The organism is Bacillus sp. CR71 (genome assembly GCF_003429245.1).
GTDB lineage: Bacteria > Bacillota > Bacilli > Bacillales > Bacillaceae_G > Bacillus_A > Bacillus_A thuringiensis_S.
The window spans coordinates 3,414,740-3,472,410 of sequence record NZ_CP031748.1 but is presented as its reverse complement, the minus strand read 5'-3'; the positions used below and the strand labels follow the sequence as shown (position 1 = coordinate 3,472,410).

Sequence of the window (57,671 nt, the reverse complement as noted above, 5' to 3'; positions counted from 1 at the left end):
AAGTGGCAACCCAACATTCAAATAGGACATTTAGATCAATATGCTGAAATTAATGGAAACGATACGATTTGGGAATATCTTAAGACTGCGTTTGCAGATTTATTTGAGATAGAGACTAAAATGAAAAAACTATATCAAGATATTTCTATTACTGATGATATGGATCAATTAATACAAGCTGCAACTTATCAAGAACAATTGGAAGCTAACGATTTTTATTCAGTAGAGAGTACCATTAATAAAATTGCCACTGGATTAGGTATAGATGCAATTGGAATGAATCGTAAAATCCAAGAGTTAAGTGGCGGACAACGTGCTAAAGTTATTTTAGCAAAGCTATTACTGGAGAAACCGAATGTATTGTTGCTGGATGAACCAACAAACTTCCTGGATAAAGAACATGTGGAATGGCTTGCCAATTATTTAGAAATATTTGAAGGGGCTTTTATCGTTGTTTCCCATGACTTTACTTTTTTAGAAAAAGTATCTTCTTGTATATGTGATATAGAGTTTGGCACTATAAAAAAATATTTTGGTAAATACTCAGACTTTCTTCGTCAAAAACAGCACTTACGACAAGACTATATCCGTCGATATAATGCACAGCAAAAAAAAATTGAAAAGACCGAAGAATATATCCGAAGAAATATTGCAGGAAATAACTCTAAAATAGCAAAAGGACGTAGAAAACAACTGGAAAGAATAGAAAGAATTGCTCCACCTACGTTTACTCATAAGCCATCTATTGAGTTTAATGAAGTGCCAATTTCATCCCATACAGTACTCACAACCAAAAATCTTGAAATTGGATATACTTCAGTGCTTTTACCTAAATTAAATTTTTCAGTTATAGGTGGGCAAAAAATGATTGTTACAGGGTTTAACGGGATTGGAAAATCAACATTATTAAAAACTTTAGTTGGACGTATACCAGCTATTGCAGGTTATTTTAGATTTTCGGAACAGATACAAATAGGATACTATGAACAAGATTTAAACTGGGATAATGGAGCAATGACACCACTTCAAATTATCTCAGAGCAGTTCCCAAAACTAAATGAAAAAGAAATACGGAAACATTTAGCACAGTGTGGTGTAAAAGATAAGAATGTTTCACAAGCAATTAGCACATTAAGTGGTGGAGAACAATCAAAAGTGAAATTATGCATTTTGAAACTTTCTCCATGTAATTTTCTCATTTTGGATGAACCTACGAACCATTTGGACGCGGAAGCGAAAGAAGCCTTACGGAACGCTTTAATCAAGTTTAAAGGAAGTATATTGCTTGTTTCTCATGAAGAGAATTTTTACCGTGATTGGGCAGATAATATTTTTAATATAGAAAGTGGAATCATGTAAATTCTGTAAAACAAACTTGTAATAGAACTAAAAGTATACAGAGCGTGATTATAATGAAAGTTGATTCATATGTGCGGAAATCATTCCCCGCACATATGAATACAAATTTTCTCCTTTTAATAAAGGGAGGATATCTAAATAAATTTTTAGCATGAAACAATGCTATGGAAGGAAAGAAGTGAAATATATGATTTTGGAAAGAAAAAAAATTATTCTTATTGTAACGGCATTAATGCTTAGTATATTAGTTGCTTCAATGGACAATACAATTGTTGTAACAGCAATGGGTACCATTGTTGCAGAACTTGGAAATTTAGAAGATTTTGTATGGGTAATATCCGCTTATATGATTACTGAAATGGCTGGTATGCCTATTTTCGGTAAATTATCTGATATGTATGGACGAAAACGTTTTTTTATTTTCGGTCTAACTATTTTTATGATTGGTTCAGCATTGTGTGGCACTGCAGATAGCCTAATGCAATTAGGAATTTATCGTATTATTCAGGGAATTGGAGGAGGAGCAATTGTACCAATCGCTTTTACAATCGCTTTTGATATTTTCCCTCCTGAAAAACGTGGAATGATTTTAGGACTTCTGGGGTCAGTATTTGGAATATCTAGTATAATAGGTCCATTATTAGGAGCTTATATTACAGATTTCATTAGCTGGCATTGGGTATTTTATGTAAACATACCAATAGGTTTTCTCGCAATACTTTTCATTGCTATTTGTTATAAAGAATCTTCCGTACATGAAAAACAAAAAATTGATTGGTTTGGATCTGTTACACTAATTGGTGCCGTTTCCTGTCTAGTTTTTGCTTTGGAATTTGGAGGGGAAAAATATGCTTGGGATTCTTCCACCATTATAAGTTTATTAATTGGCTTTATTATATTCAGTATTGCATTCTTATTTATTGAAACGAGAGTAGAAGAACCAATTATTTCTCTTAAAATGTTTCAAAACCGTTTATTTGCAACAACAGCCATAATCGCATTGCTTTACGGAGCGACATTGATTGTGCCGACAGTATATATCCCACTCTTCATACAAGGTGTATATGGAGGAAGTGCTACAAAAGCAGGTTTACTGTTAATACCGATGATGTTAGCAACAGCTGTAACTTCGCAATTAGGTGGCTACTGCATGTTGAAATGGAATTACCGAAATATCATGATTGGTTCATCATTACTTACAATAGCAGGTATTCTCCTTTTAAGCACCATAGCACCTTCAACAAATCATTTATTATTAATAAGTTATATGATTATTGTAGGGGCTGGCATTGGTTTTTCATTCCCAGTGTTAGGGTCTTCTGCGATTCATTCAATTGATGTTAGTCAAAGGGGAGCTGCAACTTCTACAACTACCTTTATTCGCTTGCTTGGTACAACCGTTAGTGTTACTGTATTTGGAATCATTCAAAGAACAAACTTCCAAAGAGGATTAGACACGACATCTATAAGTGAGAATAATAATTTTCATGATACAAATGCCATTTTGTCAGAAGATGCTCGTTCTTTAATACCACACAACATTTTAGAGCAAGTAACAAATATATTATCAAATTCAATTAGTCATACATTTTTGTGGGCTTTAATTCCGGCTAGCTTAGCGCTAATGTTCATTTTTTTAATGGGAAATGCGAAATTGAATCAATCTAAATAGATACAGATATAATAATTTTAACTATAATACCAGCTAAAAAGAACATACCGATTAGTATTGTTTTTTATGTCAATAAATTCATTATCTAAGCTAGATTAGGTTGTACTGTAAACAAATTAAAGTGCTACTTTAATTAAATTTAAACAGAAAAATGCTGAAGATACCTTCTATTAAAAAAAGACGATTCTTAATACCAAAGAATCGTCTTTTTCGTTTTCAATTTTGCTTAGCGTACGAAATTCGCGTTTTGTTGGTGTTACCCCTTATATGGCGTTAGGGTGGACTGGTTACATGCCTTCAAGCCTGAAGCATGGGGAGTTACATATACCAGACAAAGTAGCTCCTTGGCTTTGGGGATGGCCAAATCGTTTTCTTAATCGAATGGATAAAGCTGATACTCGAGTTATTGTTGTAGGAGGAAATGGATTTGGATTTTCAAGTGGATTTGACTCGCTTGAAGATATAAAACGTCTTCCTGACGATTATACAGGTGGAATTTGGACAAACCGCATTGATAAAATAGCACCTGTATTTCAAAAATAAAAGATGATATAACAATCGAAGTTTTTTCATATGTTTAACCATTTATATTTTAAAAGAAGACTTATTAATAATATTGAAGTTTTATACACCGATAAACACCGCTGATGACCTCCATTATTTATAGGAAATCAGGGGTGTTTTTTGGATGAATGCAACTCACTGTAATTCAAATCGAAGTACGACAACAATCAAAAAATAACCCGCTACATGTAAAAAATGGGCTAAATCCACATTAATAACTCATTGTAGATAAATTATTAACCTTGCAATACCTTCTTAAATTTAATTGTAGGGGTACCGCCACATCGCTATCAAGCTAACAAGACAATATCCCCCCTAAAATGAAAAAGGCGTTATTCTTTCTGAGAAATCATAGGAAAGGATAACGCCTTTATATCAATATGACTGTATCCTATATGAAAAATTAACATCGTTCCGAATGTATATATTGTACACATTGTGTATAATGTGTTCATAAGCATTTAAGAGGCAAGGAGTTGAATCATGAAAATCTTACTATCTAATAAGTCTAAGTCGCCTATTTATCAACAAATCATTGATCAGATTATATTACAAATATCAAATGAAACATTGAAAGTAGATGATTCGTTACCTTCTATGCGTTCATTAGCAAGAGACTTGAAGGTAAGTGTTATTACTTCAAAAAGAGCGTACGAAGAACTTGAAAAAGCGGGTTACATCTACTCTATAGTAGGGAAAGGCTCGTTTGTTGCAAAACAAACAAAGAAACAACGTGCGGGTGAACCAAGTGATCCAATACGTGAAAAGTTCAGTACAATCGTTCGAGAGAGTAAGGCTAATCATTTATTAAGGGATGAGTTAATACAAATTATTAATCGTATTTATGAGGAGGAATAAATATGGAGAACATTGTAGAAGTGAAAAATGTTTCAAAAACATATAAGGGATTTTCTTTAAAAAATGCATCGTTCAACATCAAAAAGGGGTTTGTAACGGGATTTATTGGTGCAAATGGTGCTGGGAAAAGTACGACAATTAAACTTATTATGGATCTTATTAGCAAGGATAGTGGAGAAATCACAGTGTTTGGTAAAGATCATCAAAAGGACCAAGTTTCTATTAAAGAGCGTATAGGATTCGTATACGATGACAATATCTATTATGAAGATATGACAATTCATCAACTGAAAAAATTCATTGCTCCAGCGTATAAAAAATGGGATGAAAATCAGTTCCAATCCTACTTACAGCGCTTTGAGTTACCGACTAACATAAAAATGAAAGAGATGTCTACAGGGATGAAAATGAAGACTTCCCTTGCGTTTGCACTTTCACACCATGCCGAATTTATACTTATGGATGAACCGACATCTGGACTCGATCCTGTATTTCGAAGAGAACTTTTAGACATCCTTTATGATTTAATGGTCGATCAGGATAAAACAATCTTTTTCTCCACACATATTACCACCGATTTAGATCGTATTGCTGATTTTATTGTATTTATTCATAATGGAGAGATTGTATTTGAGAAAGATATACATAGTATTTCTGAAGAATATGCAACTGTAAAAGGGGATAAATCCTTGCTTACGCCGAAAATCAGAGAACAATTAATCGGGATTCGTGAAACAAACGTGGGATTTGAAGCACTCACAAGTAACGCCAGCCGTTCACGTACGCAATTAGGAAATGATGTATTAATTGAAGAAGCGACATTAGACGATATTATGTACTATACAAAAAAGGGGAATATTCAATATGTATAATTTAATATTAAAGGATTTTCGATTGCAAAAATTAATGATCTTATTCTATCTACTTGGTATATGCTTTTTTATAGGGACGTTTGGAAGTTTTGGGTTCATAGTCGTTTTGGTGGCTGGTTCTTATATGATAAATCTACATTATTACGACGAAAAGAATAATAGTCACAAATTTATTAATAGCCTACCTTATAGTAGAAATAAAATTATTATGTCAAAATATATCGGTACAGTGTTGTTTACAATTCTAGTAGTTCTATTTTCATTATTGATTCAAGCAGTAATTCAAGTTGCATCCCCGAATTATGGAGTTGAAATTGAAACTCCACAGACAATTATGGTTAGTGTTCTTACTGTCATGTTGTTTACGTCTATCTACTTACCATTTTTCTATCGCTTCACCAATAAATATTTGATGGCTGCTGTCACCATTATTTTCCCTGTATGTGTTGTTTTATGGAGACCACTTGAGGCATATGTGCATATTACTGAACTTGTATATAGTGTTACTACACAATTTACTATTAATCAACTAATTGCACTTGCTTCAATCGTTACCATGCTTATATTTATCGGTTCTTACTTCTTAACGGTGAGAATTTATAAACGTACTGATTTTTAAAAATTCTTTTTAACTGAAATATAGAATACTTAACAAGTAACTGTTGTACAGTTTTATTCTTAAACGCTTTGGCGCTACTCAATCGCTATCAAACTAATAAAACAAAATTTTCCCTTCAAATGAAAAAATACGCTATTCTTTCTGTAGAATTATAGGAAAGGATGGCGTTTTTTATGTCTGTTTCTGTGTCTAACGAATTACAATTATTTGCTCAAGAGATTCAAAGTGCCCGCTCGTGTAATTGTTCATCGATTAACAAAACAACAGCAACAAAAACGATTACAAGATCAAGCTGTAAGAGAAAAAAAGAAAGGAATGAAGTATTCTCCTCGTAGTAAACGACTCAGTAGTATCAATGTATATATGACAAACACCCCTACAGATATTGTCCCGATGGGACAGGTACATGACTGGTATTCTTTGCGTTGGCAAATCGAAATTTTATTTAAAACGTGGAAGTCATTCTTTCAAATTCATCATTGTAAAAAGATAAAACCAGAACGATTAGAGTGCCATTTATATGGTCAATTGATTGCAATTCTACTCTGTTCCTCTATCATGTTTCAAATGCGCCAATTGCTTCTCATAAAGAAAAAACGAGAGCTTAGTGAGTATAAAGCCATATATATGATTAAAGACTATTTTCTTCTTTTATTCCAAACTATACAAAAAAACACCCAAGAGCTATCAAAGGTGTTACTTCGCCTGTTCAATCTCCTGCAGCAAAACGGGCGGAAATCTCATCGATATGAGAAAAAAACGGTCTTTGATATATTAGGTGTCGTTTACAATTGTACCATGTCTGAAAATCAAGCCGCTTAATTCAAAAAAGTGAAACCCGTTAGGGTTTATTTCGTATGCAAATCTTTCAATCATCTACACTTGTCCTTTAGAAAAAAGAAATAATCTCGTTTAAAATTGACTTTGCGTAAGCTTAGCTTGATAGCGATGTGGCTGTACCCCTTGTATAAGAGTTTGTTTTTAAACAAACTCTGTCTAAATAGTATCCTGATATTACAAAAAAGAACTAAGATGTTTCATCCTAGCTCCTTTTTAGCAATATCAACTTATTATATACATTCATCAATCGTTATTTTACTTCATTGGCAACAAAGAAATGCTCACATACACTTGAAATACGTTTTAAATCCACATTGCCACCTGAAATAACCGCTACTACTTTTTTACCCTGTACATATTTATCAACTTTGCCTGCAAGAAGAGCGGCTGTTGCTAATGCTCCCGCACCTTCTACGACAGCCTTTCCGCGTTGCAATAAGTCTTTCATCGCTACTTCTAATTCTTCTTCCGATACAGTCACAATTTCATCTACTAGGTTTTTTACAATTTCAAAGGTTAAATTTCCAGGTATTTTAACTGCACAACCATCCGCTATTGTTGGAGCTTTATAATGTGATACAATTTCTCCAGCATCATAAGAAGCTTTCATACCGTGTACGTTTTCAGCTTGAACTCCAATAATATTAATGGAGGGATTAAATGATTTCAGCGCTACAGCAATTCCTGAAATAATTCCTCCTCCACCAATAGGTACAATAACAGTATCAACATCCCACATATCATCCAGAATATCTAACCCAATTGTCCCTTGGCCAGCCATTACTTCTACATCATCATATGGATGTAGGTATGTTTCGCCTGTTTCTTTTATAATTTCTTCACATTTCGCTTTTGCATCATCAAATGTATCACCGTATAAAATAACTTCAGAACCATATCCTCTCGTCGCATCCACTTTAGCTTGCGGTGCAGAGGTTGGCATCACAATTTTGCTTTGAATTTTAAGTAAATGAGAAGATAATGCAACACCTTGTGCATGATTTCCAGCTGAACAAGCGATTACACCACGTTCTTTTTCTTCATTTGTTAGTTGGGAAATTTTATTAAATGCACCACGAAACTTGAATGAACCCGTTAACTGCATATTTTCTAACTTCAAATAAATTTCTCCACCGGTTTTACTGGTTAAATAGAAAGATTTAACCAAAGGCGTTTTTCTAGCATTTCCATCTAAAATTTTTTTTGCTTTTTTTATATTCCCAATGTTAAGTGGTAAAATCTCATTACTCATATTAACACTTCTTTCAATGGATTATAATCTAATTCTAGTGTTGTACCTAAATTCTCATAAGTTATTGTCCCTTTGTAAATATTTACCCCCGTCGCTAAACCCGGTTTATTTTGGATTGCATTCTCCAATCCATTTTTAGCTATTTCTAGTAAATACTCAATATTTCCATTTGCTAAGGCCATAGTTGAAGTACGTGGAGTAGCACCAGGCATATTTGGTACTGCATAATGGATTACATCATGCTTAATAAATATAGGATTATCATGAGTTGTATAATGATCGACTGTCTCTACCGTACCACCTTGATCTATTGCAATATCCACAATGACACTTCCTGGCTTCATAGATTGAACCATATACTCTTTAACAATTTTAGGAGGGCGAGATCCTGGTATTAAAATTGTTGAAATAAATAAATCTGCTTCTTTAATCGTTCGCTCTAGATTTTCAGTATTAGATTCAATTATATTTACTTCTTCTGTTGCGTATTGCTTTCTTAAATATGCAATTCTTTCTTGATTAACCTCTAGGATTGTAACACTACATCCAATTCCAATTGCCATATCACAAGCATTAGTTGCAGCATTTCCTCCACCTAAAATAACTACATTTCCGGCAGGAATTCCCTCAATACCTGATAATAAAATCCCTTCTCCTTGATGTTGTTTTTCTAAATAATATGCTCCCATGAATACAGCACGACGCCCAGCAATTGCACTCATTGGCTTTAATAATGTCAAAACACCATCTTCGCTAATTGTTTCTCCTGCAATTGCAGTAGTACCAGCATTTCTCAGTGCTTCGACACACTCTTTCGACGCAGCCAGATGTAAAAAACCCCAGATTATAAGATCTTTTTTAAAGTAACGATATTCTTCAGGTAATGGTTCTTTTACTTTAACTACCATATCGACTTCCCAAGCTTCTCCTTGTGCTACTAAATTTGCACCTGCGCCTGTATATTCATCATTTGTATATCCTGATCCAATACCTGCATCTTTTTCTACTAAGATTTGATGCCCTTCTTCAACTAACTTCCGAACATTTTCAGGGGTCATTCCTACACGTGCTTCTCCCTTTTTTATCTCTTTAACTACTCCAATTCTCACTTCTAACACATCCTTTTATAAGCAATATAATACCTAGGATTAAAAAAGTAATACATGAATTTACCAAACTTATTATGTCCATTCATGTTATTTTTATCGCCTAACTAGCTTTTAAGGTAGAAAACATCCAATATCAATTATTGTTATAAGGATATGTAAACATTTTTCGAAATCCCAGGTAATATTCCTCCTACCAAAAGTATGTGGAATTGATTCGGTAACTAAAGAGACGATGCGCTGAAAGTAACTATGTTCCCGGAAGGTTAACAAACACTACTTAAGAACGCCTAATCAAACGATTGTATCAAATAAAAGATACTGATTAATATCAATTATCATATGTTATTGATGAGAGGCGAATCGTTAAGAAATAGATTCCGAAAAATACTTCTATTACTACAAAAGCTTTTTAACCATTTAGTGTTATAGAAATACCACTAAGGAATGTATATACTGAAATTGTTGCTATAACAGCATTGCTACTTGTATTAATAACAGAAACTGTATTAGAATTCACATTGGCAAAATATATATGAACTAATTCAGTCAATGATGACCTAATAAACGTAGATGTAAATTAAGAAACCTCTTTAGAAAGAAAAACCTAATTAGGGACTGTTACTGTGCTTTTACAGCAAGGCTATTCAAGAAATTACTAATTGAAGAAGCTTGAAAAATGCGTAGGCTAAAAGAGCTGATATTATAATACTTTTCAGTAATTATAAGTATTGATGGAAAGAATTTAGATTCTTTTGGCTGCCAAGATTCGTTATGCCATTCCTGACTGTGGAAGTATAATTCATACCTATTTATTTTATCTTGCATAACTTTTTTGCTGTAAACTGACTTCTGGACTTCAATGAAAAATGGAGATCTACGCCAAATTGTAAATGCATCTGGTTCCATGAATTCTTTACCGTACTTTGGCTCCACTTTAAACAGTTTAGGTTTTTCATAATAGATAAGCTGTTTATACACATCTAATATGCCTAGAAAGTGGGGAATCTTTTGGCTAGTTTTGCGAAGTGTGCTGGATTGAGGGAAGTAAATGTATGGCTGTTGCGAGATATTGGCATTCACATGACCATCTCTTCTTAATCGCTTCATCACCGTATTACAGCATGTAACCGCGTTCTTTAATCCTTGAAAATGCAAATCAATAATATCATCACGAGACATACATCTAAAACGCTTCAAATTGTTTAGTATGGCTTTGTCTCTATTCCTCATAATCTAACACCCCGAATAATTGATTTTCTTCTTGTGGTAGGTTTTGCAACTTTATATTCTCTTTCGGAACGCGATAAGGTTCAACTATCTTCTTGGCTTTACTTAATTCTAAATAAGGAGATTGTACTTTCTTTAATCCATTTAACTTTAATATCATTTGGCCAGATTGCTCCAAGCGTTCTGAACCAGGAGTACCCATAATATTACTATTAATTGTACTATCACATTTAAAGCCCATTCTAACCGTCATATTGAGCTTTAACTTACCATCCAACACTTTTGCATCAGGTCGTTGCATACTTAGCATTAAAAAAACTCCAAGTGCCCTTCCGACTGCCGATATTTTTTCAACTATAGACATACATTCCTTTTCATCTTGCAACATAACCACTTCGTCGATAGCAAGTAAGATATATGGTTTCTGATTATCAGGATTTAATTTGTTGTATTCGTCAATATGATCTACTTCATACTCTTCCATCAATTTTCTACGTTCGCGTATTTCCTTCCACACTTTCTGCAGCATAATCTTCATTTCTATTTCTTCCATGCAAACCTCTTTTACGTGTTTCACCCTTCGCAAGAAATGAAATTCGGAATTCTTCAAATCGCCCAGGTACAAATGTAATTTATCAGGAGACATATATTGAATAAGTGTAGACAGTACAACGCGTACCATACTACTTTTCCCGCTCCCCGTCTCTCCTGCAATTAGAAGATGCGGCGTGTTTGAAGCAATCATGTCATACGTAATCATATTTCCAAATTGGTCACGCCCCACAATTACAGGAAGATGATGTTGTATAAGTAATGGCTGCCACTTCTTATAACTGTAATTGTATGCTTGTAGCCCAGCATCCGAAAGAAACACATTAAGTACAAACCTTTTAATATCACCTTCAATTGCTACATTACGCCCTAATATTTGTTGAAAGCAAAACCACTTCTTTTCAATATTTTTCGGATCTAATCCGTTTGGAATGGTAAATATGTATCGAACCTTTTCTTTCGAGGAAAAAATGTCATGTATCTTCGGATAAATGGGTACTTTTCCACCTCTTGTTTGATGGTCTACATATAAACCTGCCTTTGTAAATACCTCTATAAGTCGATTCTTCAAACTTTGTTTATGAAGCCAATCCTTTAAAATCCCCATGTAATTTCCTCCTTAAAACATCTCCACAATTTGAATGAATACATACCCAATGAAACAAACTCCACCTATCCTCATTCCATGATATATTCCATCACTTACAAGTTTCGCTGCTGCAACATGATCATTTTTCACAAGATGCTTTTCTAACAACGCCCCTCCAATTGTCGTTACTCCTAAAGCTCCTAAAGAGATAAATGTAGTTAACATATAAATTTCCCCTTTATAAACAGAATTTTGAATGTTGATGATACATGGGCTTACAAACTTAGAAATTTGGTAGAGTTACCTTGATAGCTAATTTGGTAGCAACCTTGATACATCTTATTGTGAATAGCTTGTACAATATGCAAATTTTTCTTTGCAATTGCGTATAGTTTTTTGCATTTTGGACAAGGATGATTAAAAAAGATTATGGAGGAGATTAGCGTGTGGGGTAGAGGTATTGGAAGACATAGAACAAAGCTAGCTAAATTTTTAGCTAGCTACGATTACTCAATTCAGGATTTTTCTAAAGCTAGTAAAGTAAACAGAAATACATTAGGCCAACTGTGTAATGACAAGGATTATGTACCATCACCAAATACAATGCAAAAAATAATGAAGATTGTTAGAAAACATGATTCTCGAAAACAAGTAACTGACTTTTGGCATATATAAAGAGAATAAACTCTTTATATATCATTCCTTATGCAAGCTTGATATTAATTTTTATAGGGATACGGTAACGATTCCTTATAGGCATTGCCTTACTGCCCTCTCGTTCTCGCACTAAGCCTTAATTAATTTTTTAGTAGTGGAAGATTGTTTTCTTTTATTAAATCATAAATGAATTTTTCTAACACACTTTCAGCTGCTTCTCGCATTTGATCCGGTGTTGAATCATTAAACACCTTTTCTATCTCCCTAAGTAGTTGTTTTAAAGAATGGGTTTCCTTGCTATTTTCCAGGAATTCCTCACCTAACCCTTGAACAAATGTACTAATAACAATTACCTTTTCCAATTTAGTTAGTTCCATCTCTATGCCTCCTAATCAGATTATCATTCTCATCAAACACGACCTCTCCCCTAATTAATAAAGAGTTACCAAAAGTCTTGGTGTTATGACAAGATATGCATAGATATTGTCGATTCTCATGATTTAAGTATTATATTTATCCTGTGGTCTAATCTTAACGATATGCTCAGAAACTTCCCTAAATCGTGTAATTTTCATAATAGACAAGTAAAAGTCTCTAAAGGTATTACTTTAAATTCAAATCACACGTTTGTTAGGATCTATAAATCCACACTAGAGATAAAAAGTGGATTTATAGACCCGTATTTTTGGACAAATTTACCGGCTGAATTAACAGAAACTTTGTGTTACTCTGAACTTGTTGAATATCCCAATACATTCAACAATGCTCAAAATTGCATATTTACTATGCAACCATCCACCCAGATACCTTAGTTAATACTTCTCCCTAATTGTCGTTATTGCTAAGGTATCTTTTTAGATGCCCTGTGTACAGTTTTTTTCTCTCAGTGATAAAGCTATTTCCCATTTGATATAATCAATTTTTTCAGTACATTTTCTTAACAAAATTCAGATTTGGTATTTTTACTACCATTTACTTTATATACAGTTTTTAAGTTTTTCCCTTACAATTTTGAAATCTTCTGCTAAAATCTAAACATATTTTTGCGAACACTTAATTAATATATAAAAATTAAGTAAAAGACTTTTATATCATTTTAAATGGTTGCCATAAAGATAAGGCAAATATCCAAGTAGGATCTCCATTTCCTTGATAGCTTTGAACCGCTTCATAAAATTTCCCTTGATACTCTACTTTATCGCCCTTTGTATATGCCTTCTTTGGATCCCATTTTTCATAAGATACATTTTGATCTTTTGTTTTAATTGGAAGAATATCACTTTGAATCGATGTATTTCCAGTTGCATCTACAGCCCTCACTGCATATTTATATTCCTTATTAGCTGTTAAGTTTTGATCAGTAAACGTCGTTCCTTGTACCATTTGAATCAATTGTCCATCACGTAACACTTGATATTCTTTTACACCCACATTGTCTGTAGAAGGATTCCATTTTAGCTCTACACTGTCTGATGCAACATTGCTTGCATATAATCCTTGTGGCTGTGTTGGAGCTTCTGTGTCCGGTTTCGGATTAACAATTTGATTTACTTTCTTCAGGCCATCCTTTGTAACTTCATATATTACTTTTTTATCAAAGCTTTCGCATTTATTATTATCCAGATTTGTTAATGTCGCTCTCTCTCCACCTTCTAGGTGTGTAAGCTCAATAAAATTGCCTACTTTTACTGGGACTGTTTTTGATTCAGCATTTTGTTTGTTATTCCCATAAATCTCTTTGTTATATACCACTTTACCTGATGTATCCTGTACTTTAATACTTGCATACGTGCTATCAAAATAATTGTGTGGTGTACCTGCTATTAAACTAACTTGCAATTCTTCTGTTGATTTATTTAAATCAAGTTTTGCAAATTCAAAATCTCCTATACCCTTCATCGACCATGCAAACCGATCCCCTTCTAAAATGTTTGGAGATTCATTTTTGATTTTCACCTTTTTTTCCACAGTTTGATCAAATATATCTGTTAATACAATTTTTGCATAAGTATTTGTTGGTAATGATATAGATTGACTGATTCCATTTTGGTAAGATTTAATATCATTAATTACGTTAATCGGTTGGCCCGTCATATTTTCATTATTATAAATTTCAATTTTCCCCTTAAATTGAGGTGTACTACTATCTTTTAATTGCCAAGTTATATTTAATTTTTCATTTTCATAATACATAGACTTTACATCATAATCTAGTTTTCCTATTTCAGGTTGGCTAGGTTGATTTAACGTAAATGTTTTTCCTGTTCCAATAGTTGATCGAGAGTCTCCCCCAGCCTTAAACCAAAGATATTCTGAAGTAGCTCCCCCATCCCAATTATTATTCAATGGCTCTTGCCCCTCTATTGATTGAGTATTCCAAGATGTCCATTTTTTATCTGAGATATTTCTTCCATATCCATTTTTTACACGTGCCTCTCTTACATCTTGTCCATTACCAAGCCAGTCTTCTTGAAACAGCGTTTGTCCATAGTTAAATGTAACGTTAGGAACTGGAAAGTCCATAATCCCAATAAGCTTCCATTGGTTTTTTGAAACATCTTTTAACCACTGTCCAAATTTTGTGTGTCCATTCTCTTGCCAAGAACGCATTGTCATGCGATACCAATTATAATTCTTCCAATCATATGTCGTCTGAATTTTAAGACCTGTTCCTTCTCCACCAAAATTACTTGCAACTGATGTAGGGGATACATATTCTGCTTTTATTGCTTCCTTAGAAGAAATAGGATCCCAAACTGCAAAGTGCAAAGTACGCTTTCCATTTTCATCAAAACCGCTTTGTTGTTGGAATCCAGCATACCCACCAGCTTCTCCCCCCTGGTTCCAGTTATGTACAGCCCAATATGTATAAGGTGCTGTTTGAACAGGAGACCAGTCTATACTAATAATATCTGAAGAAACACTATTTTTAGGTGTAACATAAACTCCTGGAGCAGACGCCGCCTCTATGATAGAAATTGATGATCCAAACATCGAAAACACCGTGCTAGCTGCTGTAATTGCTAGGATTTTTTTGACGCCATTTCTTGTTCTTTGATTGAACATAATTTTCCCTCTCCTCTTTCGTTATTAATAACTATTTAAAATAATATCTCTCTATATACAATTGAACAAATTCCCCATGAATGTAGTACTATTTTAATAAAATGGATATATTTGATGTTATTTTCACTGTTATTCAATAAGCATTTATAGTATTTCGTTATAAATTTAAGTTATATATCGCTGAATTTATCCTATTAACAATAGAAAAATTCATAAAAATAAAAATATTTCAGAACTTTTTAAGCACTTATTAATTAAAAACCCCCATTTTTCTACAAATGAGGGCGTAATACATTGAAAATCTTATAGTTTACTTTCTACATCTTACTTGTCTAAAAAATATTGAATTCATTTTTAAGTATTTGATGATATTGTTTCTCTGTTATTTCTTTTTTAATTTTCTTTCCATGCCGGGTTTCTGTAAAACTTTGCTTAGTAAGTGCAATATGCCCGTGTTCAATTAATTTGCAAATAATATTCCCCTTATTTACTGGCGATTCTGGATGCTCTATAACCATGTTTTGTATAGCATTCACTTTCTTTTCATTAATTGCATTTAAATAAAAAGCATAACCGATAGACCAGGTATCACTAAGGTCCGAATCAAAAAAATGCGAAGTTTCTCCATTTTTTCCTTTTTTCATTTCAAACACATGGGTTCCTTTCTCCGTATTTTGTTTACGAACACGATATTCACCCGTTACAGAAGTTATACTGGCACCATTAAAAGGTACAGGATATAAAGGAAGATAGGATGCGAAACCAGCATCTATTATATAGTTTTGATTTTGGTGTTGTAAAACGATAAGTGCGTGGCCATCATCAGGGTTCCACTTTCTTGTTTTTGGATCAAAAAGAGTTCCAGCTATTCGATACACATTAAATCCACAATCACACAAAAAATAATATAATAAAGAATTAATTTCATAGCATAATCCGCCACGTTTCTTTAAAAGCAGCTTTTCTTCAATATTTTCTCTAGAAAATTCTTTCGTATTTCCTTCCATGATGTCTAAGTTTTCATAAGGTAATAAGTGCCCCATCTGCAAAAGAATTCTATGTAAATCTTCAAATTTCACATTTTCTCTTGGGGGAATTTTTAATTTTGAGAAAAACTTTTTTTGTAATTCAGTTAACATTATATATCTCCTCCATTTGCAGAAATCATATATATTTACCTATATATTAAGACTATTAATTATATATGGTGTACAGCTTGATTAATACATTTCATAAGAGTGTGTAGCACTAACCATATTAGCGACAATTAAGGAGCAAGTGCTCAAAAATTCCTTAATATTTATTCAAATGTATGTTTTTGATATTTTGATATCTTTGCTAATTCCCCAAAACTGAGTTGATAAGAATTTAAATGTAACGTCTAAAAGTGTACTTTATGAAAAATCAAAAATAGAGAATCTAAGATGCAGTTATTATTCAGATACATAACTATATAACCTTTAATCCTTCTACTTATACATATAATACTCTTTATATCGTTCAAACTTAGATTTTTTTGTTTTTGCTGGTATTATGGGTGACCTTAATGTTTTAGAGGGTGCCGCTTGCTTTGGCATTTCTAATACTCCACGTTTCTTGAGCTCTCTATACAAACTACTCACTTTGCACCCTACTATTTTCGCAATGTCTGGATATTCGGTCCCTTGATTAAATAATTGAACTGCTTGTTTGCATCTTTCATCCCATTTTTCTTCTGTCGTTCGATTTTTAACTGATTTTTTTTCTAACTTGAAATACTCTCTTTCTATATTACACTTCTCCGCATTATACTGTTCTGCGTCCGCTTGAAGATTACAAAACTCCTCCCCCTCTAAGGGTATCATTTGTGCTTTTTTCGTAATTACTTTCATGTTTCATTCACCTCATTTTATTTGATAAATTCTCGCATCCTACTACGTTATCTACAATTCTTGCTAGTTTCTCAGATAATACTTATAATAAGGCCATTAATACTTCTATCCTTATCACTTCTATTACAACTTTTAATTAATTATTTACAAGCCACATTGATTTTGCTGTTTACGTAAACTACTTATTTGACATTCAAATTGATGTACATTTCTTATACATATCCATTCCTTCTTAACACCAGCGCTTGCTAGCAAATGTAATCCCACTTCAGTTTTATTTTTCTTTTAGCAGCCTTTTCATCAAAAATCAATTCCGTTCCTATTTGACATGCTGCTTTTCCAATTTTTCAATCATCAATACAATATTTATGTACACAACTAGTATGATGATCTTGCAAATCTAAAATACAAATTCTCATTTCTCTATTATTCATAATTCCAATCTCTGCGGTATAATAGTTTCCAATATTACACCACTAATGACAACGCTTTCTAATTCTAATAGATTTGATTCATCCCATTTGAACAAGTCTATTCATTTTTGAACCCAACTCCAAACAATCCTACAATTCCATTCATAACAACGGGTATTTTAGTCTGAATTTTTAAATTATTTTTCTATACAAATTTTGATGATGTGGTAAAATTATAAATGAAAAAGAGTATGGATTTAAAAGAAGCCAATGAATATAAAAATTGGCTTTTTTCTTGATGGAAAATGAAACAAAAACTTCTTTAAATCTTTATTAGTGATAAGTTTTAAAGAAAATCCATCCTGGTTATAGTTTTACATAATTGTAAACTATAGTAAATTGATATTATTAATATTGAATATTCTTAACATTAATCCCACCTATACACATCAACAAACAAAACATTACTATTAATTTCTACTAATTTTTTGTAAACATACTAAATTATCACCTTTTAATGGATTTATTTACCTTAAAATTATCTTTAAATTTATATATTCTGTTTTTGTAGTTTTAATACCTCTTTGTATTTAATATTTCTTTTACAAATACAGGTAATCTATCAAATATAGTGAATCCGAATTAGGGATATGAAGTCTATACATCTTCTTTAATTTCTAAAATTACTAATTCAGGAAATTTATAAGTAACCTACTATTTATCAATGTGTAGCATAACAATTGCCCTCGAATCTTCAAGTAACCCACCAAAATTAATTTGTCTTTCAATAATTCCCTTTAGGTGTCCACCTACTTTTTCAAAAAGCTTCTTTATCTTGAATAAACCCTTTTTACGTTCAAATAAATATTTTTTCAAACTTGTGCGTGCCCTAAAAAAATACAAGTGATTTTATTCTAGTCACCTTGAATTTCTTGCACACCTAGTGAAAAGAATCCGTTTTTTACTAACGGGTTCTTTTCTTTATTCGTCATACTATAACTAGATTGTTACATTTTTTCACAGCTCACCTTTACTTGCATAAATATTCCGTTCTTATAAATCCGTAAATCCTCTTTCCTTTAATGCTTTTATGTTATTTGAGTCTATTCATGTAAATTCATTATTTCTCCCTTATTCAATAGCCTCTGAACCTGTAGGTATAAGGTTTATCTAGAAATATAGTCTAGGACACATAGGATTTTTGTGTACGAAAGAAAGAATCGTAATTTCAACCAAAAACCATTTATTTACCTATTTTAAGTTTCTAAATTTGTATTGATAATTCTTGGCTTTAGAAGTATCCTATACATATTCAAACATTTGAAGATGTATAGGATACTTCTGAAATGTTAAATGTAAATATATACTTGAGGTGTTTTAATGGGAACCGAAATGCAACAATTTAAAGCAGATTTCTTTAAAGCTTTATCGCATCCTTTACGAATAGGGATTTTGGAACTTCTATCAGAAGGTGAAAAAAGTGTAAATGAAATTCAAAGCATTCTTAAAAAAGAAGGTTCTGCAGTTTCTCAACAATTAAGTGTATTACGCGCGAAAAATATTGTTGTTGGCACTAAAGATGGAAAACGAGTATTATACTCCCTTCGAGATCCTATGATTATGAATTTATTAGTGGTTGCGCGGAAAATTTTTAACAATCATTTAATTGATACAATTTCTATGTTAGAAGAGCTAGATGAAGCAGAAAACGAAATGGTAAAGGAGGAATAAATTGAGCAATGAGGCTAAAAGAGAAGATATCATCCAACATGGAATTGAGATATTTCACTCTATAGGAGCTCATCACGTTTGTAATGTTTGCATAAAAAGTGGATATTCTTGTTGCTTTTCATGTCAACATTTACAAGATGGTATTGGATGTCAAAAAAGGAATACAGCTTGTACAGCATGGTTATGCGGCATTCAGAACTTTTTGTTTGATCAAATAGGATTATTAGAAGAATGGAATCGTTTTTGGACTGAAATTCCAGGACAGATGTTTCGTAGAGATATTACTCCAGATAAAGTAAAAGTCACTACGTTTATTGATACGAAGAAGCTAGATAGTCGAGCTGGAGAACTTCTAGCGGAAAGATTACAATTCCATGTACAACAAGGTGGAGATATAGGAAAATTAGAACGTCATTTAAGCAAAACTTATAGTAAGTATTAGGATGTCGTTTTCTTTGATAAAAATTAAATCCTCCTGTATAAAACGAATGCGACACATAGTTGTAATCCGAGTTTATTAAAAAGAGAAAAGAAGGGTTTGTAATGAGAGGTTTATTTACGGGAAGGTTTGAAGGATATTCATTAGGGCATTTTCAAAAAGATCTTCTTTCAGGACTGATTGTTGGAGTTGTTGCGATTCCTCTTGCTATGTCTTTTGCCATAGCTTCTGGTGTAAAACCAGAGTATGGAATTTATACAACGTGTATTGCCGGGATACTTATTTCTCTATTTGGTGGTTCAAAGTATCAAATTGGAGGGCCTACAGGGGCTTTTGTTCCCATTCTTTTAGGGATTGTCATTACTTATGGGTATGAAAATTTACTACTCGCTGGTTTGATGGCTGGAATTATCTTATGCCTTATGGGAATTTTTAAATTAGGTTCGTTAATTAAGTTCATACCACGTCCTGTAACAATTGGTTTTACTTCAGGTATTGCTGTTATTATATTCACTGGGCAAATTGCTAGTTTTTTAGGTTTAACAGGCATAAAAAAACATGAGGCTTTTATAGCAAACTTGAAAGAAATCAGTACTCATATCGGTACCACTAATTTTTATAGTGTAGTGACTGCTCTGATTTGCTTTTTCATTATACTCATAACACCCAAAATTTTGCCAAAACTACCCGGTTCATTAGTAGGTATTGTGATTTCAACTGTAATTGCAACTATATTTTTCTCAGGTCATGTGCCTACTATTGGTACAGCATATGGTACGATTCCAAATGCACTACCGCAATTCAATATACCTGAGATTACAGTAGAACGTATCCAACATTTAATTGGCCCTGCATTTGTTATTGCTATGTTGGGGGGCATTGAGTCTCTTTTATCTGCTGTTGTCGCAGATGGTATGACAAATAGTAAACATAACAGTAATAAAGAGCTTATTGGTCAAGGAATTGCTAATATTGTTACTCCGTTATTTGGAGGAATTCCGGCAACTGGAGCTATTGCGCGCACAGCAACTAATATTAAAAGTGGAGCTGTTTCACCCATGTCCGGTGTGATTCACGGATTTTTTGTGTTATTTACACTTCTACTGCTAGCTCCATACGCTTCGCACATCCCACTTGCTACCATGGCTCCTATTTTAATGGTTGTAGCTTGGAACATGAGTGAGCAAAAGCATTTTGCTCATATACTTAAAATGAAGACAGGGGATTCTCTTGTATTATTGGTAACTTTTTTCCTCACTGTATTTACCAGTTTGACAACAGCTGTGGAAATCGGTCTTATTTTGGCTATTATTTTATTTACAAAACGTATGAGTAATATGCTTGTCATGTCAAAAGTTCTTCCTGATCATACAACAAAGAATGAAAAATTATTACCGCATGTGGTAAATAAAGCTCATGATTGTCCGCAAATTAGTATTTATACAATAGAAGGTCCATTATTTTTTGGAGCTGCACAAACTTTTGAACAAAACATTTTAGCAACGATTCATTATCAACCCAAAATATTAATATTACGTATGGGGAAGGTTCCTTTTATTGATACAACAGGCGAATCCTACTTTAGAAATATTGTTCAACATTTTAAAAACCAAGGTGGCGTACTTCTTATTTCGGGGACACAATCAGAGTTGAAAACAACACTAACTAAAAATGGATTATACGATGAGATTGGAAAAGAGAATTTTTTTGATCATACAGGAGACGCAATTAACTGTGCTTTAAGACATTTGAATACAGCAAAATGTGAAGGGTGTAAGCATTATGCTTTTCATGAATGCGCTCAGCTCTCCCAGCAAGGCCAGGATATTAATACAATTAAAAATAAATCAAATGCATTAGAATTTTAAAAAATATATTTTATATACAAATTTACTTGTTTTGAATTACTCTTTTAAATATTTTATTACAAATAGAAAACGAGAATATTTAATTTGGTGAATGCGAAGAAAATTTTTATAAAGTTTGTACAAGAAGGATTTTCATACATTCAAAAAATGATCATTGCACAGCAAGAAGAGAATATATTCCTTACATTTCAATGCAAAAAAAACTGTACAAATAGTGCCCTTTCAATAGATGATAAAAAGAATTACGAAAAAAGTATATCGTTTTTTTCTCATGCTTCTGGTGGTGTAATTATATGGGGAATAGCTTCAAATAAAAATAATAATGGTGTTCACATAGCTAAAAAAATCCAACCTATCTCTAATGGAAAAGAATTTTTTAGTAATCTAAATGATTTAGTATTTAAAAATTCTAACACTACAAACCAGGATGTTAAGAATATATATATTCCTTTTCCTAAAGAAATAAACCGTGGATTTGTAATCACCCATGTCCCCAGGAAAGACTATCTGTTAAAACTTAATGACTACTATACAAAGACCAGGGATAACTTTGCAATGATGATGGGACAGATTCTATTAAATGATATGTTAGAAAATAGAAAATTATTAAGGGAATCACTATAAATCATGCATATAAAGGAACCCTCTTGCTTTTACAAGTGGGTCTCACTTTACATTATTTTATGTCGGTATAAAGATAAATAAAAAACTGTCATTTGAATAAAGAAAACAATAAATACAATGTATAAGGGATATCCTGGAATATACATATTAAAAATAGGAGAAAGCACTAAAAATCCAATTGCGATGATTAACACATACCATACTGAAACAAATGCTGTACGACAAGCTCTTTCAGTAATTAACTTTTCACGTTCGTCTTCTAGGGGAAACAATAGTGGATACATCAGATATGAAAGGGCGTTATATTTCTTCTTCTGTATTTTATAAAAAATTGTTATTACAATACCTATAACTAATAAAAATAAGACTGGTGTAATATTTAATGATACTTCAAAAGTTACTTTCTTAGCGTCAATAATATTGGCAAGTTCTATAATGCCGTAATAAAGTTCAATGAATACCCAACATGCTAATGCCATAATAAGTACATTAATCATATAAGAAATCATCAATCTATTCATCCTCTTCTTCCTCCTTATTTAATACAAACACTTCTTCCATCTTCAAATCAAACACATCACAAATTGACAATGCTAGTAATAATGAAGGGACGTAATCCCCTTTTTCAATTGCTGCGATCGTTTGCCTCGTCACTCCAACTTTTTCAGCTAATACACTTTGTGTGAAATTAAAACGAGCTCTAATTTCCTTTACTTTGTTAAAAATAGTCAAGTTCACCACCTCTTCCCTTCAATGTATACCATAATTAACAAAATGTAAAATGAACTTAACATTTATTCCGCTAAAAATCCAATTTTATAAAAAGCGTTACCACCACACATTCATTAATTTAAAAATTGTATAGTGCTCCTGAAACAAAACGCAGATTGCGTGCTCTAAGGCTGAATTATTTGATATAGCAGTAAACTTCAAATACTCCCCACCTTCCAATAGAATCAATTAATAACATGGAAAAATCAAGTGAACTCTTGCTGTTCAAGTCGTTAAGGTACCCGAAGCTCACAAGAAAAAGAAGGAACCATATTTAAGTCTTAGAAAAGAGATAAACATTAGAAAAACTGTCATTAAAAATTCAAGTAAACCCTCTAAAAAGTTTTACAATTAAAGCAGAGAGACTTTGAAACAGGAGGCGCCAATTTATGAATCGAATTGAACGTGAAGAAAAAACAATTAGCATTATGATTGATATGTATTGTAAAAACGAACATAAACAAAATACTCTATGTGAAGAATGTCAAAAATTAAAAGATTATGCTTATTTTCGTTTATCAAAATGTCCATTTCAAGAAAAGAAACCAGCATGTCAAAATTGCAATATTCATTGTTATAAACCAGAAATGAAAGGTTTAGTTAAGGAAGTTATGAAAAAGAGCGGACCAAAAATGATTTTAAAACATCCATATTTCACGCTCATGCATGCTTTTGACACAATGAAGAAGTTTCCTGACTTACCAAAAAGAAAAAAGTGTAAAAAGAAAAAATGGTTTGTCTAATAAACTAGTTTTTTTATTCCTTTTCGACTAAAGAATTATATGTGAGTTTTAAATCCTAATCGCTTAACAATATTTTCAGCTGTGCATTGCTTCTGAGTCATTTTTAAAATAAAAGTATTTCGAAAAAGTTATGCAGAAATCCCTTTCCTCAAATTTGTCTGCTTTATCTCCAAACTAATCATTTTTTTGAATATAGATTTCCATTTGAAATCTTGATACATCTTCATCATAACTCCAAAGATAGGTTTCGAACCTAAAGTGGCAAAAAACAAAGAGTGAACTATCGCTGTGATATCTTGGGTCACTAGTTCAGGAATAGATAATATATAGTTCTAAAAATGAAAAATGTTTCATTCGTAAAGCAACAAGCTCATTTAGAGATAATCCGTAGTCTATATGATAGATGTTTTTTAGGAGGGTTACCCTATAGTAGTAGATTAGCTTTTATTTGCTACTTTCTCCTCGACAACTTTATTAATAAGATCATCAATAACTTCCGTGCATCTTATAATAAAATCAGCATCCTCACGAGTAGTATCACAATTGCTAATACGTTCAATCACTTCTGTTCCATATTCCCTATCTTCATCTGTTTTTGCTAAATACCTTTTGTAAGCCCTTACAACTAGTATTGCTTCTTTTTGATCCATATCAATTTGGTGTAGCTCACCATCAAAGTTTTCCAATGAAATCACTCCTGTTTGTAAATAATACATTAATGTTTAATTATATTATAACGTTTTATAGTTGTATTGTTTTTGTGAACTTGTGTAAAAGTGTAAATGTCCACGTTTACACTTTTACACATTAAGAAGGAAATTACGTGGAGGAATATAAAGTTGGATATGAAAAACGATATTCATAAGTGACTCTTGTGAAGAAAAGATTTATAAAAGATAAATATAACAATTTATATTGTGATAACTGTTTGATAGAACAGGGGCTTTTAGATTAAACAATATTTATTAAATATCGAATCGATACTATAACTCGATGCGGCTGAAAACGGGATATAGTATTAAACTCAAAGTAGTTGGGGAATGAATACGCAATATCAATAAAAGAACTAAAATATCTAATGGATCTCAAAAATAGTATAGGAAATGTATAAAAAAGATCACTTGTCTTGGAAACAAGTGATCTTTTCATTAGATAAATTGCTACTTGCCAACAGCAGGTAGTTGTTATCCTATTCATATGTTCAATAGATATTATAACACATATTCTAGTTATGTAGTTGGAATTGTTTCAATAAACAAATAAGAATTATACTTTTTTACTAGTGTACAAGCCGCTTCTCTTAAAGGAAGCACAACATAGCATACAATACAGGACAAGACTTTCAAAAAACTTGTCCGAGTTAATTCTCAAAAAGGGGTGAACATAAATGCCTATCGTTAAGCCTTTTATAGCTGGAAGAAGATTTGTAAGTACAGCAGCAACAGGAACTGCCGCTGGAGCAGATTTAACTTTTGCTAACACAGACTTCACTGATGACACTGGTGCTGTAACTACATTCCCTGCTTCTTATGCTTATTTTACGCTTTATATTAATGGCGTTATTCAAACAAGTGATACTATTACTGGTGTGACTACTACAGCTGCTACTATTGTAGGAGGAGCCGTCCTAGATGGAGGTACTCCTATTGCAATTGAATTTACTATAACGTAACTTTAGTTGTCTTTTTAGAGGTTTCATTAAAAGAAACCTCTAATTTTAAAAACTGACATTAACTTTAGTAACAACTACATAATACATTGCATATACCAGTATAGAATGATAGGAATTTATACTCACTCTCGACAAGAGCACTTATATGTAGTGCTCTTTTTTAGCTTCCTCTTTTCTACAAAATGAAATTTTTGTTTAGTTTTCTTACCTGCATAATATTTTGATATTTGTTTATACTATAGTTGTAACTTTTTGTTACAACATATATCTGTATCGATTCAAACTTCTAAAATTGTACAACGGAGCAGTTAGCTATTTCGGCTAGCTGCTTTGTTGTTTAAAATGAAGTTTTTGTTCGATTTCACTCTAAAAGTAAAATTTTCATTTTTTCATTCAACCAAATTCATAACATATTCTTTTCCTCCGATAAAATAATGATTAGGTGTCCCATGTACATTTTATCCACTGGAAATAATACCTTTCACGTACTTACGTATTAGAAACTTTATTTCTGCTTCTTCTGCAATAACAATTTTGTTCACTTTTCCGATACATTTATGAAACATTCATATGTTATTTTCAGTACGTTCTATTCTTTTTGAAAAACCATGTGAGAATACCAAAACAAAAAGCCCTAGAGCCCTAACTCTAGGGCCTTTTGTTTTTAAATAAGGATTTTGTTTAAAATTCATTAACCTTATTGGTTCCTTTGCATACAGTATTACCACAAGGAATTCCACGGGTTACTCTGGTCAAGTTACCTTGAATTTCTTGCACACCTTAAGGGAAGAATCCGTTTATAACAAACGGGTTCTTTTATTTTTTATACAATAAGAATTTTGTTTATAAATTAATAACATTCTCTAGCATGGTGCACTCTATAACTAAAAGGAGTAATCATGAAAATTTTTAAATACATTGCTCTTACCATTGGATGGCTTGTATTACTGTCAATTTGGTATATAGAATTCTTTCATTAATCCTCGTTATAGTTCTTGGTCTAAGGGCACCACACTCTCTAATAGAGTCTTTTTTAGTTCAAATAACTATTTTGTTTAGTTTTCATCTTCCTCAGCATCACAATAACATTCTTCTTCCACCTCATTGCAATGATCACAAATCTTTTGAACTTCAAAACCCTTAAATTCATAAATAGGTACTACTTAATATTTTTCATTGCAAGAATCGCATTCTACCTCATGATTTCCTTCTTCCCATTGAGCGCGGCAATCTTCTACAACTGAATTACAATACGGACATTTTTGAGTTTTTAATAGTTCCATCTCTCGTTCCCCTTTTTTGAATAATCTTTTTTGTATTACACATACTACATTTGAACCGCTTTCTCCCTGGCTTCTCTCTTTCCAAATGTAAGTTGCTCCAGTGTGCGAGCATAGCAGGTAACTTAATTAGTTGCCTGCTACCTTTTTGTATAGGCGTAAAGATTCTTTTAAAAAATAACGCTTTTGTTTAATAAAAATTAATTAACTATAATTTGAAAAATCGGAAACATTTACTCAATGTTTTTTCTGAATACTCATGCTATTATTTATGTGCTGATGTTCACCATCCCAAGAACTCAGTAATTTCATCCATAAGCTCCACTCTCACCCTTTTGAGAGTGGAGCCTTTATTTATAGGTTTATCCTCAATATTCATTAATACAAAATTCAAATTTTGTATTACTTCGTTCCCGTAGATCCAAATCCGCCAACACCTCGTTCGCTAACCAATAGCTCGTCCACCTCAACAAAATGAGCTGTTACCACTGGTGCGATGACGCCTTGAGCGAAGCGTGTACCTTTTCGATTACATGAGATTTCATATTTAAACTTATTGGTCTTTCAGTGTTATCTACCAACACTCCAACCTCTCCACGATAGCCACTATCCATGTTCATCCACCCCACGGTAATTTTTAATTTAAATATTGAAATTCTCTAAATCTCGATGTATTATATTTTTGTATTTTCTCCGTTCCTAAGCCGAGAAAACATCATCACTTCTAAAAGGACCGAAACTCCAGCGGGTCCTTTTTATTTACTTGAACCCATTTTCAAATTATTGTATTATATTTTCAGGTCTTACTTATATAAATCATTATCAGGAGAATCTGCGGATTTGCAGGTTCTTTTTTGTTAAATGAAAAAGCAGTAGACACGCCATTTTAATTAATCAACTTAAAATCAATATTTACACTATAATGATTTATAAAAATTATAAGTATAGATAAATAGAGAAGAATGTAGGATTCTTATAGAAAAACATATATTTAAATATAGGATTAATCAACTATTAGGAAATGAATTTCATGTTATAGCTAACAATAATTCTTTGAGTATTTCCGTACATATAAATTTACTTTATGAAATTCCAAACTTAATAGGAGTCCGTTTATTTATATTAAGTTTAAATGTCCCGTAAGGATTTACATGAGTAATTAAAAGGGATTGTATACGATGAATAGCACCAATATAAAATTGAACCCTCAACTGACGAGAAAATGATAGTTCTAATCTTCAACTTGCCACTATCCAATTTTTCATTAAATAATTTGATAATAACTCCATAAACTAAACTTACTTGTATCTCATAGGAGTGTATTATTCGTGAAAAAAAATTGGATAATCCTCATTCTTTTAATCGTTTCTTTTTGTTCCACACAGATACCCATATATGCTTTTACAAATAGTCGTAAGGCGTATGAAAAAACAGGGAAGGTAATTTGGGAAGTAAATACAAAGGAAAAAATAGTTGCAATAACATTTGATGATGGGCCTCATCCTGTTTTTACCCCTCAAATACTTGATATTTTAGCTAAATACAATGCGAAAGCAACCTTTTCGTAGCAGGTAATAAAGTTAAAAGATTTCCTGCTATTTTAAAAAGGCAAGTAAAAGAAGGACACGAAATTGCTAATCATACTTATAATCATATATATGATAAAAATATTACTAGCGCTAAATTAACAGCAGAATTAGATCAGACAGATGAAATTATCAAGCAAATTTCTGGCTATAAACCAACTCTCTATCGTCCAGTCGGAGGCCTTCACAATGATTTAATTATTAATACAGCTATACAAAATGGGAAACTCGTTATTCTATGGTCATGGCATCTGGATCCTCAAGATTGGAGAAACCCAGCAGCAAGCAAAATTTCTAAATATATAACCAAAGGTGTTAAACCTGGTAATAACATTCTACTCCATGATTGGAATGGTAGTGAATTTTCTCAATCATCTCAGACAGTTAAAGCATTAGAAAGTATCATGAGGTATTTAAAAAACAATGATTATAAATGTGTAACGGTATCTGAAATGCTCTATCGTTCCATAAAAGTAATTCCCGCCCCTTTTGATCCTTTTTATCAGTGAATCTAGGCTTATTTACTATCTGTTTTTTAGTCCTCATAAGGAATGTCTTACTCCCATTTTAGGAATAGATTAAAAACCTACGTTGATACCTATGTCGCGATACTTATATTTTAAGCTAATGTTAATAAAAGAGGCATATTCTAAACATAAAAACAGGACAAGCTATATTGCTTGTCCCATAAAGAGCAATTCATGAGGATTTTTAAAATGTCCAAATGACTCATATTGGTAAAATGAATCATTAATAGTTTGTGTAAAATCAATGTAATTATACAAAAAAAGCAAGTAACTTAATTAATTCCCTGCTATTACAGAACTGTTATACTGGAGGAGAATTCTGGAATCCCATTACTGTTAACTTAAAAAGGGTATGTACAAAACTTTCATTCATTATATAAAAAGTTAATGATTTGGCAGACAATACTTTAGATTGTCTGCCTGTGGGTTTCATGAGCTTGATTGGAAAACTAATTGTTTTCCAAGAGTGAAGCCACTAGTTCAACCAGCTTAGAAATAGTTTGTGTAAAAATTATAAAAATATGTAAAAAAAGGACAAATATCATTTGCAAATAAAGAAGAGCACTATATAGGGGTACCGCCACATCCCTATCAAGCCAATAGTTTTAATTACCCCCATAATGAAAATTTTATGCATCGTTAACTATTGATAATGATAGGTTATGTTAATAAAAATTGTATGGGTGATATATCATAAGTATTTGTATTTCAAGTTATAAATTGTTATGATAAACTGGTTAATTTAGGGAAATACAGGAGGGGAAATATGGATTTAATTAAAGAAGTGACTTTATTAAGATATCAATTTAGACTTATGCAAGGTATGATTCAGTCAGATGAATTCCCATTTTATAGATTTGTTATAGATTATGAATTTGAAGAAGAACAAGTAAATGCCTTAAGAAAAATTTTAATTGCATTTCATGATCGATTAACTAGAGAAGAAGTTTCGATTTTTGCCCAAAACGATCATTTATTTTCTAAATTTAAACTTCCTTTAGATATGCTATACAGCCCAGAAAAGCCTAATTTAGATGAGTTTAAACTATATATTACTAAGATTTTTTATCAAGAATTTGAATTGAAATACTTATTATTAAGTTTGAAAAAACAATGTATTTTTGTGAATGTCTGTGATTATCTTTTAGAGCAATTAAAAATGAGTAATAACGTTTGATTATGTAAATATATAAAGGTAGCATAAATAATTATTAAACGGCTATTTGGTACCGCTACATCGCTATAAAACTACTGTCTCTTCAAACACCATGGTTTGAAGAGACAGTACCCCATGTTCTAGCCTCAATTCCTCCTACAGTTCTATATTGAGTAAAACTAGTTGATCCCTATCATATAAAAAGAGCACCACTTTTTGGATGCTCTTCGTTATGACTATATTTTATTTAATTTCCTTCTTTTGTTTCTACCATTTTTCCTTCTTCAGAATCTGTACCTGTACCTTCTGTTTTTTCAACAGTTTTTGCACCTTCTTTAGGAGTTGCTGGCACTGCATCTTTAGGTAAATCAAAGTTTTGTGAGAAAGATGTTGTTCCATCTGCACTCTGTGTAATTACTTGACTTGAACCATTTTCATTTGACTTTAAATTGTCCATTTTCGTATCATCTGCACCTGCTGCACCTCCCGCTACCAATCCTGTACTTAAAAGTGCTCCTGCTAATAATGTTTTAATCATTTTTCATTACCTCCTGTTTATTTGTAATATTCATCAAAAAAGTATCTAGAGTTAATGTTTTAATCATTATCTTTATCTACTTGCTTTTTGATTACATTTAGCATAAGACAAGAATCTATAGTTGATATGGACTGTATCTGGAGATTATGTAAAGAAAGATAGATAATCAGTTGCATATCCTAATGGGTGTTTAGACAGGATTGAAACTTTATATGAGTTTGATAATTGAGTTACCCTTTGTTTTTGATCGTAAGGTTTATGGCTGGGGTGAAGCCTATCGAGGATCTAACCTTTTCTGATTTGAAAGTAAACTTTTAAATCATTTATAACTAAATTGGTAATAAATTTCTCAATATAGATATGCTTGTTAATTATAGTTATAACATTCAAAATTAACAAAAAATAAATTATAATAACTATATGATAGTTATCCTTTTGTTTACTCCTTGCGCTAAAGATAAGATTGTGTTCCCGATCTTATCTTTTTTTTGTAGATTTTTGATACAAAAATAGAATCCTTAATAGCTTAAGGATTCTGCAACAGGAAAGAACAAATATATAATAATAAAAAGAATTACTTATATTTTAATTTAAAAATAATACAAATAAATTGAGAAAATTTCGAACGACTTGAACATTATTACATACTTAATTATAATTGATTAGAAGTTGAAGTAGTAATCTGTCATCTATTCCTTCACTTGAAAGAAGATTGATCTCAATCTTCTTTTTTTTGCTGTATTTGCCTCTCCCCTCGAAGGAAAAAGAATTACTTGATAATAGTGGAAATTGCTTGTTTGTAAACCAGTTGTTGCTTACCATGAACCATCATAAGAACGGTAAATTTATCCGTTGCAAGGATCTGCCCACGTATTGAAACGCCATTCTGTAAAAATACAGTAACTTCCCCTTTTTTCTCTTTCAATTGTTCATACATATCTTCTTGTAAGTTATACATGAAATACGCCCCCTATTTGTATCTACTTTTCTTTTAATACTTCCAGCGGCTCATTGTTGTCTATTTGTCTTTCCCATTCACCTTCTATTTTTCTAAACCATTTTCCTATTTTGCTTACATAGTATTTTTTCACTTCACTATATGGAATCCAAATCTCACGTTCCTGTATTTGATTCATCACTTCATGAAGAATCTCATCATGCTCGTATTTTTTAGGTTTTCGATGATGTGTTCTTACAAACTGTATGTATTCTCTACGTAACCAATTAGAAATATTATCTTTTTGTTTTTGCCGGAGATGTGACCATTTTTTATTTGTCTGAAGGAGTTTTCCATTTACTTTTATATGGTTTTTCATCAACACTCATCTCCTTTTACCATCTAAATGCATCTATACAACTATCGTATCACATTTAAATTAATATACGGCTCTAGGTACATATTTCGCAAGAAATCTATCCGAAATAAAAATAATATCTGCATTTCACATAAAATATTATCCAAAACAGATGAGACCGAATCTATTAAGCGGATTAATTAGGCACAAAATTAAATGTAGACTATACTTTATGTGTTTGGTTTTTATTAAACATTACGGTACGTGAAATTATATATCTCTCTTGTTAAAAAAGCCCCCATAGATCTTACACCTATGAGAGCTACCTAAGGGTATTTAGACTTTCGATCCCATTTTATACGCTTTATTAAAAAAACTTTGCAACAAAACACTATATTTCCTATTAATATAGTTAATCCAATCGAGCAAGCCGAAATAATTTTTTGAAGTATGCATACTCATTTTCTAATTAGATTAATATAAAGGGAATAGAAACGTTATAATATTTTTTAGTTTGGAAGAGCGTAAAATTTCACTTTAAATGTACCGTTAGAAGTATATCCGCTAGGAGGACCTGCGATATACAAATTCTTTCTATCATCTCCTGAAGGGATCGTTAGAATAGAACCATCTCTAACATTTGACCAAATTACAGGGTCTGTACCTGATTTATCTCTTGCGATTTTAAATGACAAAGAGGTAGCACCTGCTCCTTCTAAAACAACTCGTACTTTGGTACCTGCCGCGAGATGTTCAAGTGAAAAATTATTACTTGATCTACTGGTTTGACCAGGCTGTGCCTTATAGAGTGACTCCACTTCTCTTGTTAAAGTCCCTGTTACATTAGACAATTGGAATGTTTGATTATTACCACCATGGAAATTATATACTGTAACATTTGTTCCATTTGCAGTACCATAACCACTTACATCTAACACTTTGTTTTGATCCTTCTTATTCCTTACATAATAATATCCATTTCCTGCTTCTGTTGGTATCCAATATTGCTCTTCCTTATTTTGATTAGATGTAGCAACTACATTATTAGAACCATTAAGATCATTCCAAGCTAATACTAAATTTTGATTTGCTATATTTTTAATTTGGTATGCTGATTTATTTGAATCATATACGAGCTTCCATTTTTGATTATTAGCGTTGCCATTTTGCCACAATTGAACATTTCCATCTGCTTGATTTAAGTCAACGACACTACTATTATTTAAAATAGAAACTATTTGATAAGTACCACCATCTTCCAGTTCCGGTGTATAAGGGTCAAAGTTAATGGGTGGCTTTGCGTTAGCAAGAGCTTTTTCAAATCTGCCATCTTTGATCTCAAGTGTTGCATCTCCAAAGTTCGTAGTCATTAGTTTTTCTCGAATATTTGGGCTTGGATAGCCATTCCAACCAACCATTGGTAGTTGGAGCCACTGTTTATAATAGTTTTCTGGCGGCTCGTCATTGCTATTAGCCAGGCGAAAAGCATGTGTCGAGCCGCCGTCCTTATGGTATACAATTTTCGGGTGGTTTCCATCGAATCTAACGTTTGAGCGAGGGTTAGTGTACCAATTACCATGTGCTGAATAAGTTACATATTGAACCTGACTATCTTTAACCCAAACTATTGTGTGTTCCCAGTCATGTCGATGTCCAGCCGAACCAGGGCCCAAAGATGCTTGATCTTTCTCAAAATAACTCGCGTACATAATTGCAGTCCAGCCATTATTTGATTTGGCCCGAGAATAAGTGTTTGAATTTTCCAGTCGGTTAAGATCTCTACAGACACTTTCCGGGGAACCGCTCAAACTTAGGCCAGGGTTAGTCGTGCCATCTGGAGAAATTGCTGCAGTCGCATAACACCCGTCTGTGTCGTAGTCATACACAGGAGCATAATCTAACTCTATATTTGACGCATTTTGTGGAAGTGCCTTGATTACATCCCCATATGCTTTTGAGGTAGAAAGAAAACCCTTATCAAATTGTCCACCTAAGTTGAATGCAAATGTACTCAATACTATTAACGCGGTCATTACTATTTTTGATATTAATTTCATATTACCCCTCCTAGTTATATTAACAAAAATCATTACTAAAACATTTTTTTAAAGTAGCGTAGATTATAATTTCCAGCTTTGATACTCCTTTCAACACATAAATATAGTTTTTTGGATAATATAGCTCTTAACATACATGGTAAAGGTCAACTTGTGTCTAAACGTAAAAATCCTCAAAATAGCGTGGTGACCCCTAAATATATCTCATAAAGTTTATTTTATCCCATTTACATATCTTGTTTATTGAGAAACATAATTCAAATCAGTGTTTTATTCAAAAATAGATAAAGCACTCGTTCGAAGGCCTTCTACTATTCTAATTTTAATTTAAGAGTTCTCTTTTGCTTAAATATAATAAAAAAGAATCCTTATTATTAGGATTCTGCAACATCCCAAACAATGCAGTATCCATTAAGCGGATTATTTAGGAAAAAAAATTAAATGTAGACTATTGTTTAAGTATTTTATTTTTTATTAAACATTACGGTACGTGAAATTTTATATTTCCTTATTAAAAAAGCCCCCATAGATCTTACACCTATGAGCGCTACCTAAGGGTATTTAGACTTTCGACTCCATTCTATTGTAACAGGCTTTCACCATACATGAGAAACATACTGAACCAAAAACAGACACTCATAATAAGAAACTCTTTAAACCCTTGCTGAAAGGAAATACGACCTTCTTCCATTCTACATGCCCCTTTTCTCTACAACTTTTTATATGTTAAAATAAGAGGGAAAGAAATGTGCCAATTTCTTTCCCAGATGGTCACTCATGACTTTGCTCTTTGTTTGCTTTTTGCAAATGAAGAGCTTTTATTTTGCATACTTATACTTACTTTCTAACATCGCATAACGCAATAACTTTAACTTTGTTTCTTTTTTCAATGCATTCCATTCCGATACAGCAATCTTCACTCTTCATTCCTCCATTACTTTGTTATTTATTTAGACTTATAAGTTCCATTTGTAAATTTTTTAATTTCTTTATCACTAAACCCTTTATGGATAGCGAAAATTTCTGGAAAATCCGAGAGACACAAATCAATAATTGTATTATCAGTTGTTCTTATATAGTAGTATTGAACAGCTCCCTGATAATCTGAATATAAATAGTACTTATGAATCTTATAATCTAATCCATTTTTCTCTATTACCTCATAAAGCTTATTTTTAGTTTCATCCATTACGTCAAAAATCGTTAACTGCTCCATTATTAACAGCCCCTCATTGCGTAAATTTACTAAACTAACTCTAAGAACAAGATTGTTTCATTATGCTCATTGGTATGCACATTAAACTGTTTTCCTGTAGCTTCTAATGCACTAAAAAGCATTCTTTTATATCCTTGATCCATAAAATCTACACTGATTTGACCATGATTCATAATAAATTGAAGATCAGCCATCATCTTTTTAACTTTCCGTTCCATATAATAACCTCCTCAATAAAGTTATATAACTTATACAACCATTCTATAACTCATTTTTCCAGTTGTCAATATAAGTTATATAACTTATAATTATTTTTATAGAGGAGGTTGCTATATGGCTGTTAATAAAGACAAGTACACTCAAATTTTAGTTACTTTTACAAAAGAACAAGTAGAACAAATAGAAAATTATTGGCATGAAAATAAGCTGAAGAACCGAAATGAAGCAATTCGTCAGATCGTAGACAAAGGGTTAAGTCGTAAATAATGGCTACCCTTTTTATTTTTCCTAAAAAACCTAAAAACGCATTTAAATTCCCTCTCTCCCTTTACATGCGTTTTTATAACGAATAAGACTTATTATATTAATAAGCCCACCAAAAACTCATACAATCAAATCTGAAGAGTCGTTTTTTCAGTTGAACTGATTTTTTTCATGTATTCTTAAAAAAATGAAAAAAGAGCCGGATTTTCATCCCAGCTCATTTATTAATTGGCTCTGTATGTGTACATGTAGGATATTGAGTACAACCAAAAAACTTATTTCCTGTTTTATTTGAATTGCGAACCACTAAATCATGTTTACATGTTGGACATTTCCGTTCTGCAGGTTTTACCCCTTGATACACATCTTCAGCCGAATATTCGGGATTAATTTTATTAATCAATTTCTGAAGTTCTACACGATCTATTAGTTTCACATTACAAGCTTCCGCTAATTCTTTCGCCTGCCTTGTATACACACTGTTCGTTACAACCCAGCCCTCTTGTGCCTTGTAATAGGCTTGTGCTGCATATATCTCCTGTACGGCACTGATGCCTACTCTATTTTTCATTCCGTAGCGTTTCGCCTGGATTACAATACGATTTTTTCCCTTCAATACCAGATCTGCTCCGAAATCATTTGACTGCTTTGTGACTGTTGGAGAATAACCCAACTCTCGAAAGAGAGCTTTTAGATATACTTCAAATTGATGTCCGTCCATTTTATCTATATAACGAATACCGGACTTAGCCATTCGCTTTAATATTCTTCGCTCCTGGAACTTCCGATACATAAATTTACAAATACGAAAAAGAACATAAAGGATAAAACCATACATCAAAATTTGTAATATGTTTGGCATTTCTGGTAGATTAGACACTTCGCTCCACCTCTTTAATTGGTTTCACTTTCTTTGGTTGGTCTGTTTCTTTTGTCTGTTGCTCACTCACCTGTTTCTTCCGGACATCGTTCCAATCCTTTTCATTCGTTGGAATATCTTCTTTAAGATCTACAAAGCATTTCATTGTCTGAATGAAGTCTTTCCCAGCTTTATCATTATCAACCGCCATGATGACCTCTTTAATATCGTGCCCTTCTTTTTTCGCATCCATTAAAGATTGAATCACTGTTTTTGACTTCAATCCATGCATAGAAACCAGGCGAGCGTTTTGGATATTATTTTGTTTAATGCTCCAATGAGATAACATGTCGATTGGATCTTCATAAAAATAAATCTTATCCGGTTTACCTACATCAACCGTAAAACCGGCATTAATTTTTTCATAATTCGGGACAATTTGCTTAAAGCTTCCTCTTTTATTCTCCATTTTGACCGTACCTTGACGGTTCATTCCAATTACTTGCCCTTTGCCTCCTTCTTCTCTCCATTTGAACACCACGTTATTTTTCTTATCCTGGGCGATGAGATCCTTTTTAATCAGCCAATTCACCAAGCGAGGATCTATTTTCCGTTCATGAATTAGATATTCTTTTATCTCTGTTTGCTTATTTACTTCCAGGTGTTTAGGATAACTAAATGGCTGCTGCTCTTTTTGGCGCTCCTCTTCAGCTTTTGAACGATCAAACTCTTTGTAGTCTCCCTTCTGAATGTCCATTACGGCTTGTGGGAATGTCATGTCATAGTACATCATGGCAAAGCTAATCGCTCCATATCCTTTTTCCCCTCGACTATTCCAGGCGTACTGATTTCCTTTAATGATGAGACTATCATGCTCCGTATGACGATAATAATTTCCTTCTTTCTTAAACGTTTCTCCTTTTGCTTCCAGATATGAAATCAAGTCAACTTTTCTTGCTTTCATCGCATCCTCCGTACTGACACGTGCCATTACGGAATCCCCCCTTTACTCTATAAAATGAAATAAAAAAGAGGACTATTCCGTTTCCTAGTCCTCTTTTACATACATTCAATTTTTATTTGCCGAATAAGAATTTTAATCGCTTCTCCTGTACGCTGTATGATAAACGAGCGTCAAATTTTTTCCCGTTTTTGTTCGAGATAAACCCTTTGATCTGATCCGTTACATTCTTTTCTAATAACTTTTTCACATGGTTACTACTTAGGTTTTTACCAGAGAATGTACCAAAGATAATGAAGTCACAGCCTTTTTTGTATTTCTCACATAAGTAGTTACTTTTCCCTACAAGGACTCTACTCTTACACAATGGACATTTACCAATGGTACGATCTTCAGTCGTTGGAAAACGGAATTTCAAACTTCCGTCCGCTTCCATATAGATAGCTGCTGTAAATTCTCCCTTTTCTCCTTGAAAGCCGTTGATAAAATCTGTTGTTTTATACTGAATTAACTTTTTCATCTGATTACCAGGAATCGCTTTTCCTTTCATCTTGGCTGGTAACATAAAATCACATCCATTTTTATGCTCCGTGCATCCATAAAATGTTTTACGATGAAGCATATCACCCTTTTTACATTTTGGACATTTACCAAATGACAGCTCTTCTTGTGTTGGGAACTGAAATTTAACTTTCCCTTCATGTAATACGAGATAAGCGGAAAACTCCTTCTCATTGGACTTAAATCCTTTTAAAAGATCTGTTTTCTTATCCTCAAACAGCTTTTTCGCTTGCGCTTCCGGAATCGCTTTTTCTTTAATTTTTTTCGGTAAGGAGATTTCACATTCCGGATAATTACTGCACCCATAAAAATTGCCTTTATGAAGGATTTTTCCTTTTCTACAAGGGCATTTGCACACCTCAATCTGCTGATTCCAGGTATTAATAATGCTATCCGACACCTTATCATCCATTGCGCCTAATTGTTCCACTGTGTCTTTTACAAACGTATTTGTTTTCTCCACAAATTCCTCATATTTCATTTCATTCTTTTCGATCATGTAGATCATCCCTTCCATTTCAGCCGTATAAGCTGGATTTTTGATTTCATCTACCGGAAAAGCATCTATAAACGCACGACCAATATTAGTAGTTCGAATCTGACTGTTAGTAACATCAATATAGCTTCGCTCTAACAGTTTTGGAATAAACGTTTCTTCCGTTGCGACTGTCCCAATCCGTTTTCCTTTCATAAGTTCTTTCAAATGTTCATCATCTAATTTACGCCCTGCCGTCTCCATAAAGGTTAAAATGGAACTTTCCGTATGAAAGGCTGGTTTCTTCGTTCGAGACTCAATCAAGTCATACTGAACGATTCTGAAAGAATCTCCTTCTTGTAAAATAGGTATCTGGAATGCTTCAACTGATCCCTCTTCTATATCCTCTTGAAACACACTTAGAAACCCTTTCTCTTGTAGGATCTTTTCTTTTGTACTGTATGTGTTGCCCTCTTGATCTATAAAATGCACTTCTCTTACCAAGTAGATTGCTGGTTTCATAAAATTCCCGATAAATCGTTTTACAATTAAGTCATATAACTGTTTTTCTAATGGTTCTCGGTTGGTCCCGACATATAATTTTGTTGTTGGGATGATGGCAAAGTGACTACTGACTAATTCATCATTAAATGTAGTGTGTTTTTTTGTAATAGAAGATGGGATTACTTGTTGTACGAGATTTGCATAGGTGCTTTTTTCTAATGCTGCCATTACTTCTTTCACTCGTTCCACTTGCTCAGTAGGTAAATGCCTGGATGAAGAACGAGGATATGTGATAAAGCCTTCTTCATACAAACTCTGAATATGCTTTTTTGCTGTTTCCGCATTTATCTTCAGTTTGGCGTGAGCATCTTTGTAGATATCCGTTAAGTTATATAATAATTTTGGTTTCTTTTTTCTATTGCTTTCTTTAAATTCCGTTACAATTACATTCGTTTCTTTCAAGCTATCTCCAAGCTTTTGTAGTGGCGATGGATCTATCAGTTGATCTTCTGTTTTCATTACTGGTGATAAACCGTTTTCCGTTAGTAGCTTTAAATTGTAATAGGTTTGTTCTTTATAATTTTGAATAGCGATTTCCCTTTGACGGATTTCATTCAAGATACACATTTGAACACGACCAGAAGCCAATAAGAATTGGTTTCTTGCTAGTTTGGATGTACAGCCTCTTGTAACATTAATCCCTAGAATATAATCCAGGTATTGCCTTGCTTTAGCCGATTGTGCAAGCCCGTCATAATCCGTTAATGGTTCTAATCGATTCAATGCTCCTTCTAATTCTGCTGCCTCAAAAGATGACTTGTATACACGAGATTGCTTTTTGTTTACCCCAGCGTACTCGTATACTTCCCTATAGATTAATTCTCCCTCTCGATCCGCATCACATATGTTTACCACGTGGTCAACATCATGACGCTGCAACAGTTTAACAAGTGTTTGTAGTTGCTCAGCATACTCTTGTTTTACTTTATAAACTGGCTGATAAATTAAGGGTAAATGCTCCAATTTAAATACCTTATACTTGGAATCCATCTCTTCCGGATGTTTTAACTCTAATAAATGCCCCCGGCACCAACTAATAATGTAATTTTCATTTTCATAGTAGCCATAATACGGCATACTTCCCGAATACTTTTGAGAGTTTCTAAATCTAGGTGATTTTAATAATTCAACAGCTACCTTCTGTTTTTCAGCAATAAATAATGTTTTCCCCATAAGTACTACCTCCTATTAATCTGCAATTTCAGTTTCACGCTTCCATTTCTTATTTCTCCGCTTTTTCATCATTCTGTGACCAAACAATAGAAACATGTTCAAAAAGACAGCTACAAGGAACATACAGCCCGCAAACAACCATACATTCATGGCATTCTCTCCTTTCCGTTCTATAAATAAGAAAGAGGGCTTTTCTTTTGCCCTCTTTCATTTTTAGATATAAAAAAATCACTTTCCGTTATCTCAATTGAGTAACAAAAAATGATTTAATCTGGTATTCCGTCTATACAATTTTTCATCGTTCCATTTCCATTGTTTCTTTTTTTCTACCCGATTTCTTTGTAGACTTCGACTGTTCTACATTCCCAGGATCCATTTCCTTTTCTTTTTCTTTATCATTCGCTTTTTTTCCATTCAATGGCTGAAAATTTTTATCAAAATCCGTTTCCTTTGAGGTTGTAGACTGATTCACCGTTATTCCTTCTTTTCCAAGCTTCTCATCCACCTGATTTTCTAATTTTACTACGTGTTCCTGGCTTACAAGCTCATTATCAATCGAAACATATTTCGTTGTATAATACCGTTCTTCAGCTTTTACACGAGTGACAATGCTATCAATATTATCTGGTGTCTCTTCATATTGTGAACGTCTGTATGCTTCGAATTTTCGGCTTAAGTCCTTATCTAAGGTAGCTGATTCTTTTTCTTTTGAAGGTTGAATTTGTTGATCTAAAGAGACAATAGGTGCATATCCTTCCTTTTTCATTTCTTTATACAATTCCACTTCTTTTTCATTAAATGAGTAATCTTTTTGTGCTTCCGCTTTATCAACTAAGTGTCCATATCTTTCATCTTTTACGATTTCATCTAGACTCATATTTGCATCCTTTTCATAAACAACAAATGACAAATTTCCTCTCCCATCAAAGATAGAACTTTGAACCTTTTCATATAAATCTGGTTTCAAAATGTTATCTAAATAGACATTTTCTCGTTTCCCGTTCTTTTCCATGAGGGAAACATATAAATCGTCCCGATTTGTTTTATCTTGATTCCATACAGACAAATGATTTATATCTTTCGTAACAGCATCCATCATGTGGATTCTTGCCAGTTCTTCATCTTGCATACCATTTGCTAATACTTCAATTGTAACTAAATGGTTAGGTGTCTCTTTCAAGTTCTCTAATGTACTTTCCTGTGCTTTTTCCATCGGTATTTCTTTATCAGTTCTATAATTCACCACTTCATCACGTAACGCTTGTTTCACCTCATCCGATAGATACCTTTTCTCGTTTAATACTTGTTCATATGGCGTCTTGTAGTCACCATCCCCCATATTGAAACGATCCATACTCACAAGCTCCATTCTCCCAAACTCCCTATCGACTTCTTTTGGAATGACAATATGGTAACGAGCTTGATCGTAGGGGATCGTTTGACCTCTTTCTCTAGCTTCTTCTCTTGCTTTTTCAATACTTGAAATGGCTTCAGCCATTTTTTCATTGGCTTCTCCAAATGGGATTAGTTGATTACTCTTAAAGTTTTCGTTGTCGCTCCATTGAACTAACATGGTAGGACGATTAATTTCATCTTGATTTAGTGCTGCATACTTTTCTTGATTCGCCTCGTTAAATGCATCAATAAATTCTTTATCACCCAATTTTTCTGCACCTTCTACAGGTTCAAACGCACGATTTTTATCTGCTTGTTCTCTTAAATCGTTAACAGAAATGAGTTCTTGTGTCGTGTTACTTAAACTCATGTATTCCACTAATAAAATATTTTTTTCATCCTGTTTCTCATTTTGATTTGCCATACTTTCCACCTCTTTTTCATTTATTTGTTGTTTTTCTGTTTCCAAACTACTTTCAATCGTTTCGATGAATTCAATGGAAGTTTCATGTACTTCTTTCAACAACTTGGTTTTATCTTTCATTTCTTTTCCTTGTGTCCAGCTCGCTAAATACCCTAACGAATATTCGCTTGTATCAATCCCAAAATAAGAAGAAACGGCGTAAGCTGTCATTTCTGCTTGAAACTCTTTTTCTGGTGCTGTGTAATTCATACGTGTCTCTGCTGTATGAAGTTTGGCATGTGCCAATTCATGAAGAAGTGTTTTTACATTTTGTAATTCACTATTTCGTGGATTCAAAGCGACCTCTTTTGTTAGGGGGTAACTTACGCCCTTTGCAACGCCCAACTCTGATTTTGGTGCAATAATTTTCACTCCGTTTTTTTCCGCAATGGCTTCCATTCCCTTGTACAAACTCTGGTAATCTGTAACGCTCCCTTCTAGCCAACGATTCGGAAAAATACGGGGAAGATCTTCTGCTTTTGCGTTCGTTTGGGACACGTCAAACACATGACCGACAGCAAAATATAAGCGACCTGGTTTCACTTCTACGCTTTTAGATTCAATTTGTTTTTTCTCTTGCTCACTCGCCTTTGTAACGGATTTCCATGTCCCATCTTTGTCTTTAAATTTTGCTACAGTTCGGTTTGGAACAAGAATTTTGATTCCTTTCTCACCCTTCTTAACCGGAAATCCTTTTTCTTTCCAAAAAGAAAAGGAACCAACTGCACTGGCTCCCTGGAATTGACTTTGTATTAATGAAATATTAGATGGTGAATAGTGATAAAACTTTGCCATAAACGTTAGATACTCTTTTAAATCTCCCGGTGTACGAAAATAACCTTCAACGCTTTTTTCCATCTTTTTTGTTAAAGCTTGCACCGCTTCTTTCTTTTCTTCTGGTGATTTCGTTTGATACTTTTTCTTATAACTTTTACTCATGATCTTCTCCTACTCTTTCACTTGCTTTTTGTAATTCCTCCATTTCCTCTTCATTCCATCTCTCAGCTGTATCGAAGAAAAGCTCATGAGTCTTTACATTGATTGGAACTAACATATTCTCTTGATTCATGACATGAACTGCAAGTTCTTCCTCTTGTTCTCGTGTAATTTTGATTGTTAGTTCTTCCTCTTTTACAAGTAAAACAAGTTCACCTTCTCCAACCTCTTTAATGACTCCTAATGCGATATCTTCATGAAATAATAACATCCTGCTAACCTCCTGTTTTTTTATAAAAAGAAACAATGTAGCTTACGTTACATTGTTCTTTGATGCCTCATGATCTAAACGTTTTTGTCTTGCGTTACTAATCCGTTCGGCTACGACTTCTTTTGCTATCTTCACACTTTCCATCTCTTGTTTATCAGTCGTAATAAGACTATCTACACCCTCTAAAAAGAAATAACCATTTAATAATTCAATTAAAATTTGCGTATTTCTATCCGCACTATTTGCACCAAGACGAATTTTTGTTAGTTCACTTTTCAACACATCGTGTAGATTCTTTGATACAATTTCGGAAATATAATTCAATGACCATTCTGTATTTTTTGATGCTTGATGTTCTCTACAAATCCTAACAATTGCTTCACCGTTATATCTTATATTGTGTTCTTCCATGTAGTCTTTAATATACGTATCTGTTTCTTCATCCAATGTAATTTGCATGCGAAAGTCTTTCATTTAATAACCCCTCTCATTTTGATATGCGGTTTCTTTTTGCATACGCTCATAATACTTTTGGTTCTTCCAGCTTTCGTATTCACTTTTAAAAGCGCCTTCCACTTTTCTCATAGAATACTGAATAGATACATTCTGCTGAAATTTTCGAAATGACTTTGATTTTTTCATGTGATGGATTCTTTTTTGTTCTTTATCATATGCCTTCATTTCTTGTAAAAAGGCGTTCCCCATTCGTTTATACAGGTCATTGATTTTATTCGTTTTATAATTTTCATATTGCTTCTTATCATACTTTCCTTCCCCATATGCTTCTTTAAAAACTTGCACTTCTTTATCTAACTTTTGGAGAAACTGATCGTAATCTTTTTTATGATGATGTTGAATATACCGACTGCTTAATTCATCAATTTGCGGCTTTAATGGTTGAATCGTATTGTAGCTATATTGCCACTGTCTTTTATCACTTGGTAACTGTTTATAGATTTGTAAAAACAATGGTTTCAAATGTTGATTACGCCACTCAAAAACGGAATCTTCTTTTTTCCTTCCCACCATATTGTTTCGAATTAGATCATTAATTTGTTTTTGTTCCTGTTTACGATCTAACAAATTATTTACGACTTTACCCTTCATCGCATCTAATGTTTTTGGTTTTCTTTTACCACGTTCTCTCGTTGGAAATGGCTCAACAGTTGCGACATGAATATGAATATTATCCGTATTAAAATGAATGGCTGCCGACCAGATAGAGCTTTTTTCCAGCCCCTCTCTTTTTTGCATTTCCTTCATCGCAAGCCGTGTTACATCCATTAACTTTTTTTCATCCAACGTTTTTGTTTTCTCATCATAAATTCCTTGTTTCTCTAACCAGGGATTATGAAAAGAAATGACATCTTGCCACATGATACTTCCATTCTCATGAGCGGTTTTAAACATTTCCTTTAAGGACTTTTTTTCACTTTCTGTTAAACGATTTGCGTGTTCCGTAAATAGTGCCGAGGTCTTTTCTGAATTCCCCATATAGTCTTGATACGTTTCGAACATTTTCGGATTCAGCTTCACTTCACTTTTCGCTTCCTCACGATCTACATAATCAATATAGTTTTGAAAAGCATCCGAACTTGGCAACACAAATTTTGTTTTTAAAACAACACCTGGTGTGACGGAAGACTGAACAGGAACGGCATTATTCATTTTCAACATCCTGCATCATCATTTGAATAAACTCATTCATTTTTTCCATTGCGCTATAACAATCACTCATCATATGGATATTCTTTTCAATGAGATTTTCTAATTCCATTTCCCTTTTATTTTGTTGATGAAAAAATGCCAGCATTTCAATTTGAGCTTTCAAAAATTTTTGTCGGGATATCCCCTTTCTCTTTGCCATTTCATCTATTTTCTTTAAGGCAACTGGATCTATATCTCTTATTTTTAGATTCACAATTTCGGCTCCTTTCTGCAATTCTGGGTAGAGATCAAAAAATAGTGAGAAGAGCATAAGGGGTTTCTGCCCCCACCGAGGGTGTGGGGCTAGGCGGAGCCTAGCGAAACGATGGGGGCAAGAAAAGCTTTTAGGTGTGGACTCACTCACGACCCAAAATCCCCTAATGTAGACTCACTCACGACTCATTTTTTCGTGATGTGGACTCACTCACGACACGACTTTTTTCACTTTTTATTAATTTCTTGTGCCTTTTGCTCTAATTTTTTGATTTTATCTCCTGCAATTTTTTGTTCGCCTTTAAACAATTCCACGTTCTTTTCCGACGACTTTATTTTAGATTCTAATGATGCTATTTTTGATTGTGTTTCCGTTTTTTCTGCTTCCGTTTGATACTTCATTTCATCTTGTAATTCTTTTACTTTTTCATAAACTGTCTTCGCATTTTCTTCTTCCAGTTTGATTGCTTTCCCATAATTTTTTATCTTTGTTTCGATATCCTTTTTGTCTCTTTCAATAAAATCTAGTTCATATGTTTTTTTATCTTCAGCAATCAGTTCGTCATTCGCTTTTGTTTTTCTTTGATCGGTAAAAATCGTCTGAACTAATTTATTCGGACTTTTTGTTGCTGCATTTTCTTCTTCATATTCGTTCACATCTTGTGTAAATTTACGAATATCCATTTGTTCTTTCTCACCATTTTTATTGTAAATATCGAAAGCTAACGCTCCCCAATTCGGAGATAAGTCTTTTACTTCTACTACGTATTTTCCGTTTTCCTCATACAATACTTTGACTGGTAGTTGAACACCTGGATTTGCTTTTTGCTGTGCTTTAAATGTATATCCTGTTTCCTCATATCCTTCTAATCGAAAGTAAATTTGTATAAAATTTTTGTGTGGATTGTATTCCCTTTTCTCTACAATCAATTTCCCCATACCCGACAACTTAATTACTTTATTTGTCTCTGTATGAAATAGTTTTTCATCGTTTGGCATGTAAATTTTAGATGTTAGGAAAGCGAAAAAGCCTAAAAATAGAAAGCTTATAATTGTTAAGTAGATCCACGACTTATTTTTTCTTAGATTGATTCTTTCACTCTTCTTACCAATTGCACCTATCACACTCTCACCCCACCTTTTTCGTTATAAAACTTTCATATTTAACTCTTCCACACTTGTAACTCGCCATATTTCATTTTCCTTTTTCATGATGATTCGTAACACATTGTTTACTTTTTCTTCTCGGTTTTGCGTTGAATCTGTTGTGACATTTATAAATTCAGCTAACACATTTACTTCCTCTTTATCCGGTTCATTTTCTTGTAAATAAAACTTCATTTCTATTGGTTTTGTTTTATAGGTATCTCCTAGTTCGTATTTATCAGTTGGATAAAATTGTTGTAAAAGTTCTTCACTCATAATGGATTTTGCCTTTTCTTTTCGCTCGCTGTACCCTTCTTTTTCTCTGTGAAATGATAATTGTATAAACGTTTCGGCTGTCGTTAAATACGCCCTTCTCTGTTGTTCTTGTGCGGAAGGAAGTACCTTATCCAGTCGTTTTTTTAAATCTTCATTTTGTTTTGTTAGTAATTCATTTGAAAGTTTTAATTGTTTTTCTTTGCCATCACTCATTGATTTTTTACTCAAATAGATATTAAAAGCTGTTACACCTACAACTAAAATGACAAACACAATAAACAAAGATTTTCGTTTATCTTTCATTCTTTTAGTCTCCTATTCTTTCGGTTTTTAGAACCTTCTTACATGACCAGTAAACACTTTTTTCCAATAGGGATTATTTAAATCTTCGATAGACACTCCTTTATTTGTTTGGCAACCAATGAAGTGATTTTTATCTACAACAAAACCAACATGCCCATCCTTTTTATAAGTATCAAAGAATATTACGTCACCAGGTTTCATATCATTTGGCGATATCTTTTGACCAATTTTATTTAATGACTCTGTGTTAACATCCGTTACAGGTCCTAACTCTCTTCCTACTTGCTTAAATGCCCAATGTACAAAACTAGAGCAATCAAATATATTCCTATCAATCTCACTTTGCTTTCGTCCTCCACCGAAAACATAAGTACTTTTTCCTATCAACGGACGACCAACATCTACAACCTTTACACCACTACTTCCACCACTTCCTGGATTTCCTCCACCACCAGAAACAACAGAACCCGGCTGATAATACTTTAAAACTGCATCAACATAAAGTATATCGCCATAACACGCTTGATACGGTACAGCTTCCGGTCTAAGGCAATGATACATACCGGTGTGAGCTACTTTTTTGTATTGTTCTTGCGAAAATTTTATAGCTATTTCCTTTGTATATTTACCACCATTTGAAGCAACAAAATCAAAAAATCCAGTACCAAAATTGTAAGCTTGTAGGGCTGTTTTTATATGATCCATGTCACCAGGACTCGTTACACCAGCTCTTTCTATCGCATGTTTAAATTCTTGTACACCAGCCCAAATACTGTAGTCTGGATCTGTAATACAATTAGGCTTTTTACAATACTTCGTATTAAATGCGCCTTCGGAACTCTGCATCGGATCACTACCACGTCCTCCGCTTTCTTGCATCATTTGTGCAAGCATTAAAGCAACAAACGGTTCCACGCCAAAGGCTTTCGCATGCTTCCGAATCGTAGGTTCCCATTTTAGAACTTCAGGTGAAACATTCATGACTTGCCCTTCACCTGTATACGTAATATCACCCGTGTCTGTTCCACTATCACTCCCCATTGCTGCAATAAAAATGCTTACTACTCCAAGTAAAAGAAAAGAAAAAAGACCCATCACAAGTAGTGCTAAAGTGATGAGCCATTTCTTTGGTATAATCTTTAAAACTAGATGCATAGTATTAAGCACCTCCCCCGAATAACATCAATTCTTCATCTGTTACTTCTACATGAAAATGAATGTTTTTTACAGCCCCAATACTTAAGATGACATCCCCTGTTGGCAAATGTGGAATCGCTGCAATCTCACTTTCACTTAACTGTCCTGCAAATACTTTTCGTAACATATCTAAACTGTTATTATCTTGCTGCATAATAAATTTGTACTGTGTAAGTTCAAATAACTTTTTAATTTCATCAATCATTTCTTGTGAAGATCCTTCCGGTACAAAATCACGAATCGTGTGACTTGCATATAAAAGCCCTGCAAAGTATTTTCGATCTTCTCGGCTAAATTTCGTTAAAAATTGTAGCGCATGAGCGCTTTCTTTTTTCGTGTTGATGATATGATGCGCCTCGTCAATAATAATGAAATAACGAATTACATCTTCAAAAGCAAGTTGTTGTTTAGTATATGCCTCTAATTGTGGCGCACCATTGGATATCATTTCATCCCATATTAAATTAAAAACATTAAAAATTTGCGCTTGGAATACTTCCGGTTTAAAATTTGAAATGTTTCGTAAGGAAAACGATACAACTTGTTCTTTTTTAAAGTTTTCAATAGTGGAATGACCATCAAATAATTGTGCATATGCTTCTACTAAATTTACAAGATTTAATTCAATCAACTCTAAACGATGTTTTCTGCTTTCTCCTAAATTCTCATGGTGTTTTCTATTTTTTACATTCTCATATAATTCATCACGAACAAAAGATAAAAAGTTTGAGAAAATGGGATACTCATTTGGTTTTCTTGTTGTAATTTCATTTTTCGCTCCTTTTTCGTCATTCCATAATCCCATTCGAATATATAATTTGCGAAGTAAATTTTCATATTCTTTAATTTCATCATCTTTTGCTTCTGGCGCAATGAATCGATAAAAAATTGTCAATTTAGATAGATGTTGAGTGAAACTAACTTCTTCAAGTTCTGCTGTCTTATATACTTGAAGTGGGTTAATTTGACCTTGTGAACCATCTAATGCAATTGTTTTCCCGTTCAGATCACGTACTGTTTCCTCAAATTCCCCTACAATATCAAAAATACGAATAAAATGACCTTTACTTGCATAGTCTACTGATTTCTTTTTTAGTAATGTTGATTTTCCAGCACCAGGCTTTCCAATCATTACACCGTTATAAAACTTTCTTTGTTCGTCTTTATGAAAAATATCAAAAATAACATTTCCTTTTGTTTTCGTTGTTCCATAATACGTACCGTATGGATCGTGCAAATAAGAATAATGAAACGGACACCCACCAGCCAAACTGACTGCCGGAATTTCTTTCCCTTTTCTTCGGTTCACATAATTTTTCTGTGTATCAAAGCTCGTTACGAGTGCATCCCATTCATACTCTTGTTCATTTAAAAAAACAGCTCCTCGAAAGTTATAAGATTCTAATGTTTCCATGATCTCTTTTACTTGTTTTTCTAACTCATCTAATGTTCTAGCGGAAACATAAATACGGATATGAATACGTTTCATGACCTCACCTTGTTTCAAATCCGTATAGAGAGCTTCCAGCTCTAAAAATTCATTTTTTGCATCAATTCGATCTATATTATCCTTTGCTGTATCATGCCGAACACTTTGTTCACTCATGGATTTATTAATCGATTCAACGACTTCTTTTCGATCATCACTCATTACATCTAATGTTGTGATCACATTTGGCATATTCATAATTTGCTCTAACCAAAAATCATTTACCTCTGTTGGATAATCATAGACATGAATGCAAGTACCTAATCCGTCACCTGTTTGAAAATAACTTTCTTTAAAACTAATTCCCCCTTGTGGCTGAACTCTAGCCACTAAAAAGGGGTTATAACCTTTCTTCTTTTTTAGTTCCTCTTGTTTTTCTTTTTTAGATTTTTTACTCTTGAACGCAAACATATTGTTGCCCCCTTACTACCATATATTTTTCGTTCCTAATTTTGCATTTTGATTGAACAATTTAAACATAAGCTCTAACTTTTTCTCTTCATCCACCTCTAATAGTTCAGTAGAGCGCTTGATATATCGTTTTGCTGAATCTACACGTTCTTTTACGATTAATTCCGTTTCTCCATAAATAAATAAGAAGGCTTCACGATTGGTTCTGCCCCATTCTAAAAACTGAAGTTCTTTTAACTTTTGATTTAAAATTCGTTCATACAAAGGACTGGTACATTCTTTAATTTTCTTCTCTATATAACGTTGTTGTTCGGTTGTTTGACATGGAAAGTTTAAAAAAACGAGTTTAATGGACTGTTTGTAGGCTTGATAAAAATACGCATGTGAGAAAATGACAAATGCTTGTTCATCGCTATTCTTAGAGAACATATCGTCACCTTCGACTTGAAGAATTTCTAAAAACTCCTCATTTTTCAGTTCAAATATGCCATCCTCCGTCATGTCTACAATTTGCATAATTTCCGCAATACTTTTCTTTACCTTTGGTGGCGCTTCTTTCTTTTTTCTAGATAAAAAACCTAACAGTTTTGGATTTTTCTTTTTCGAAGTGTCTTTCTTTGGCTTTTCTTTCTTCTGTGTTTTTACTTTTGGTTTTGCCTTTGTTCTTTCTTCTTTCTTTTTGTTAGGTACCACCTTCACAATTTCTTTTGGTTCAGAAATTGATTCTTTTACGTTTTTTTCGTTAAATCGAAATGCATTTTTCTTCGGTCTTTCTAGTTGTTTTGGCTCTTCTTTCTCTACATCTTTTTCGCTGAATAACGCCATATGTGATCCCTCCCTTATTGATCGTTATCAATGGCGCAATATGCACCTTTCCTTCTTAGCAATGTAATAATCAAAACTTCATACATTCGTTTTTGAGGATTCGTACTTGGTCGCCAAATCATGATAATTGCAATAACTGCCATGAAAATAACAAATGGTAATTGAAAGGAATCATGTACAAAATTCCTAAGAATCATCGTTACAACTAATAAGCCAATTAATAAAAAGAAATCTATTAAATAAAGCACTTTATTAATCCGTAATTCTGTACTGATTTCCTTCGGAATCCGATAGCTTCTCATCGGGATTCCCTCCTTTTCGACAATAAAAAATAAGCGTACGATTACGCTTATTTTTTATCCGTATTCTTTTTATTTTTGTTCACAATATCTCTCCAACTTTTACCCGTATTTTGACCCATTTGATAAAAACGCTTTGTATTTTGTACCGTTTCAGAAGTATTAATTCGTTCTTGTACACCTCTTACTTTTTGTTTCACTGATGATGTCGTATGTTTAACTTTATCCGTTGTATATTGTCCCAATGTCCGTGTTTCCTTACTGCTACTTGCTGCCACTTCCTTATCACTTTCATAAGGAATAATTGGACTACTATGTGTCACCGTTACGATGTCGGCTGATGCCGGGCTACTTCCACTTGGTACTGTTCTTGGTGTTTCCACTGGTGCTGGGTTACTTCCACTTGGTACGGATCTTGGTGTTTCCACTGGTGCCGAGCTACTTCCACTTGGTACGGATCTTGGTGTTTCTACTGGTGCTGGGTTACTTCCGCTTGGTACGAATCTTGGTGTTTCTACTGGTGCTGGGTTACTTCCGCTTGGTACGAATCTTGGTGTTTCCACTGGTGCCGAGCTACTTCCACTTGGTACGGATCTTGGTGTTTCTACTGGTGCCGGGCTACTTCCGCTTGGTACTGTTCTTGGTGTTTCCATTGGTGCCGGGCTTCCTCCACTTGGTACGGATCTTGGTGTTTCCACTGGTGTCGGGCTTCCTCCGCTTGATGCTGGTCTTGATGTTTGACTTCCTTCATTTGCTCCTTGTCTTACGCCTCCTGGTGTTGGATTTCCTTCACTTGTTCCTGGTCTTACTGTTCCTGCTGTTGGATTTCCTTCATTTGCTCCCTGTCTTACTGTTCCTGCTGTTGGATTTCCTTCATTTGCTCCTTGTCTTACTGTTCCTGGTGTTTGACTTCCTTCATTTGCTCCTTGTCTTACTGTTCCTGCTGTTGGATTTCCTTCATTTGCTCCTTGTCTTACTGTTCCTGCTGTTGGATTTCCTTCATTTGCTCCTTGTCTTACTGTTCCTGGTGTTTGACTTCCTTCATTTGCTCCTTGTCTTACTGTTCCTGCTGTTGGATTTCCTTCATTTGCTCCTTGTCTTACTGTTCCTGCTGTTGGATTTCCTTCATTTGCTCCTTGTCTTACTGTTCCTGGTGTTTGACTTCCTTCATTTGCTCCTTGTCTTACTGTTCCTGCTGTTGGATTTCCTTCATTTGCTCCTTGTCTTACTGTTCCTGCTGTTGGATTTCCTTCATTTGCTCCATTTGATTTTCCAGCTTCTTTCATTTCATCTTGAAGACTTGTTGTTCCCGATTCTTGCCCATTCGCTCCCCCTGGGTTTTCGTTCCCTCCTTTTTTCATGTCTTCTTGAATAGATGGCATACCACCATTCTTTTTACCTTCTTCCTTATTTAAGTTCCCTTTTTCTTTTTCTTTTTTTGCTAAATCATTACCATTTGCTTTTTTCTGATCCGCTTTTTTCATTTGATCTTGCAAGGACTCTTTATTTTCAGACTCATTCCCTTTTTTCAAACCGCTTATAAGCCCTGCCACGCCACCTGTTGCCATCGCTGCCGCACTTGCTGTTTTAGCTGCTGCAACACCCGTTCCTTCTGCTGCACCTTTCGCTCCTTTTCCAATCATATTTCCGAGACTCTTCATAGGTTTTGAATTTGCAAGACTGCCAATTCCTTTGCCAAGTGCGAAACCACCTACTAACATACCCCAACTGCTCTTTAATCCAATATCTATACCGAATAACCTTTCTACGGCTGCTGGACCATCTAGAACAGCCATACTAAATGCGGCTAATGCAATCAGATACGGTACACCATTTAATTTGTCATGGAGAAAAGCTGTTCCTATTAGGTATAGCTTCAAAGATAGGAATATCATAATCGTTGCTATAAATATATTGAGGATATTAGATAATACAGCCTTTAACTTTTGACCATTCGCAACATCGGCTGGTGCTAATATATTTGCTAACAAGTAGTTAAACGACAATTCATAAAATAATCTAGCTAATTTAATACTTACTAATAACAAAGTTAATCCTGTTATCAGTAAAGTAAAGAATATATTCCAGAAATTCCAATGCCAGCGATAATACTTTTCTGGAAAGAAATCAAACCATCCATCTTTTAATTCAGCTAAAGATGCAACTCCTAACGCATCCATTACTCTTTTATTTTTCAAAATTTTCTTTCCGTTATCTGATAAATCTTTGTCCTTTGTAAATTCAAAATCCTCATCTATTTTTTCAGTAATATCTATCTGTCTAATATTTTTTTCAGGAATATTATTTTTCGGATTCATATCTTCTTTCTTTTTCCATCCGTTTTGATCTATTACTGCAACATCCGTTATATTCTTCTTAATAATTTCATCACTTAAAGAACCCTTTTGTTCAGATTTCACAACAGCTATGGCATCATCGGTGAACTTATCGACCTTTGTCATACCAGTACTTAATAAACAAAGTACACTCAATGTTATGAAAATATTGATGATAATTTGAGAACGGTTCATTTGTTTATTCATAATAAACATGTAGCCAATATATAAAAACGAAATGGCTAAAAGAACGACAAACAATGGATATAACATATCAACAAAATTTTGTATTTCCGGTGAATTAAAGAATCCTTTAATCCCCAGTATGGCATCTGTCACACCTTCTAAAGCATCTACAACTAAAGATAAGCCTACAATTAGGAACCATCCTAGCCAACGCAATACATAATTCACGATGTCTCCTACTTGAAGATAATCCGAGAACGATTCTAAAACCTTTAAAATCTCTTCATCTTTCACTATTTACCCTCCTCTCATGCTTGCTATTGTCCCAATACTTCTTTTGCTGTCCAATTCACTCTCTCATTTAGCCTGTCGATACGAATATTCAATTTCCCTTTTTGTTCCCGATCTACTGAAAGGAAAAGAACCGCATCTTCTAGACCAAGAATGACCTCATTTTCTTCTGTTACAAATGGCGAGTAACTATCTAAAATCAATTGCATTTTATCCGTGATTGTCGGTACACCCATTACCTCTTCCCCCTTTATATTTAGATTCAAAAAAGCACTCAATCATTTGAGTGCTTTCTAACTTGTTACTTGTTCTTTTTCTTCTAAATCACGCAAGATTCGATTAATCTTGTTTTCGACTGCTTGATAAACACTTTTGTCAATGTGGTCATTGTGAGCTAACATTTGAAATTCACTGTAAAACTCGCCCATTTCTTGATTTTCAACTTCATCTATTGATTTTCCTAACTGTGCTAAAAAGAACTTATCGACCAGTTTCAAAACCGCTAAATCAGATTCGAAAAATTCGTTAACCGTTTTTCCCTTCCAATTTTCAATGGAGAGGGAATCAAACGGGCTATCTTCCTGCTGAAACGCCTCTTCCGGAATCTCTTCATCAATTCCCATCATTGTTGGCTCTTCTACTGGCTGCGGTGTCTCTACTGGTGGCAAATCTTCCTGTTCTGGTTCTGATGTTTCTTTATCAATTTGTTCTGATTTTCTTTCTCCTAGAAAATCTACAATAAGTGATTTTGGATTTACATCATCATGTAGAGAATCAATATCTATATCTAAAATAGATTTATCTGTATCGAACTCTACTCCTAAGTACTCCCATCTGTATTTTAAGGCTGTTTCTCCCGTATTATAAATCGGGCGAGGTCTGATCCGTTTTCTGTTATTATCCTGACGTTTTATGACACGAATAACGGCACTTTCTCCTTCTTTAAAATTCATAAGTTCATTTGCTGTTAACAGTGGTCGTTGATCTAGACTTTCCGTTTTATTTTTATCAGTAGAAAGACCTTTTCCGCTTCGGGAAGATAGATTAATCGTCTGATTCCCTAGTTTTTTAGAAACTTTTTCGGCGGTTTCTTGATCGTTAGTTAGAATGTAAATTGTATTCCCACAGTTTCCATCAATCGTATCTGCATCCTCACCATACTTATTTTTCAATTGTGCATATGCCTGGATTACAAGGTTAAAGCGAACATTTCTACCAAGACAAACCGTGATAATATTTGCCATTCCTTCAATACTCGGCATATTTCCAAACTCATCTAAGCAAAAAACCACTTCACGGTGACATTTCCCTCCACGAGCGAGGGATGCACCCTTTGCCAATATAAAATAAAGCTGCCTTACAAAAATAGAAGCAATCACATGATTTGAAGAATCAAAGTCTGGTGTAATCATAAAAATAGCGACTGGTTTATCGAAATAGTCCACTGTTATTACTTGTATATCTTCATTTTCTTCTACTACTTTAAATTCTGTATCACCTGTCTTTTCATCTATTTTCATAATAGAAATAGATGTTTTCTTTTTCTTATTTCCTTTTTCATTAAATTGAATGGTATCCCCAACTTTTATTACTTTCTTAAAATCTAATGCAAAACGTCCCGTAATATCTGATTTGATAGACTCCTTTGAGCCATCCGGAAATACAATTTCTATTCGTTTTCTAGGTGCCACTTTTCCTTTTATTGTTTTTCCAAAACCTACACGTTTTAAATCCACACTATTTTTTGCGGTCATTTTAGCGATTTCATCAAATGTAAAAATAGATAAACCGTTCATTGTTTGTGTAAAAATACCACCTCTAGCTTGCCCTTTTGAGAAATTAGAAGTTGCATATTGCATTTTCGCAACACTGTCTGATGGTAAATTCTCAAAGTATAAATCTAAAGCATTTTTCGGCGGTTCCTCTGGATCTATAATTATTTCTTTCGAACCAAGTTCCGATAGCATGTTAGCTACTGCATACATCGTTATTTTTTCTTCTGTTCCTTCTGCAATACATTTATCTGTTATAGCTAAAATCATGGCGTTACATAAGCTCATAGCGCAATCTTGCCAAAAAGGATCTTTAACACCTGGTTTATAATACAAAGTGTGAGAGAGTGTTTTACATAGTGCTTGCGCTGTTGAATAATCTCCATCTTTATAAGCATCTTTGACAAGCTGCAATAAGTTATAACTCATAGAATCAAGTGGAGTTAATAAATTCAAAACTTCAATGTGATACCCTCGTTCTTCCAGCGTTTCTTTTGATGCGCTGAACAATTCTCCCTTTGGATCGTTAAAAATTAAAGATGGCTTATGTTCCGCTCTAGAATAGACATCAATTGTAGGAAATACAAAGGTTTCTCCTTTACCAGAGCGTGTTGTACCAATGATTAAATTGTTTACCGGGCTATCATCAATAAATACCTTGTCACCTAATCGGGAGATAACAACACCACCGCCACCTTTAAATGTTTCCTCTCGATCTGGTACAGCTCGGTACTGCTTTTTCAGCTCTTCAACTGTTGTAAAACGACTAGATCCTTTCTCATGATTATTTAAGTTTTTAAAGGAAGATTTCAATTTGTACACTGTTCTTGCAATAGTTCCAATCACTACAAGGAAAACAAGCAAGTAGTAAATTGGATGCTCTGCAATTGGCATCCGAAAAAGAAATCCTATCTCCATATGAAACGGTTTGGGATGTAATAAATCACTAAAAGTTGTTTCTATCAGCTCTAAAGATAAGTTGAGTAAAAAATTAGCGATCAATAACATTCCAACAAACAAAAAAGCACTCAATGGAATGAGTACTTCTTTTTCAGCTAATTTATATTTGATTGATATCTTTTCACTATACATATCAAAGTATCACCTCTGTTCAATCTAGCCACACGTATTACTTCTTTAAGCCGAAGCCCGAATCATAATTATATTTCTCATATTCTATTATCTTATCGAAGTCATTCGTTACATCTAAAGATATGACATATCCAAATTTCTTAGTAATTTGTTCATCTGTTGGCATTTGTTGAAAACTTGCTATTACTTTTATATCGGAATCCTTCATTTGTTGAAGAAAGTATATAAAATCTTCCTGACTTAAATAATTGGTTTCATCTACAATTACATATTCAAATTGTTTAGCTTTATTTATTACATCTTCTGTAATTTTAAAATTCCCATACCCTTCACTCGATTCACATTCCAAGTGTTGTAGAGTCACATGACCCGTTTTCTTCTCAAATTCTTCGTCTTCGTATTCTCTCGTTGGATCTAACACTAAAACTTTTGATAAACTTAAAGCCATTTTCTTCAGTTCCCTCGTTTTCCCTGTTCCCACTCGACCTACCACCATTAAACTTTTATCTAGACTTGAAATTTGTACTAAATTTGCACTATTAACAAACATCTATATGACCCCTTTCAAATTAAAAAGGTACTCTTTTTATGAGTACCTTTTTGACAATATCAATTGATTTTTTCTTTATTTACTCGCTACCATCTTTTCATTTTGTTTCAGAACTGGCTTTTCTTGATTCGTTGGTTTCTCTGGTTCTGTTGGTTTTTCCGGATCTGTTGGCTTCTCTGGATTTGTTGGCTTTTCCGGTTCTGTTGGCTTCTCTGGATTTGTTGGCTTTTCCGGTTCTGTTGGCTTCTCTGGTTCTGTTGGCTTCTCTGGTTCTGTTGGCTTCTCCGGATCTGTTGGCTTCTCCGGATCTGTTGGCTTCTCTGGTTCTGTTGGTTTCTCCGGATCTGTTGGCTTCTCCGGATCTGTTGGCTTCTCTGGTTCTGTTGGCTTCTCTGGTTCTGTTGGTTTCTCCGG

The 57,671-nt window shown here is 33.5% G+C and carries 50 protein-coding genes and 7 pseudogenes (1 of these 57 cut by a window edge); 17 read left to right on the top strand and 40 right to left on the bottom strand.

The window, feature by feature from the left end:
* The 7 genes and pseudogenes from DOS87_RS17485 to DOS87_RS17455 all read left to right on the top strand — a co-directional run.
* On the top strand, nucleotides 1–1,359 hold the 3' portion of the coding sequence (locus DOS87_RS17485; RefSeq protein WP_208730052.1) for an ABC-F family ATP-binding cassette domain-containing protein. 180 nt of this gene lie to the left of the window's left edge; only the last 1,359 of its 1,539 coding nucleotides appear in the window; its start codon lies off the left edge, out of view; it ends in the stop codon at nucleotides 1,357–1,359.
* Nucleotides 1,360–1,546: 187 nt separating this feature from the next.
* Nucleotides 1,547–3,031: an MDR family MFS transporter gene (locus DOS87_RS17480; RefSeq protein ID WP_208730387.1), complete on the top strand. Its 1,485-nt coding sequence runs from the start codon at nucleotides 1,547–1,549 to the stop codon at nucleotides 3,029–3,031.
* Between the two features lie 264 nt (nucleotides 3,032–3,295).
* A pseudogene (locus tag DOS87_RS17475) lies at nucleotides 3,296–3,574 on the top strand (glycerophosphodiester phosphodiesterase); the annotation flags it as partial.
* Nucleotides 3,575–4,078: 504 nt separating this feature from the next.
* Nucleotides 4,079–4,453, top strand: a complete 375-nt coding sequence (locus DOS87_RS17470; protein ID WP_000698389.1) for a GntR family transcriptional regulator — start codon at nucleotides 4,079–4,081, stop codon at nucleotides 4,451–4,453.
* A 2-nt stretch (nucleotides 4,454–4,455) separates the two neighbouring features.
* A complete protein-coding gene (locus tag DOS87_RS17465; RefSeq protein ID WP_071714055.1) occupies nucleotides 4,456–5,325 on the top strand; it encodes an ABC transporter ATP-binding protein in 870 nt (289 codons plus the stop codon).
* The gene (locus tag DOS87_RS17460) at nucleotides 5,318–5,944 is read left to right on the top strand and encodes an ABC-2 transporter permease (RefSeq protein ID WP_208730051.1); all 627 of its coding nucleotides are present in this window, start codon (nucleotides 5,318–5,320) and stop codon (nucleotides 5,942–5,944) included. Before DOS87_RS17465 ends, DOS87_RS17460 begins: the two co-directional genes overlap by 8 nt.
* Nucleotides 5,945–6,163: 219 nt before the next feature.
* Nucleotides 6,164–6,766: pseudogene (locus DOS87_RS17455) on the top strand (IS4-like element ISBce7 family transposase); the annotation flags it as partial.
* 268 nt (nucleotides 6,767–7,034) lie between these two features.
* Here the strand turns inward: DOS87_RS17455 and tdcB are convergent.
* The 6 genes from tdcB to DOS87_RS17425 form a co-directional block, all read right to left on the bottom strand.
* Complete coding sequence (gene tdcB, locus DOS87_RS17450; protein WP_098312199.1) at nucleotides 7,035–8,036, bottom strand: bifunctional threonine ammonia-lyase/L-serine ammonia-lyase TdcB; 1,002 nt, start codon at nucleotides 8,034–8,036, stop codon at nucleotides 7,035–7,037.
* A complete protein-coding gene (gene ald / locus DOS87_RS17445; protein WP_208730050.1) occupies nucleotides 8,033–9,145 on the bottom strand; it encodes an alanine dehydrogenase in 1,113 nt (370 codons plus the stop codon). The genes tdcB and ald overlap by 4 nt, the downstream gene beginning before the upstream one ends.
* Before the next feature lie 409 nt (nucleotides 9,146–9,554).
* Complete coding sequence (locus DOS87_RS17440) at nucleotides 9,555–9,695, bottom strand: hypothetical protein (protein WP_369812842.1); 141 nt, start codon at nucleotides 9,693–9,695, stop codon at nucleotides 9,555–9,557.
* 68 nt (nucleotides 9,696–9,763) lie between these two features.
* The gene (locus DOS87_RS17435; RefSeq protein ID WP_016513387.1) at nucleotides 9,764–10,375 is read right to left on the bottom strand and encodes a replication-relaxation family protein; all 612 of its coding nucleotides are present in this window, start codon (nucleotides 10,373–10,375) and stop codon (nucleotides 9,764–9,766) included.
* On the bottom strand, nucleotides 10,365–11,531 hold the full coding sequence (locus DOS87_RS17430) for an FtsK/SpoIIIE domain-containing protein (protein WP_097961226.1): 1,167 nt from the start codon (nucleotides 11,529–11,531) through the stop codon (nucleotides 10,365–10,367). Before DOS87_RS17430 ends, DOS87_RS17435 begins: the two co-directional genes overlap by 11 nt.
* A gap of 12 nt (nucleotides 11,532–11,543) precedes the next feature.
* Nucleotides 11,544–11,738, bottom strand: coding sequence for a hypothetical protein (locus DOS87_RS17425; RefSeq protein WP_097925370.1), 195 nt, complete (start codon nucleotides 11,736–11,738; stop codon nucleotides 11,544–11,546).
* 219 nt (nucleotides 11,739–11,957) lie between these two features.
* Between DOS87_RS17425 and DOS87_RS17420 the strand changes: the two genes are divergently transcribed.
* The gene (locus DOS87_RS17420; RefSeq protein ID WP_000264559.1) at nucleotides 11,958–12,188 is read left to right on the top strand and encodes a helix-turn-helix domain-containing protein; all 231 of its coding nucleotides are present in this window, start codon (nucleotides 11,958–11,960) and stop codon (nucleotides 12,186–12,188) included.
* Between the two features lie 122 nt (nucleotides 12,189–12,310).
* Here the strand turns inward: DOS87_RS17420 and DOS87_RS17415 are convergent, their stop codons facing one another.
* The 4 genes from DOS87_RS17415 to DOS87_RS17400 all read right to left on the bottom strand — a co-directional run bounded on the left by DOS87_RS17415 (nucleotide 12,311) and on the right by DOS87_RS17400 (nucleotide 17,107).
* Nucleotides 12,311–12,547, bottom strand: coding sequence for a hypothetical protein (locus tag DOS87_RS17415; RefSeq protein WP_097925372.1), 237 nt, complete (start codon nucleotides 12,545–12,547; stop codon nucleotides 12,311–12,313).
* A 709-nt stretch (nucleotides 12,548–13,256) separates the two neighbouring features.
* The gene (locus DOS87_RS17410; RefSeq protein WP_208730049.1) at nucleotides 13,257–15,236 is read right to left on the bottom strand and encodes a DUF3472 domain-containing protein; all 1,980 of its coding nucleotides are present in this window, start codon (nucleotides 15,234–15,236) and stop codon (nucleotides 13,257–13,259) included.
* Nucleotides 15,237–15,568: 332 nt separating this feature from the next.
* Nucleotides 15,569–16,375: an arylamine N-acetyltransferase family protein gene (locus tag DOS87_RS17405; RefSeq protein ID WP_071714062.1), complete on the bottom strand. Its 807-nt coding sequence runs from the start codon at nucleotides 16,373–16,375 to the stop codon at nucleotides 15,569–15,571.
* A 330-nt stretch (nucleotides 16,376–16,705) separates the two neighbouring features.
* On the bottom strand, nucleotides 16,706–17,107 hold the full coding sequence (locus tag DOS87_RS17400) for a hypothetical protein (RefSeq protein WP_000864835.1): 402 nt from the start codon (nucleotides 17,105–17,107) through the stop codon (nucleotides 16,706–16,708).
* A gap of 1,793 nt (nucleotides 17,108–18,900) precedes the next feature.
* Between DOS87_RS17400 and DOS87_RS17395 the strand changes: the two genes are divergently transcribed.
* The 4 genes from DOS87_RS17395 (at nucleotide 18,901) to DOS87_RS17380 (ending at nucleotide 22,182) form a co-directional block, all read left to right on the top strand.
* A complete protein-coding gene (locus tag DOS87_RS17395; RefSeq protein WP_000536397.1) occupies nucleotides 18,901–19,251 on the top strand; it encodes an ArsR/SmtB family transcription factor in 351 nt (116 codons plus the stop codon).
* Nucleotide 19,252: 1 nt separating this feature from the next.
* A complete protein-coding gene (locus DOS87_RS17390; RefSeq protein ID WP_000064031.1) occupies nucleotides 19,253–19,693 on the top strand; it encodes a hypothetical protein in 441 nt (146 codons plus the stop codon).
* Nucleotides 19,694–19,794: 101 nt separating this feature from the next.
* Complete coding sequence (locus DOS87_RS17385; protein ID WP_208730048.1) at nucleotides 19,795–21,558, top strand: SulP family inorganic anion transporter; 1,764 nt, start codon at nucleotides 19,795–19,797, stop codon at nucleotides 21,556–21,558.
* A gap of 84 nt (nucleotides 21,559–21,642) precedes the next feature.
* Entirely contained in the window at nucleotides 21,643–22,182 is a 540-nt protein-coding gene (locus tag DOS87_RS17380; RefSeq protein ID WP_151919969.1) for a hypothetical protein, read from the top strand.
* Between the two features lie 47 nt (nucleotides 22,183–22,229).
* Here the strand turns inward: DOS87_RS17380 and DOS87_RS17375 are convergent, their stop codons facing one another.
* Nucleotides 22,230–22,703, bottom strand: coding sequence for a DUF2178 domain-containing protein (locus DOS87_RS17375; protein WP_151919970.1), 474 nt, complete (start codon nucleotides 22,701–22,703; stop codon nucleotides 22,230–22,232).
* Complete coding sequence (locus DOS87_RS17370) at nucleotides 22,696–22,914, bottom strand: helix-turn-helix transcriptional regulator (RefSeq protein WP_000151822.1); 219 nt, start codon at nucleotides 22,912–22,914, stop codon at nucleotides 22,696–22,698. The genes DOS87_RS17375 and DOS87_RS17370 overlap by 8 nt, the downstream gene beginning before the upstream one ends.
* 428 nt (nucleotides 22,915–23,342) lie before the next feature.
* On the opposite strand from DOS87_RS17370, the gene DOS87_RS17365 reads away from it, so the two are divergent.
* Complete coding sequence (locus DOS87_RS17365) at nucleotides 23,343–23,696, top strand: nitrous oxide-stimulated promoter family protein (RefSeq protein WP_151919971.1); 354 nt, start codon at nucleotides 23,343–23,345, stop codon at nucleotides 23,694–23,696.
* A gap of 437 nt (nucleotides 23,697–24,133) precedes the next feature.
* Here the strand turns inward: DOS87_RS17365 and DOS87_RS17360 are convergent, their stop codons facing one another.
* Nucleotides 24,134–24,382, bottom strand: a complete 249-nt coding sequence (locus DOS87_RS17360) for a hypothetical protein (RefSeq protein ID WP_151919972.1) — start codon at nucleotides 24,380–24,382, stop codon at nucleotides 24,134–24,136.
* A 701-nt stretch (nucleotides 24,383–25,083) separates the two neighbouring features.
* Here DOS87_RS17360 and DOS87_RS17355 point away from each other — a divergent pair.
* Nucleotides 25,084–25,368, top strand: coding sequence for a DUF4183 domain-containing protein (locus tag DOS87_RS17355; protein ID WP_001123249.1), 285 nt, complete (start codon nucleotides 25,084–25,086; stop codon nucleotides 25,366–25,368).
* Nucleotides 25,369–27,050: 1,682 nt separating this feature from the next.
* On the opposite strand, the pseudogene DOS87_RS17345 reads toward DOS87_RS17355, so the two are convergent.
* Nucleotides 27,051–27,265 (bottom strand): annotated as a pseudogene (locus tag DOS87_RS17345) (dUTP diphosphatase); the annotation flags it as partial.
* A 711-nt stretch (nucleotides 27,266–27,976) separates the two neighbouring features.
* Here DOS87_RS17345 and DOS87_RS17340 point away from each other — a divergent pair.
* Both DOS87_RS17340 and DOS87_RS17335 read left to right on the top strand, forming a co-directional pair.
* A pseudogene (locus tag DOS87_RS17340) lies at nucleotides 27,977–28,743 on the top strand (polysaccharide deacetylase family protein).
* 784 nt (nucleotides 28,744–29,527) lie between these two features.
* A complete protein-coding gene (locus tag DOS87_RS17335) occupies nucleotides 29,528–29,938 on the top strand; it encodes a DUF1878 family protein (protein ID WP_151919973.1) in 411 nt (136 codons plus the stop codon).
* A gap of 232 nt (nucleotides 29,939–30,170) precedes the next feature.
* On the opposite strand, the pseudogene DOS87_RS17330 reads toward DOS87_RS17335, so the two are convergent.
* The 6 genes and pseudogenes from DOS87_RS17330 to DOS87_RS17305 form a co-directional block, all read right to left on the bottom strand.
* A pseudogene (locus DOS87_RS17330) lies at nucleotides 30,171–30,455 on the bottom strand (hypothetical protein); the annotation flags it as partial.
* A gap of 769 nt (nucleotides 30,456–31,224) precedes the next feature.
* A complete protein-coding gene (gene hfq / locus DOS87_RS17325; RefSeq protein ID WP_151919975.1) occupies nucleotides 31,225–31,413 on the bottom strand; it encodes an RNA chaperone Hfq in 189 nt (62 codons plus the stop codon).
* A 22-nt stretch (nucleotides 31,414–31,435) separates the two neighbouring features.
* Nucleotides 31,436–31,771 carry a transposase gene (locus DOS87_RS17320; protein WP_151919976.1) on the bottom strand — a complete coding sequence of 112 codons (336 nt, stop codon included), beginning with the start codon at nucleotides 31,769–31,771 and terminating at the stop codon, nucleotides 31,436–31,438.
* 488 nt (nucleotides 31,772–32,259) lie between these two features.
* A complete protein-coding gene (locus DOS87_RS17315; RefSeq protein WP_208730046.1) occupies nucleotides 32,260–33,807 on the bottom strand; it encodes an NPP1 family protein in 1,548 nt (515 codons plus the stop codon).
* A 956-nt stretch (nucleotides 33,808–34,763) separates the two neighbouring features.
* Nucleotides 34,764–35,023, bottom strand: a pseudogene (locus DOS87_RS17310) (hypothetical protein).
* Between the two features lie 29 nt (nucleotides 35,024–35,052).
* A complete protein-coding gene (locus DOS87_RS17305) occupies nucleotides 35,053–35,241 on the bottom strand; it encodes a hypothetical protein (RefSeq protein ID WP_017674542.1) in 189 nt (62 codons plus the stop codon).
* A 115-nt stretch (nucleotides 35,242–35,356) separates the two neighbouring features.
* Here DOS87_RS17305 and DOS87_RS17300 point away from each other — a divergent pair, with 115 nt between their 5' ends.
* The gene (locus DOS87_RS17300; RefSeq protein WP_000290205.1) at nucleotides 35,357–35,509 is read left to right on the top strand and encodes a ribbon-helix-helix domain-containing protein; all 153 of its coding nucleotides are present in this window, start codon (nucleotides 35,357–35,359) and stop codon (nucleotides 35,507–35,509) included.
* Between the two features lie 214 nt (nucleotides 35,510–35,723).
* Here DOS87_RS17300 and DOS87_RS17295 read toward each other — a convergent pair whose 3' ends face one another.
* From DOS87_RS17295 to DOS87_RS29910, 20 genes and pseudogenes are all read right to left on the bottom strand, one after another.
* Complete coding sequence (locus DOS87_RS17295) at nucleotides 35,724–36,386, bottom strand: restriction endonuclease (protein ID WP_208730044.1); 663 nt, start codon at nucleotides 36,384–36,386, stop codon at nucleotides 35,724–35,726.
* Nucleotides 36,379–37,356 carry a DUF3991 and TOPRIM domain-containing protein gene (locus tag DOS87_RS17290; protein WP_208730043.1) on the bottom strand — a complete coding sequence of 326 codons (978 nt, stop codon included), beginning with the start codon at nucleotides 37,354–37,356 and terminating at the stop codon, nucleotides 36,379–36,381. The genes DOS87_RS17295 and DOS87_RS17290 overlap by 8 nt, the downstream gene beginning before the upstream one ends.
* Nucleotides 37,357–37,441: 85 nt before the next feature.
* Nucleotides 37,442–40,099: a type IA DNA topoisomerase gene (locus tag DOS87_RS17285; RefSeq protein ID WP_208730042.1), complete on the bottom strand. Its 2,658-nt coding sequence runs from the start codon at nucleotides 40,097–40,099 to the stop codon at nucleotides 37,442–37,444.
* Between the two features lie 15 nt (nucleotides 40,100–40,114).
* Nucleotides 40,115–40,249: a hypothetical protein gene (locus DOS87_RS30265; protein ID WP_001103675.1), complete on the bottom strand. Its 135-nt coding sequence runs from the start codon at nucleotides 40,247–40,249 to the stop codon at nucleotides 40,115–40,117.
* Nucleotides 40,250–40,394: 145 nt separating this feature from the next.
* Nucleotides 40,395–42,896 carry an LPD25 domain-containing protein gene (locus DOS87_RS17280; RefSeq protein ID WP_208730041.1) on the bottom strand — a complete coding sequence of 834 codons (2,502 nt, stop codon included), beginning with the start codon at nucleotides 42,894–42,896 and terminating at the stop codon, nucleotides 40,395–40,397.
* The gene (locus DOS87_RS17275) at nucleotides 42,889–43,164 is read right to left on the bottom strand and encodes a hypothetical protein (RefSeq protein WP_081143330.1); all 276 of its coding nucleotides are present in this window, start codon (nucleotides 43,162–43,164) and stop codon (nucleotides 42,889–42,891) included. Before DOS87_RS17275 ends, DOS87_RS17280 begins: the two co-directional genes overlap by 8 nt.
* A 42-nt stretch (nucleotides 43,165–43,206) precedes the next feature.
* Nucleotides 43,207–43,638 carry a hypothetical protein gene (locus DOS87_RS17270; protein ID WP_048535284.1) on the bottom strand — a complete coding sequence of 144 codons (432 nt, stop codon included), beginning with the start codon at nucleotides 43,636–43,638 and terminating at the stop codon, nucleotides 43,207–43,209.
* Nucleotides 43,639–44,832, bottom strand: coding sequence for a MobP2 family relaxase (gene mobP2 / locus DOS87_RS17265; protein WP_098251498.1), 1,194 nt, complete (start codon nucleotides 44,830–44,832; stop codon nucleotides 43,639–43,641).
* Nucleotides 44,825–45,085, bottom strand: coding sequence for a hypothetical protein (locus tag DOS87_RS17260; protein WP_208730386.1), 261 nt, complete (start codon nucleotides 45,083–45,085; stop codon nucleotides 44,825–44,827). The genes mobP2 and DOS87_RS17260 overlap by 8 nt, the downstream gene beginning before the upstream one ends.
* A gap of 227 nt (nucleotides 45,086–45,312) precedes the next feature.
* On the bottom strand, nucleotides 45,313–46,209 hold the full coding sequence (locus tag DOS87_RS17255; RefSeq protein ID WP_065845882.1) for a hypothetical protein: 897 nt from the start codon (nucleotides 46,207–46,209) through the stop codon (nucleotides 45,313–45,315).
* A gap of 21 nt (nucleotides 46,210–46,230) precedes the next feature.
* Nucleotides 46,231–46,809: a MerR family transcriptional regulator gene (locus tag DOS87_RS17250; RefSeq protein WP_086396682.1), complete on the bottom strand. Its 579-nt coding sequence runs from the start codon at nucleotides 46,807–46,809 to the stop codon at nucleotides 46,231–46,233.
* A gap of 27 nt (nucleotides 46,810–46,836) precedes the next feature.
* Complete coding sequence (locus DOS87_RS17245) at nucleotides 46,837–47,964, bottom strand: bifunctional lytic transglycosylase/C40 family peptidase (protein WP_098392604.1); 1,128 nt, start codon at nucleotides 47,962–47,964, stop codon at nucleotides 46,837–46,839.
* Between the two features lie 4 nt (nucleotides 47,965–47,968).
* Complete coding sequence (locus tag DOS87_RS17240; protein ID WP_097982054.1) at nucleotides 47,969–49,906, bottom strand: VirB4 family type IV secretion system protein; 1,938 nt, start codon at nucleotides 49,904–49,906, stop codon at nucleotides 47,969–47,971.
* 15 nt (nucleotides 49,907–49,921) lie between these two features.
* On the bottom strand, nucleotides 49,922–50,731 hold the full coding sequence (locus DOS87_RS17235) for a hypothetical protein (RefSeq protein WP_098867923.1): 810 nt from the start codon (nucleotides 50,729–50,731) through the stop codon (nucleotides 49,922–49,924).
* Nucleotides 50,732–50,745: 14 nt separating this feature from the next.
* A complete protein-coding gene (locus tag DOS87_RS17230) occupies nucleotides 50,746–51,033 on the bottom strand; it encodes a DUF5592 family protein (RefSeq protein ID WP_001258275.1) in 288 nt (95 codons plus the stop codon).
* 47 nt (nucleotides 51,034–51,080) lie between these two features.
* Nucleotides 51,081–53,846 (bottom strand): pLS20_p028 family conjugation system transmembrane protein, encoded by a 2,766-nt coding sequence (locus DOS87_RS17225; RefSeq protein ID WP_208730040.1) that lies wholly within the window; start codon nucleotides 53,844–53,846, stop codon nucleotides 51,081–51,083.
* Nucleotides 53,847–53,869: 23 nt separating this feature from the next.
* Nucleotides 53,870–54,079 carry a hypothetical protein gene (locus tag DOS87_RS17220; RefSeq protein ID WP_081144033.1) on the bottom strand — a complete coding sequence of 70 codons (210 nt, stop codon included), beginning with the start codon at nucleotides 54,077–54,079 and terminating at the stop codon, nucleotides 53,870–53,872.
* A gap of 57 nt (nucleotides 54,080–54,136) precedes the next feature.
* Complete coding sequence (locus DOS87_RS17215; protein ID WP_098867927.1) at nucleotides 54,137–56,707, bottom strand: VirD4-like conjugal transfer protein, CD1115 family; 2,571 nt, start codon at nucleotides 56,705–56,707, stop codon at nucleotides 54,137–54,139.
* A gap of 37 nt (nucleotides 56,708–56,744) precedes the next feature.
* A complete protein-coding gene (locus DOS87_RS17210) occupies nucleotides 56,745–57,257 on the bottom strand; it encodes a DEAD/DEAH box helicase family protein (protein ID WP_098867928.1) in 513 nt (170 codons plus the stop codon).
* A 75-nt stretch (nucleotides 57,258–57,332) separates the two neighbouring features.
* Nucleotides 57,333–57,671, bottom strand: a pseudogene (locus tag DOS87_RS29910) (hypothetical protein); the annotation flags it as partial.

Bases quoted from the DNA above. Each gene is read 5' to 3' on its own strand.
- DOS87_RS17395 (WP_000536397.1), top strand. From the start codon at position 18,901: ATGGGAACCGAAATGCAACAATTTAAAGCAGATTTCTTTAAAGCTTTA.
- DOS87_RS17270 (WP_048535284.1), bottom strand. From the start codon at position 43,638: ATGAAAGACTTTCGCATGCAAATTACATTGGATGAAGAAACAGATACG.
- DOS87_RS17215 (WP_098867927.1), bottom strand. From the start codon at position 56,707: ATGTATAGTGAAAAGATATCAATCAAATATAAATTAGCTGAAAAAGAA.
- DOS87_RS17240 (WP_097982054.1), bottom strand. From the start codon at position 49,906: ATGTTTGCGTTCAAGAGTAAAAAATCTAAAAAAGAAAAACAAGAGGAA.
- DOS87_RS17335 (WP_151919973.1), top strand. From the start codon at position 29,528: ATGGATTTAATTAAAGAAGTGACTTTATTAAGATATCAATTTAGACTT.
- DOS87_RS17320 (WP_151919976.1), bottom strand. From the start codon at position 31,771: ATGAAAAACCATATAAAAGTAAATGGAAAACTCCTTCAGACAAATAAA.
- hfq (WP_151919975.1), bottom strand. From the start codon at position 31,413: ATGTATAACTTACAAGAAGATATGTATGAACAATTGAAAGAGAAAAAA.
- DOS87_RS17355 (WP_001123249.1), top strand. From the start codon at position 25,084: ATGCCTATCGTTAAGCCTTTTATAGCTGGAAGAAGATTTGTAAGTACA.
- DOS87_RS17375 (WP_151919970.1), bottom strand. From the start codon at position 22,703: ATGAATAGATTGATGATTTCTTATATGATTAATGTACTTATTATGGCA.
- DOS87_RS17290 (WP_208730043.1), bottom strand. From the start codon at position 37,356: ATGGCACGTGTCAGTACGGAGGATGCGATGAAAGCAAGAAAAGTTGAC.
- DOS87_RS17400 (WP_000864835.1), bottom strand. From the start codon at position 17,107: ATGAAAGTAATTACGAAAAAAGCACAAATGATACCCTTAGAGGGGGAG.
- DOS87_RS17460 (WP_208730051.1), top strand. From the start codon at position 5,318: ATGTATAATTTAATATTAAAGGATTTTCGATTGCAAAAATTAATGATC.
- DOS87_RS17275 (WP_081143330.1), bottom strand. From the start codon at position 43,164: ATGTTATTATTTCATGAAGATATCGCATTAGGAGTCATTAAAGAGGTT.
- DOS87_RS17235 (WP_098867923.1), bottom strand. From the start codon at position 50,731: ATGGCGTTATTCAGCGAAAAAGATGTAGAGAAAGAAGAGCCAAAACAA.
- DOS87_RS17250 (WP_086396682.1), bottom strand. From the start codon at position 46,809: ATGAAAGATAAACGAAAATCTTTGTTTATTGTGTTTGTCATTTTAGTT.
- DOS87_RS17385 (WP_208730048.1), top strand. From the start codon at position 19,795: ATGAGAGGTTTATTTACGGGAAGGTTTGAAGGATATTCATTAGGGCAT.
- DOS87_RS17425 (WP_097925370.1), bottom strand. From the start codon at position 11,738: ATGTTAACTACATTTATCTCTTTAGGAGCTTTAGGAGTAACGACAATT.
- DOS87_RS17210 (WP_098867928.1), bottom strand. From the start codon at position 57,257: ATGTTTGTTAATAGTGCAAATTTAGTACAAATTTCAAGTCTAGATAAA.
- DOS87_RS17405 (WP_071714062.1), bottom strand. From the start codon at position 16,375: ATGTTAACTGAATTACAAAAAAAGTTTTTCTCAAAATTAAAAATTCCC.
- DOS87_RS17480 (WP_208730387.1), top strand. From the start codon at position 1,547: ATGATTTTGGAAAGAAAAAAAATTATTCTTATTGTAACGGCATTAATG.
- DOS87_RS17315 (WP_208730046.1), bottom strand. From the start codon at position 33,807: ATGAAATTAATATCAAAAATAGTAATGACCGCGTTAATAGTATTGAGT.
- tdcB (WP_098312199.1), bottom strand. From the start codon at position 8,036: ATGAGTAATGAGATTTTACCACTTAACATTGGGAATATAAAAAAAGCA.
- DOS87_RS17430 (WP_097961226.1), bottom strand. From the start codon at position 11,531: ATGGGGATTTTAAAGGATTGGCTTCATAAACAAAGTTTGAAGAATCGA.
- DOS87_RS30265 (WP_001103675.1), bottom strand. From the start codon at position 40,249: ATGAATGTATGGTTGTTTGCGGGCTGTATGTTCCTTGTAGCTGTCTTT.
- DOS87_RS17465 (WP_071714055.1), top strand. From the start codon at position 4,456: ATGGAGAACATTGTAGAAGTGAAAAATGTTTCAAAAACATATAAGGGA.
- DOS87_RS17230 (WP_001258275.1), bottom strand. From the start codon at position 51,033: ATGAGAAGCTATCGGATTCCGAAGGAAATCAGTACAGAATTACGGATT.
- DOS87_RS17365 (WP_151919971.1), top strand. From the start codon at position 23,343: ATGAATCGAATTGAACGTGAAGAAAAAACAATTAGCATTATGATTGAT.
- mobP2 (WP_098251498.1), bottom strand. From the start codon at position 44,832: ATGAATAATGCCGTTCCTGTTCAGTCTTCCGTCACACCAGGTGTTGTT.
- DOS87_RS17300 (WP_000290205.1), top strand. From the start codon at position 35,357: ATGGCTGTTAATAAAGACAAGTACACTCAAATTTTAGTTACTTTTACA.
- DOS87_RS17415 (WP_097925372.1), bottom strand. From the start codon at position 12,547: ATGGAACTAACTAAATTGGAAAAGGTAATTGTTATTAGTACATTTGTT.
- DOS87_RS17220 (WP_081144033.1), bottom strand. From the start codon at position 54,079: ATGGGTGTACCGACAATCACGGATAAAATGCAATTGATTTTAGATAGT.
- DOS87_RS17245 (WP_098392604.1), bottom strand. From the start codon at position 47,964: ATGCATCTAGTTTTAAAGATTATACCAAAGAAATGGCTCATCACTTTA.
- DOS87_RS17410 (WP_208730049.1), bottom strand. From the start codon at position 15,236: ATGTTCAATCAAAGAACAAGAAATGGCGTCAAAAAAATCCTAGCAATT.
- DOS87_RS17280 (WP_208730041.1), bottom strand. From the start codon at position 42,896: ATGAGTAAAAGTTATAAGAAAAAGTATCAAACGAAATCACCAGAAGAA.
- DOS87_RS17305 (WP_017674542.1), bottom strand. From the start codon at position 35,241: ATGGAACGGAAAGTTAAAAAGATGATGGCTGATCTTCAATTTATTATG.
- DOS87_RS17470 (WP_000698389.1), top strand. From the start codon at position 4,079: ATGAAAATCTTACTATCTAATAAGTCTAAGTCGCCTATTTATCAACAA.
- DOS87_RS17435 (WP_016513387.1), bottom strand. From the start codon at position 10,375: ATGAGGAATAGAGACAAAGCCATACTAAACAATTTGAAGCGTTTTAGA.
- DOS87_RS17285 (WP_208730042.1), bottom strand. From the start codon at position 40,099: ATGGGGAAAACATTATTTATTGCTGAAAAACAGAAGGTAGCTGTTGAA.